Source organism: Belliella filtrata (assembly GCF_022549775.1).
GTDB classification, from domain to species: domain Bacteria; phylum Bacteroidota; class Bacteroidia; order Cytophagales; family Cyclobacteriaceae; genus Belliella; species Belliella filtrata.
Map to the genome: position 1 here is coordinate 1 of NZ_JAKZGP010000020.1, position 56234 is coordinate 56234.

60 protein-coding genes and 4 tRNA genes (1 of these 64 running past the window's edge) are annotated in these 56234 nt (G+C 38.4%); 39 read left to right on the top strand and 25 right to left on the bottom strand.

The genetic code is table 11. The features are described from left to right. Window positions 1-264 precede the first annotated feature (264 nt). The 5 genes from MM239_RS09305 to MM239_RS09325 form a co-directional block, all read right to left on the bottom strand. Entirely contained in the window at window positions 265-429 is a 165-nt protein-coding gene (locus MM239_RS09305; RefSeq protein WP_241347933.1) for a hypothetical protein, read from the bottom strand. After that, window positions 411-1370, bottom strand: a complete 960-nt coding sequence (locus tag MM239_RS09310) for a hypothetical protein (protein ID WP_241347934.1) — start codon at window positions 1368-1370, stop codon at window positions 411-413. The genes MM239_RS09305 and MM239_RS09310 overlap by 19 nt, the downstream gene beginning before the upstream one ends. A gap of 227 nt (window positions 1371-1597) precedes the next feature. Next, window positions 1598-1843 (bottom strand): ATP synthase F1 subunit epsilon, encoded by a 246-nt coding sequence (gene atpC / locus MM239_RS09315; RefSeq protein ID WP_241347935.1) that lies wholly within the window; start codon window positions 1841-1843, stop codon window positions 1598-1600. Between the two features lie 81 nt (window positions 1844-1924). Beyond that, entirely contained in the window at window positions 1925-3427 is a 1503-nt protein-coding gene (gene atpD, locus MM239_RS09320; protein ID WP_241347936.1) for a F0F1 ATP synthase subunit beta, read from the bottom strand. Between the two features lie 172 nt (window positions 3428-3599). Next, on the bottom strand, window positions 3600-4094 hold the full coding sequence (locus MM239_RS09325; protein WP_241347937.1) for a C40 family peptidase: 495 nt from the start codon (window positions 4092-4094) through the stop codon (window positions 3600-3602). Window positions 4095-4391: 297 nt separating this feature from the next. Between MM239_RS09325 and MM239_RS09330 the strand changes: the two genes are divergently transcribed. After that, window positions 4392-4634: a hypothetical protein gene (locus MM239_RS09330; RefSeq protein WP_241347938.1), complete on the top strand. Its 243-nt coding sequence runs from the start codon at window positions 4392-4394 to the stop codon at window positions 4632-4634. A gap of 9 nt (window positions 4635-4643) precedes the next feature. On the opposite strand, the gene coaE is transcribed toward MM239_RS09330, so the two are convergent. From coaE to MM239_RS09365, 7 genes are all read right to left on the bottom strand, one after another. Beyond that, window positions 4644-5261 (bottom strand): dephospho-CoA kinase, encoded by a 618-nt coding sequence (gene coaE / locus MM239_RS09335; RefSeq protein WP_241347939.1) that lies wholly within the window; start codon window positions 5259-5261, stop codon window positions 4644-4646. Beyond that, entirely contained in the window at window positions 5254-6219 is a 966-nt protein-coding gene (locus MM239_RS09340) for a CdaR family protein (RefSeq protein ID WP_241347940.1), read from the bottom strand. Before MM239_RS09340 ends, coaE begins: the two co-directional genes overlap by 8 nt. A gap of 8 nt (window positions 6220-6227) precedes the next feature. After that, a complete protein-coding gene (gene yajC / locus MM239_RS09345) occupies window positions 6228-6545 on the bottom strand; it encodes a preprotein translocase subunit YajC (protein ID WP_241347941.1) in 318 nt (105 codons plus the stop codon). Between the two features lie 2 nt (window positions 6546-6547). Continuing rightward, window positions 6548-7096 (bottom strand): DUF1573 domain-containing protein, encoded by a 549-nt coding sequence (locus MM239_RS09350; RefSeq protein ID WP_241347942.1) that lies wholly within the window; start codon window positions 7094-7096, stop codon window positions 6548-6550. Window positions 7097-7107: 11 nt separating this feature from the next. Continuing rightward, window positions 7108-7410 (bottom strand): YtxH domain-containing protein, encoded by a 303-nt coding sequence (locus MM239_RS09355; RefSeq protein WP_241347943.1) that lies wholly within the window; start codon window positions 7408-7410, stop codon window positions 7108-7110. A 13-nt stretch (window positions 7411-7423) separates the two neighbouring features. Then, window positions 7424-8608 (bottom strand): transcription antitermination factor NusB, encoded by a 1185-nt coding sequence (nusB, locus tag MM239_RS09360; RefSeq protein WP_241347944.1) that lies wholly within the window; start codon window positions 8606-8608, stop codon window positions 7424-7426. Between the two features lie 147 nt (window positions 8609-8755). Beyond that, on the bottom strand, window positions 8756-9856 hold the full coding sequence (locus MM239_RS09365) for a Glu/Leu/Phe/Val family dehydrogenase (protein ID WP_241347945.1): 1101 nt from the start codon (window positions 9854-9856) through the stop codon (window positions 8756-8758). A 147-nt stretch (window positions 9857-10003) separates the two neighbouring features. On the opposite strand from MM239_RS09365, the gene MM239_RS09370 reads away from it, so the two are divergent. Genes MM239_RS09370 through MM239_RS09380 form a run of 3 tightly spaced genes read left to right on the top strand, consistent with a single transcriptional unit; the run spans window position 10004 to window position 14085 of the window. Beyond that, window positions 10004-11794: an ABC transporter ATP-binding protein gene (locus MM239_RS09370; RefSeq protein ID WP_241347946.1), complete on the top strand. Its 1791-nt coding sequence runs from the start codon at window positions 10004-10006 to the stop codon at window positions 11792-11794. 29 nt (window positions 11795-11823) lie between these two features. Next, on the top strand, window positions 11824-12135 hold the full coding sequence (locus tag MM239_RS09375; RefSeq protein ID WP_241347947.1) for a hypothetical protein: 312 nt from the start codon (window positions 11824-11826) through the stop codon (window positions 12133-12135). Window positions 12136-12183: 48 nt separating this feature from the next. Next, window positions 12184-14085, top strand: coding sequence for an ABC-F family ATP-binding cassette domain-containing protein (locus MM239_RS09380; RefSeq protein ID WP_241347948.1), 1902 nt, complete (start codon window positions 12184-12186; stop codon window positions 14083-14085). Between the two features lie 133 nt (window positions 14086-14218). On the opposite strand, the gene nqrE is transcribed toward MM239_RS09380, so the two are convergent. From nqrE to cmk, 7 genes are all read right to left on the bottom strand, one after another. Next, window positions 14219-14830, bottom strand: a complete 612-nt coding sequence (gene nqrE / locus MM239_RS09385) for an NADH:ubiquinone reductase (Na(+)-transporting) subunit E (RefSeq protein ID WP_241347949.1) — start codon at window positions 14828-14830, stop codon at window positions 14219-14221. 14 nt (window positions 14831-14844) lie between these two features. Beyond that, window positions 14845-15525 (bottom strand): NADH:ubiquinone reductase (Na(+)-transporting) subunit D, encoded by a 681-nt coding sequence (locus MM239_RS09390; protein ID WP_241347950.1) that lies wholly within the window; start codon window positions 15523-15525, stop codon window positions 14845-14847. 51 nt (window positions 15526-15576) lie between these two features. After that, window positions 15577-16326: an NADH:ubiquinone reductase (Na(+)-transporting) subunit C gene (gene nqrC, locus MM239_RS09395; RefSeq protein WP_241347951.1), complete on the bottom strand. Its 750-nt coding sequence runs from the start codon at window positions 16324-16326 to the stop codon at window positions 15577-15579. Then, on the bottom strand, window positions 16313-17527 hold the full coding sequence (locus MM239_RS09400) for an NADH:ubiquinone reductase (Na(+)-transporting) subunit B (protein ID WP_241347952.1): 1215 nt from the start codon (window positions 17525-17527) through the stop codon (window positions 16313-16315). Before MM239_RS09400 ends, nqrC begins: the two co-directional genes overlap by 14 nt. Window positions 17528-17532: 5 nt before the next feature. Next, on the bottom strand, window positions 17533-18918 hold the full coding sequence (locus MM239_RS09405; protein ID WP_241347953.1) for a Na(+)-translocating NADH-quinone reductase subunit A: 1386 nt from the start codon (window positions 18916-18918) through the stop codon (window positions 17533-17535). Between the two features lie 137 nt (window positions 18919-19055). After that, window positions 19056-19958 carry a 4-hydroxy-3-methylbut-2-enyl diphosphate reductase gene (locus MM239_RS09410; RefSeq protein ID WP_241347954.1) on the bottom strand — a complete coding sequence of 301 codons (903 nt, stop codon included), beginning with the start codon at window positions 19956-19958 and terminating at the stop codon, window positions 19056-19058. A 4-nt stretch (window positions 19959-19962) separates the two neighbouring features. Next, on the bottom strand, window positions 19963-20649 hold the full coding sequence (gene cmk, locus MM239_RS09415) for a (d)CMP kinase (protein ID WP_241347955.1): 687 nt from the start codon (window positions 20647-20649) through the stop codon (window positions 19963-19965). A 151-nt stretch (window positions 20650-20800) separates the two neighbouring features. Between cmk and ade the strand changes: the two genes are divergently transcribed. The 5 genes from ade (at window position 20801) to MM239_RS09440 (ending at window position 26142) form a co-directional block, all read left to right on the top strand. Beyond that, window positions 20801-22432: an adenine deaminase gene (gene ade, locus MM239_RS09420; RefSeq protein WP_241347956.1), complete on the top strand. Its 1632-nt coding sequence runs from the start codon at window positions 20801-20803 to the stop codon at window positions 22430-22432. 176 nt (window positions 22433-22608) lie between these two features. Next, complete coding sequence (locus MM239_RS09425; RefSeq protein ID WP_241347988.1) at window positions 22609-23748, top strand: acyl-CoA dehydrogenase family protein; 1140 nt, start codon at window positions 22609-22611, stop codon at window positions 23746-23748. A gap of 592 nt (window positions 23749-24340) precedes the next feature. Then, complete coding sequence (locus tag MM239_RS09430; protein WP_241347957.1) at window positions 24341-24517, top strand: hypothetical protein; 177 nt, start codon at window positions 24341-24343, stop codon at window positions 24515-24517. A 72-nt stretch (window positions 24518-24589) separates the two neighbouring features. Further along, window positions 24590-25768: a DUF4221 family protein gene (locus tag MM239_RS09435; RefSeq protein WP_241347958.1), complete on the top strand. Its 1179-nt coding sequence runs from the start codon at window positions 24590-24592 to the stop codon at window positions 25766-25768. 95 nt (window positions 25769-25863) lie between these two features. After that, window positions 25864-26142 (top strand): hypothetical protein, encoded by a 279-nt coding sequence (locus MM239_RS09440; protein WP_241347959.1) that lies wholly within the window; start codon window positions 25864-25866, stop codon window positions 26140-26142. 131 nt (window positions 26143-26273) lie between these two features. Here the strand turns inward: MM239_RS09440 and MM239_RS09445 are convergent, their stop codons facing one another. The 6 genes from MM239_RS09445 to MM239_RS09470 form a co-directional block, all read right to left on the bottom strand. Continuing rightward, window positions 26274-26774, bottom strand: coding sequence for a SixA phosphatase family protein (locus tag MM239_RS09445; RefSeq protein ID WP_241347960.1), 501 nt, complete (start codon window positions 26772-26774; stop codon window positions 26274-26276). A 23-nt stretch (window positions 26775-26797) separates the two neighbouring features. After that, window positions 26798-27532: an RluA family pseudouridine synthase gene (locus MM239_RS09450; protein WP_241347961.1), complete on the bottom strand. Its 735-nt coding sequence runs from the start codon at window positions 27530-27532 to the stop codon at window positions 26798-26800. Between the two features lie 137 nt (window positions 27533-27669). Beyond that, entirely contained in the window at window positions 27670-29250 is a 1581-nt protein-coding gene (locus MM239_RS09455) for a peptide chain release factor 3 (RefSeq protein ID WP_241347962.1), read from the bottom strand. A 167-nt stretch (window positions 29251-29417) separates the two neighbouring features. Next, on the bottom strand, window positions 29418-29978 hold the full coding sequence (gene frr, locus MM239_RS09460; RefSeq protein WP_241347963.1) for a ribosome recycling factor: 561 nt from the start codon (window positions 29976-29978) through the stop codon (window positions 29418-29420). A gap of 25 nt (window positions 29979-30003) precedes the next feature. Then, window positions 30004-30717, bottom strand: a complete 714-nt coding sequence (gene pyrH / locus MM239_RS09465) for a UMP kinase (protein WP_241347964.1) — start codon at window positions 30715-30717, stop codon at window positions 30004-30006. Between the two features lie 100 nt (window positions 30718-30817). After that, window positions 30818-31312, bottom strand: a complete 495-nt coding sequence (locus MM239_RS09470) for an acetyl-CoA carboxylase biotin carboxyl carrier protein subunit (RefSeq protein ID WP_241347965.1) — start codon at window positions 31310-31312, stop codon at window positions 30818-30820. Window positions 31313-31360: 48 nt separating this feature from the next. Here MM239_RS09470 and MM239_RS09475 point away from each other — a divergent pair, with 48 nt between their 5' ends. The 30 genes from MM239_RS09475 to rplN form a co-directional block, all read left to right on the top strand. Continuing rightward, on the top strand, window positions 31361-33955 hold the full coding sequence (locus tag MM239_RS09475; RefSeq protein WP_241347966.1) for a M1 family metallopeptidase: 2595 nt from the start codon (window positions 31361-31363) through the stop codon (window positions 33953-33955). 154 nt (window positions 33956-34109) lie between these two features. Continuing rightward, window positions 34110-34192 (top strand) — tRNA-Tyr (locus MM239_RS09480). A 63-nt stretch (window positions 34193-34255) separates the two neighbouring features. Continuing rightward, window positions 34256-34328: transfer RNA gene (locus tag MM239_RS09485), tRNA-Gly, on the top strand. Window positions 34329-34364: 36 nt separating this feature from the next. Continuing rightward, window positions 34365-34436: transfer RNA gene (locus tag MM239_RS09490), tRNA-Thr, on the top strand. A gap of 61 nt (window positions 34437-34497) precedes the next feature. After that, window positions 34498-35685 (top strand): elongation factor Tu, encoded by a 1188-nt coding sequence (tuf, locus tag MM239_RS09495; RefSeq protein WP_241295403.1) that lies wholly within the window; start codon window positions 34498-34500, stop codon window positions 35683-35685. Window positions 35686-35799: 114 nt separating this feature from the next. Beyond that, window positions 35800-35870 (top strand) — tRNA-Trp (locus tag MM239_RS09500). An 18-nt stretch (window positions 35871-35888) separates the two neighbouring features. Further along, a complete protein-coding gene (secE, locus tag MM239_RS09505; RefSeq protein WP_241347967.1) occupies window positions 35889-36077 on the top strand; it encodes a preprotein translocase subunit SecE in 189 nt (62 codons plus the stop codon). Between the two features lie 17 nt (window positions 36078-36094). Further along, window positions 36095-36652, top strand: a complete 558-nt coding sequence (gene nusG / locus MM239_RS09510; RefSeq protein ID WP_241295407.1) for a transcription termination/antitermination protein NusG — start codon at window positions 36095-36097, stop codon at window positions 36650-36652. Window positions 36653-36655: 3 nt separating this feature from the next. Then, window positions 36656-37099 carry a 50S ribosomal protein L11 gene (gene rplK, locus MM239_RS09515; protein ID WP_076501241.1) on the top strand — a complete coding sequence of 148 codons (444 nt, stop codon included), beginning with the start codon at window positions 36656-36658 and terminating at the stop codon, window positions 37097-37099. Between the two features lie 10 nt (window positions 37100-37109). Then, complete coding sequence (gene rplA, locus MM239_RS09520) at window positions 37110-37808, top strand: 50S ribosomal protein L1 (protein ID WP_241347968.1); 699 nt, start codon at window positions 37110-37112, stop codon at window positions 37806-37808. A 2-nt stretch (window positions 37809-37810) separates the two neighbouring features. After that, window positions 37811-38347 (top strand): 50S ribosomal protein L10, encoded by a 537-nt coding sequence (rplJ, locus tag MM239_RS09525; RefSeq protein ID WP_241347969.1) that lies wholly within the window; start codon window positions 37811-37813, stop codon window positions 38345-38347. A gap of 51 nt (window positions 38348-38398) precedes the next feature. Further along, a complete protein-coding gene (gene rplL, locus MM239_RS09530; protein WP_241295412.1) occupies window positions 38399-38779 on the top strand; it encodes a 50S ribosomal protein L7/L12 in 381 nt (126 codons plus the stop codon). Window positions 38780-38933: 154 nt separating this feature from the next. After that, window positions 38934-42809, top strand: coding sequence for a DNA-directed RNA polymerase subunit beta (gene rpoB, locus MM239_RS09535; protein WP_241347970.1), 3876 nt, complete (start codon window positions 38934-38936; stop codon window positions 42807-42809). A gap of 47 nt (window positions 42810-42856) precedes the next feature. After that, complete coding sequence (rpoC, locus tag MM239_RS09540; protein ID WP_241347971.1) at window positions 42857-47161, top strand: DNA-directed RNA polymerase subunit beta'; 4305 nt, start codon at window positions 42857-42859, stop codon at window positions 47159-47161. A gap of 64 nt (window positions 47162-47225) precedes the next feature. After that, window positions 47226-47546, top strand: a complete 321-nt coding sequence (locus MM239_RS09545; RefSeq protein ID WP_241347972.1) for a DUF3467 domain-containing protein — start codon at window positions 47226-47228, stop codon at window positions 47544-47546. Window positions 47547-47646: 100 nt separating this feature from the next. Then, window positions 47647-48030, top strand: a complete 384-nt coding sequence (gene rpsL, locus MM239_RS09550) for a 30S ribosomal protein S12 (protein WP_241295418.1) — start codon at window positions 47647-47649, stop codon at window positions 48028-48030. Between the two features lie 22 nt (window positions 48031-48052). Further along, window positions 48053-48520: a 30S ribosomal protein S7 gene (rpsG, locus tag MM239_RS09555; RefSeq protein WP_241295420.1), complete on the top strand. Its 468-nt coding sequence runs from the start codon at window positions 48053-48055 to the stop codon at window positions 48518-48520. A 5-nt stretch (window positions 48521-48525) separates the two neighbouring features. Beyond that, window positions 48526-50649, top strand: a complete 2124-nt coding sequence (fusA, locus tag MM239_RS09560) for an elongation factor G (protein WP_241347973.1) — start codon at window positions 48526-48528, stop codon at window positions 50647-50649. A 13-nt stretch (window positions 50650-50662) separates the two neighbouring features. Then, entirely contained in the window at window positions 50663-50968 is a 306-nt protein-coding gene (rpsJ, locus tag MM239_RS09565) for a 30S ribosomal protein S10 (protein WP_009183381.1), read from the top strand. A 250-nt stretch (window positions 50969-51218) separates the two neighbouring features. Next, complete coding sequence (rplC, locus tag MM239_RS09570; RefSeq protein ID WP_089240535.1) at window positions 51219-51851, top strand: 50S ribosomal protein L3; 633 nt, start codon at window positions 51219-51221, stop codon at window positions 51849-51851. A gap of 4 nt (window positions 51852-51855) precedes the next feature. After that, window positions 51856-52485, top strand: coding sequence for a 50S ribosomal protein L4 (rplD, locus tag MM239_RS09575; RefSeq protein ID WP_241347974.1), 630 nt, complete (start codon window positions 51856-51858; stop codon window positions 52483-52485). Window positions 52486-52489: 4 nt separating this feature from the next. After that, a complete protein-coding gene (gene rplW / locus MM239_RS09580) occupies window positions 52490-52777 on the top strand; it encodes a 50S ribosomal protein L23 (RefSeq protein WP_241295426.1) in 288 nt (95 codons plus the stop codon). A 13-nt stretch (window positions 52778-52790) separates the two neighbouring features. Continuing rightward, the gene (rplB, locus tag MM239_RS09585; protein WP_241347975.1) at window positions 52791-53615 is read left to right on the top strand and encodes a 50S ribosomal protein L2; all 825 of its coding nucleotides are present in this window, start codon (window positions 52791-52793) and stop codon (window positions 53613-53615) included. Window positions 53616-53617: 2 nt separating this feature from the next. Beyond that, entirely contained in the window at window positions 53618-53896 is a 279-nt protein-coding gene (gene rpsS / locus MM239_RS09590; protein ID WP_106566639.1) for a 30S ribosomal protein S19, read from the top strand. Window positions 53897-53898: 2 nt separating this feature from the next. Then, on the top strand, window positions 53899-54288 hold the full coding sequence (rplV, locus tag MM239_RS09595; protein ID WP_241347976.1) for a 50S ribosomal protein L22: 390 nt from the start codon (window positions 53899-53901) through the stop codon (window positions 54286-54288). A gap of 9 nt (window positions 54289-54297) precedes the next feature. Continuing rightward, window positions 54298-55029 (top strand): 30S ribosomal protein S3, encoded by a 732-nt coding sequence (gene rpsC, locus MM239_RS09600; RefSeq protein WP_241347977.1) that lies wholly within the window; start codon window positions 54298-54300, stop codon window positions 55027-55029. Between the two features lie 22 nt (window positions 55030-55051). Then, on the top strand, window positions 55052-55471 hold the full coding sequence (gene rplP / locus MM239_RS09605) for a 50S ribosomal protein L16 (RefSeq protein ID WP_241295440.1): 420 nt from the start codon (window positions 55052-55054) through the stop codon (window positions 55469-55471). Between the two features lie 8 nt (window positions 55472-55479). Next, on the top strand, window positions 55480-55674 hold the full coding sequence (gene rpmC / locus MM239_RS09610) for a 50S ribosomal protein L29 (RefSeq protein WP_241347978.1): 195 nt from the start codon (window positions 55480-55482) through the stop codon (window positions 55672-55674). A gap of 8 nt (window positions 55675-55682) precedes the next feature. Beyond that, complete coding sequence (rpsQ, locus tag MM239_RS09615) at window positions 55683-55946, top strand: 30S ribosomal protein S17 (protein ID WP_241295443.1); 264 nt, start codon at window positions 55683-55685, stop codon at window positions 55944-55946. A gap of 1 nt (window position 55947) precedes the next feature. Next, window positions 55948-56234, top strand: the 5' portion of a protein-coding gene (rplN, locus tag MM239_RS09620; protein WP_076501217.1) for a 50S ribosomal protein L14. The gene runs 82 nt beyond the window's last position; 287 of the gene's 369 nt are visible here — the first part of the coding sequence; it begins with the start codon at window positions 55948-55950; its stop codon lies beyond the right edge, outside the window.

Below are 56234 nucleotides of genomic sequence, written 5' to 3' on the forward strand. Positions count from 1 at the left end.
CAAAAACACAAAAACTGGTTTAATTAAAAAAAAGAATTCCCTGGAAACAGGGTCATGGGAATCCTATGTCTATTTTCTAAAGCAAATTGATCAAACTACTTCAATTATTTAAAATCGGAATTGCTGACAATTGCTTGTTTTTTTCAAGAAATAGCTTTCTCTTCTTGGTGTTTGTTTTTTTTTAATCACATAGTTTTTATTGTTGAAGATGTTTTGCCACTTTACTAAAGGCAAAGCATATGCATGCTTTGCTAGATTAGGTCATCAATACTGGAACTCAATAATATCTTCCTCTTCACTTGATGATAATCCATAGATTACTTTATTTTTTTCATCTACAGTAATGTATTTGATTGGGATATTAAGTTCGAAATGCCCAGTGACTTTACCTGTATAATCAAATAGGAATATTATATGGCATGGAGACATTCCAGTGGTTTGGATTTTCTTGACTTTCTCCCCACTGTATAGCATAAAGATTTGGTGTTCTCCAAGGAAAAGTCCTGATAGGTTCTGACTGCTTCAGGGTCATTCATGTAGTAGTATGAGTAGTCTTCAGATTGTTGTATGATTTCATAGCTTGGGTTTTCGAAATATGGCCCTTCTACGACGAGGATTTCTTTACTGGAGTAGTCTAGTATTTCAAAGTGATCCCTATCCATAGAAAAGAAACCGAATTTTGTTTTGCTCCTGTTAGAGGTAAAATGATTTGCAAAAGCTTGTCTATTTACATTCAAGGGGTTATCATCTGGTAACATTCCTTTCCAGCTTCCATACCCTGCCAATACTTTTCCACTTTTGCTGTATTCTACAAATTTTTCTTCTCCAGATACCCTAAGTGCCAGAAGGGTGCTATCTGTTAACCAAGTGATTTCAGTTGCTGCGTAGAACTCTGGATTACGCTGCTTAAGTTGGTTTTGAGAAAGCTTATGTGTACTGTCATTTAAGCTGAATTCAGAGAATACTTTTTCAAAACTGTATGCCCAAAAATTGCCTGGCGTAAAACTATAGTCTAGGGTCCATGTATATGCTACCTCGCCTGGCCCACTACCTTCTATGCCTAGACCATAGAGCCACTTCTTCTCTTTGGTGTCTATGATGTGGAGTGGGGGATCCATAGCTTTATCAGAGACCACAATGTACTCATCTATGAAAAATGGCTTTCTTGTCATTTGAAAATTTGTGATTCCAAATGGTTCTCCTCTCAATATGGTTTTCTGTGGGAGATCACTTTCGGTTACCCTTACCCAATACTCACCAGGTCTACTTTGATAGTCTGATTTTTGGGTGCATTGAGTAAAAACTAGTAGTAATATAAATATGAAACTAATTCTTTTCAGTTTGCGATAGGCGAACAATGTAATACACATGTAAGTCATTTGAAATTTTTGTGTTATTGAATCTTTAATTTAACTAAAAAATAATTTATTCAAATGAATTGTTTTTTGTTGCTGAATATCGTTGAAATTATGTTTGAATCTACTAATGGTTATTGGGATTCAGTCTCATTTACTGCGAACGTAATTTTCACTCCTCAAAAACAAAAAGGGTTTCCCACATCTGTAGGAAACCCTTTTATGATTTGTTATAGCAAGTTTTACCCCACTACTTTTTCTGCAAGCAAAACGATTTTGTTGTCTTTTACTTCTACAACACCACCATCTACAATTAGGCTCTGTTTGCCTTCATTGGTCGTAAAGGATACAGTCCCTTTTGCCAATGCAGAGACTAGCGGTGCGTGATTTTTCAATACCTGAAATGCACCATTTGCTCCTGGAAAGCTTGCTTCTGAAACTTCTCCTTGAAACACTTTTTTGTCTGGTGTTACGATCTCTAGTTGCATTTTTTCTTCTTATAAGGTTATTGAGTTAATGGTGACCAGCTTTATTATAAATAAACTGAGCACCACTAACTAGTAACTATTTTACTTTACCTCTGCAAGCATTTTCTCTCCTTTGGCAATGGCATCTTCGATGCTACCTACCAAGTTGAATGCTGCTTCTGGCAAATGATCTAATTCACCATCCATGATCATATTGAAACCTTTGATAGTTTCTTTGATATCTACTAGGACACCTTTGAGGCCAGTGAACTGCTCAGCTACGTGGAATGGCTGAGATAAGAATCTCTGTACCCTTCTAGCTCTGTGTACGACTAGCTTATCTTCTTCAGAAAGCTCTTCCATACCCAAAATGGCAATGATATCTTGTAGTTCTTTGTATCTCTGTAGGATCTCTTTTACTTTCTGAGCACAGTTGTAGTGATCATCTCCTAGGATCTCTGGAGATAGAATTCTTGATGTAGAATCCAATGGATCCACAGCTGGGTAGATACCTAGCTCAGAGATTTTTCTTGAAAGTACTGTAGTAGCGTCCAAGTGAGCAAATGTCGTCGCTGGAGCAGGGTCAGTCAAATCATCCGCTGGTACATATACTGCCTGTACAGAAGTAATGGAGCCATTTTTAGTAGAGGTAATTCGCTCTTGCATGGTACCCATTTCAGTAGCCAAAGTAGGTTGGTAACCTACCGCAGATGGCATACGACCAAGAAGTGCCGATACCTCAGATCCTGCTTGAGTAAATCTAAAAATGTTGTCAATAAAGAATAGGATGTCTTTTCCTGCTCCATCACCTTCACCATCTCTGTAATATTCTGCCAAGGTCAAACCGGTCAAGGCCACTCTTGCACGAGCCCCAGGAGGCTCATTCATTTGACCAAAGACGAAGGTTGCTTTAGATTCTTCTAGTTTTTTCAAGTCTACTTTTGAAAGATCCCATCCACCTTCATTTTCCAAAGTGTGAACGAAGTCATCTCCATAAGTTACAATACCTGATTCGATCATTTCTCTAAGAAGGTCATTACCTTCTCGAGTTCTCTCACCAACACCGGCAAATACAGATAGACCTGAATATGCCTTGGCGATGTTGTTGATCAATTCCTGAATCAATACTGTCTTACCAACACCAGCTCCACCAAAAAGACCAATCTTACCACCTTTTGCATAAGGCTCGATCAAGTCAATAACTTTGATCCCTGTGAAAAGTACTTCTGTCGCAGTAGAAAGATCTTCAAACTTCGGAGCTGATCTGTGAATAGGAAGTCTCTTTCCTGCTGGTACCTGTGGAAGACCATCAATTGCCTCTCCAACTACGTTGAATAGACGACCTTTGATGCCTTCTCCAGTTGGAACGGAGATAGGTGCACCTAGATCGGTAGCTACCATGCCTCTTACCATTCCTTCTGAGGAATCCATTGCAATAGTTCTTACTCTGTCCTCACCCAAGTGCTGCTGAACTTCCAAGATTACTTTTTGACCGTTTTCTTTGGTTATTTCTAGTGCGTCAAGGATATTAGGTAACTTGCCTCCTTCGAAAGAGATATCCACTACTGGACCAATTACCTGTGTTATTTTACCAAGATTTGCCATTTTTATGTATTGATGTAAAAAGGGAATTACGCTTTTTTCAATTTGCATGCAAAATTAATTATAAAAGCTTAATACCAAAGGATGTTTGGAAATTAAATCAAGAATAATTATCGGTTTTCATCAATTTATCGCTCAGACGCAATATACAAGGTATCCCACTGGAATGGATTTATTAAAAAACTCGCCTTCCGAATAAGTAGGCTTTGTTCCAATAGCTATTACTAAGCTTGTCTTCTGTCACACCTAGCGATGTGGAGGAATGAATGAACCAAACTTGCCCTCTACTGATCTCCGTGACTATTCCAGCATGTGATACTTGTCGCTTACTTTTACCGGTTGCAAAAAATACTACATCACCTTTTTCAAGTTTTCTTTCAGGTACTCTTTTGCCTATTTTACTCTGCTCACTTGAGGTCCGTGGCATAGTGACTCCTACACTTGCGAAGGAATGGAAGATCAATGCTGAGCAGTCTATACCAGACCTAGTAGTGCCACCATAGCGATAAGGCGTACCACGATATGATTTTGCCGTTTCGACGACTTGATTAATGTTTTTTCTTCTAACTTTTTTGGTGGAAGAGCAGGAGCTAAATTGAAGTACACATGCCAAAAATAAAAATATATAAACTGTTTTAGAGATAGCTAGTTTTCTTCCTTTGATCCTCATGCTTCTGTCTGGAATGGTTTTATTGGCGAAAATTGTTATCGATACTTATTGAGTAGTTTTACGACTTTCAATTATACATAGCTTCACTTTAGATTCAAAGTGTTTTTTGGATTAGCTATAAATTGTGTGTTATTAGTAAAACACCAGAATTTTTTAATATGGTAAAGTTGATTGAATAACGCATTGATGATTTGTTAATTTTGTTTTACTACAATTTAATGAAAAATCAATGATCCTTTACCCTTAAAATGGCCTGTTTTTGGCTATATTGCATCATATTTGCTTTGTGAAATACATATGAGTAGAGAAGATTTCAAAAAATTACCCATTTCAAAAAAGATACAAAAGCTCTATATGGAAGGGACTTTTGTAGTGGCGATTAGATACTACTCGCACAAAATCAATTTGTATCTTTTAGGGGATGATTATGTTGAAGTATTTTATAATCACAAGCATGATAGAATAGATAAAATAGAGTACCTAAATCACCAACATACTCGAATGAAATTCTACTTGGATCAGATCAACTTTGACTTATAGCTTTTTAAATCAATTGCCAACTTCGGACAGCTTGAGAAGTTTTTGATGAATGTCTAGCACCTGAGGAATGAGTAGCTTATTATCTGTGTTTTTGACACTAAAATCACTTCTGGAGATTTTTTCTTCATCTGGCAATTGTTTGTCAATGATAGCCTGAAGCTGAGCTTGGCTTCTGTGTGGATCCCTCATCTGCACCCTATTGATCCTCACTTTCAGCGGAGAGCTTACCGTTATGATTTTGTACAAATCATTGGCAGAGCCAGATTCGAAAAGGAGTGCAGCTTCTTTTAGAATATACGGAGTGTTTTGTTCTGCAGCCCATGTTTCAAAATTCAATTTTACTGCGGGGTGAACCAAGCTATTGATCAGTTTTGTCTTTGAGTCGTCACTGAATACCTTTTCCGCAAGGAAGGCTCTATTCAATGATCCATCATCAAAGTAAGTCTGATTTCCGAATGATTCCTTGATTGCTGCTTTGAGGCTCTGATCATTAGCCATTAGCCATTTTGCCTTGTCATCTGCATAGTATACAGGAATTCCTAAAATCTCAAATATTTTCGCAACTGTAGATTTCCCTGAGCCTATTCCTCCAGTGATACCTATTAATAGTGGTTTGAGGTTACTCATATTTCAGTCTAAAAGTAGATGGTTCAAACCTGACATTTTCGAGAATAGATGTGCGAGGACTTAGGGTTATAGAAATGGTACTGTCTTCTTTATCTCTGTTGTAATAGTTAAGAATGGCTTCTAAGTCCATTTGCTTAAGCTGTTCGACTTTTGGTTCTTCGATGAGATAGTACATCATTACATTGTTTGGTTCTTGAACCAAGCTCACATTCTCTGGGAAGTTGATTTTATTAATTTTCAATCTTTTATTCCCTTCTAGTAGCTGTACGATGTTGAATTTCACTTGAACACTCTCCTCTTCCAAGCTTAGGAAATCTTCCCATTCACTTGGGATAGCTACTGGTATAGATTTTTCAAAGTTCTTGTTGATCTTGTCTTCTCCCAATTTGATTTTTAGGGAACCTTCAAGCTTTTCTAAGACTGATGTTGGACCTTTTATGTTTAAGGTGGTAGGATTGATTTCTATTTCTCCGAGTATCCTGTGATTTTTAGCAATGATATTACCACTTGTGTCAGGTTCAACTTTGACTTTTCTAGTTACAATTTTGTCAATTTTGAATTTAATCGTGTCAGAAACCATAGATACCAATGTAGTTGGTGAGATATTTTCAGCAAGACTTCTTCTGATTTCTGATGAAAGGATATGATTTTTGGTGGCAGGGTTATTGATTTCGATCAGGAATGGACTTTCATTTACATTAAAGTATTTCCTGAGCAAGTCCCAGCCATTGCCATTGATTTCAATTTTTACTTTAGTAGGTAGTTTTTCTACAGCCATAAATTCTTCACTATCAAAAATAATTTCGATAGGATAATCTACTACTGTGTTGTAATTGTCTTTGTTGAGTGCGTTTAAAAACCAGAAAGTGGAAGCGGCTAAAAAACATAGCGCTACCACTTTCATGTTTGCAGCAGTTCTTGGACTTGCTGATTTAAAGAATTTTTTTAACCTAGTCAAAGTGTTAATTATTTTGTACCACTGGCTCTTTTAGTAAATTCTAGTGAGACAGCTGATTTCTCTATTTTGATTTTGAAGCCTTTGTCAAGCTCAAGAATGATAGTGTCACCTTCTACTGCATAAATCTTGCCATGGATACCACCTATCGTTACGATATTGTCACCTTTTTTTACCTCTTCAAGGAAATTTTTTGTTTCTTTTTGTTTTTTCTGTTGAGGTCTGATCATGAAGAAATACATGATCAAAATAATAGATCCGAAAAGGAATACTTGTCCTAAGATTCCACCTCCAGCACCTTCTGCTTGAAGTAATATGAAATTAAGCATGTTTATTGTTTAACTGGCCCTAGGGCACCTTGATTGTTAGATGAATTTTTTGGTGTTACATTTCCCTTTAGTCTAAGCCTATTGACGTTTGGATTAGTATTGGCTTGGATAGTAACTGTAGGCGCCTGTGTACCTGGCTTACCAGCTGAGTTGAATTCTACTTTGACAAATCCAGATTCCCCAGGTTTTACTGGCGTTTTGGTATAATCAGGCGTAGTACAACCACACGAAGCTGTTACATTAGAGATAACTAATGGCACTTCTCCTTCATTGACAAAATTAAATACGTGCTCAATTACTTTTCCTTCCGCTATTGTGCCAAAATCAAATTCTTCTGCTGAGAAATTGAATTTTGCCATTGAGCTAGGGTCCACATTTGATACAGATTGTACATTGGAAGGCTGTGGAGCGCTCGCATTGACAGTACTAGCTTCCATTTGAGCTATTTTCTGTTCCAATTGAGCAATTTTTTCAGATTGGTCGTTGTTGCTACATGAGTTCATTACTAGGATTCCTGAAAGTAGCAGTGCGGACAAGCTTAACTTTTTCATAATATAATTAATTAATTAGCCTCTTGATTAATTTGGTCAATAAGTTTATTGACGTCATTTAATAGGTTTTCGGCCTTGTTTTTAGCATCAGTGATGACTTTGTTTCCTTCTGATTTTGCTTCATTGAAGGGAAGGTTTTTGCCATTACGTAGGTCTTTGATGATTTCTTCAAGCTCTTCTTTATATTTTGAGAGCTGGAATGAAAGTTTATCTCGGGTGTTTTTTCCTGAATCCGGGGCAAATAAAAGCCCTAAAGCTGCGCCAAGTCCGGCACCAGCTAAAAATGTGATCCATGAAGTGCTGTTTTTGCTCATTTTAAAGATGTTTTTATTTGTTATCTAATAAACCTCTTCCACTTTTCTTGATTTCTCCTTTGTCCATAAGCTCTTTGGAGATTACATCAAGTAATCCATTTACAAATTGTTTACTTTTTGGCGTACTATAGTTCTTAGAGATGTCTATGTACTCATTTATTGAAACTTTGACAGGGATGCTTGGGAAGAATTTCATCTCAGTCAAAGCCATTGAAATGATGATTTTATCAGTAAATGCAATCCTGTCAATGTCCCAGTTTTGCGTTTTTTTGGCAATTAGGCTTTTATTGATTTCTTCATTTTCGATGGTGAAGTTAAAGATATTTTGGAAGAATTCCTTATCGTCTTCCCAGTTCATTGCCAAGTCTGGAAGAAGCTCATCCTCCAATGACCCTTGCTCAAATACATTTTTGATGAATTTAGAAGCCAAACTTCTTACGACCTGCTTATTTTCTGACCAATTCATATCCTTCTCTGAAAAGAAGTTTAGAATGACTTCATTCTTAAAGATGATTTTCTTCAATAATGTTTCTAAAATATTGAAATCATCTTCTTCTTGTGGATCATTAAGTTTGATATATTCTTGATAAACTTCAGATGGTTTGATGTAAACTCTAAACCACTCTTTGATTTCAAGTTCTATATCATCTAGGTGTGCATCATGTCTGATCAAGGCAGTCTCGAAAGCTGGACTGTTTTTTATCTTGTTTAGAATAACGTTCCTACTCAAGTTTAGTTCTCTTGCTGATGTGGAAATTTGATCGTTATTGATCTTTCTTTTCCTTTCAGCTTCTTTGGAGACATGGTTGCCAAACTCGATCAGCATCTGTATGGCATTGAGGTAGAGTTGAGGGATACGTTCAGCAGATGTGATCATGTTTTTAAGCAGAAAATCGTAATCTTTTTCATTTGCTTTATGAAAAGCATTAATTGCTTTGATAGCTTCAGATTTGATTTTCGTGCTTACCTCTTGTTGAGATATAAGCGACTTGTTGTTCAGGTTGTCACTAAAAAGCTGTATTGTGGTAATTGCGTCAGCTTTCAATTGAGCCTTATCTTGCACTTCCATACTGTTCAAATCTGGAAGGAAAGACTCTCTTATAGAATCTTTGGCTATATTGAAATTAGATGATTTGCACTGCTCGTAAGCATATAGGCTTTGAAATGCCTTTACCCTAAGAATTCTTCTGTTTAACATACCTGATTTTAAAGAACGTAAATATAGTATTTTCACTTGAGTAAATGAAGACAGCCAAGTGAATCTGTCATTATTGAGCAATAAAACCACCTGAAGTCCTTACATAGGCAGTAAGTTTCAGGTGGTCTGTTTGTTAATGTTAATGTATTAATAAGGAAGTTTGACTTTTCCTATAGATTCGATTCTGCTCCAAGCCAATTCTATAGCTGCTTGCTGAGAGGGGATGTTATCTATTGCTGACTTATCAAGAATAGCCGTGGTGATGTCGTAGATTTTTTCAGCTTGCTTGTATGTAGCTTCTCTATTGTATCCACCTACAAATTCAGCACATACATTCATGAGTCCACCAGAGTTGATGAGGAAATCTGGGGCATAGATAATGCCTTTTTCTAGAAGGATTTTACCATGCTTGTCTTCATCTTTAAGCTGATTGTTAGCACCACCTGCTACAACTTTACATTTCAATCTATCAATGGTGTCATCGTTGATCGTAGCGCCAAGTGCACAAGGAGAGTAGATGTCCATGTCAAAATCATAAACCATATCTGGGGTGATTACAGATGCTCCAGTCTGCTTTGCTACTTCAGCGAGTTTGTCTTCAAATATATCAGTTACAAAAACATCAGCTTTTTCTTTAACCAGCCTTTCGACCAAATATTTCCCTACTTGACCGACACCTTGAACCACAATTCTTTTTCCTTCTAGGGAGTCATTTCCATAAGCCTTTTTAGCTGCTGCTTTCATGCCAAGGTATGTTCCATATGCTGTCACTGGAGAAGGGTCACCGCCACCACCTCTTACTTCAGGAAGTCCTGTGACATATTTGGTTTCCATCGCAATGTACTCCATGTCGCTTGTCTTCATGTTGACATCTTCAGCAGTGATATACCTACCACCAAGTGAATCCACAAATCTTCCAAATCTTCTAAGGAATGCTTCATTTTTAAGTTTTGGATCACCTATGATTACGGCCTTCCCACCACCTAGATTTAGTCCTGCGATAGATGCCTTGAAAGTCATTCCTCTAGAGAGTCTTAGTACATCTGTAATTGCCTCTTCTTCTGAGGTGTAATGCCACATCCTAGTACCTCCAAGTGCTGGACCAAGTACTGTGTTGTGAATTCCTATAATTGCTTTGAGTCCAGTAGGCTCATCATAACAGATGACCAATTGCTCATGTCCTAATGAAGTGATCTGTCCATAGATCAACCCTTCTTTGACTTTTTCCCCAGTATTAATTTCTAGCATTTGAACTTGGAATTTTTTAATGTGTTATATTTGGGACTGCTGTATGGTGTAATCTCCGATGCAAAATTATATATTTTTATCGGGCTTTACCAATGCAATTAATGGAGTTAAAATAAACTAATCAAGTGATTTAAAAGTTTTTATTTCGTGAAGCCGCTTTGGAGATTAAATAAGTATTTGTTCAAGTATAAGGGATATCTCCTATTGGGGATTTTATTCACTGTTATTTCGAATGTTTTTGTAATTATTCCTGCTCAACTGGTCAGGATTGCAATAGATTATGTGGTTGAGAGTTTCTCGTATTACAACCTTTTCAATGAAGGTGATTTGGGTTCTTTTGCAAGGAATTTTTTCATGAAATTTGTTTTTATTTTTGGAGTTTTGATTTTAGCAATGGCCTTGCTGAGAGGTTTTTTCTTGTTTTTGATCAGGCAGACGATTATCATCATGTCTAGGTTGGTCGAATATGATATGAAAAATGAGATTTTTGCTCATTATCAAAATCTCCCTTTGAGTTTTTACAGAAAAAATAGTACTGGAGACCTAATGGCTAGAATCACAGAAGATGTCAGTAGGGTCCGAATGTACTTAGGTCCAGCAATCATGTATGGTCTCAATTTGATTGTCTTGTTTCCCCTTGTGATTGGGTACATGCTAAGCGAAAATGTTGAGCTTACCATATATTCTTTATTACCCTTGCCAGTGCTTTCATTGAGTATTTATTTTGTAAATAATATGATCAATGAAAGATCGGAACGCATACAGCGAAGCCTGTCTAGCTTGAGTACTTATGTTCAGGAGGCTTTTTCAGGTATTCGTGTTTTGAAGGCTTTCGTTAGAGAAGATGATAGTGCTCACGATTTCAAAGATGCAAGTGAAGACTACAAAGAAAAATCCATTAGTCTTACTTTAGTTCAGTCTTTGTTTTATCCTTTAATTTTGGCTTTGATAGGTATCAGTACCATACTTACAGTCTATATAGGTGGCGTTCAAGTAATAGAAGGTACTATTGGCTATGGAGTGATCGCGGAATTCATCTTGTATGTGAATATTTTGACATGGCCAGTTACTTCACTTGGCTGGGTGACAAGTATCATTCAGCGTGCTGCAGCATCTCAAACACGGATTAATGAGTTTTTGGATGAGAAAAATGATATTCTAAGTTCCGAGAATTTGGACACTTCTATTAAAGGTAGGATTAAAGTTGATAATGTTTCATTTGTATATCCAGAGTCTGGTATCAAAGCTTTGGATAAAGTAAGTTTTGAAATAGAGGCAGGACAGTCTATGGCTATCATTGGCACCACAGGTTCTGGAAAATCAACGATAGCAAACCTGCTCATGCGTATGTATGATGTGACATCAGGAGATATCTTGATAGATGACAAGCATATTTCAGTATTTGATACTGCCACTCTACGCAGGCAAATTGGCTTTGTTCCACAAGATGTATTTTTGTTTAGCGATAGCATATCCAATAATATTGGCTTTGGACTGGACACTTATACTGATGAACTTATTCATAAAGCAGCCAAGGATGCCGATGTATATGATAACATCATAGATTTCCCAAAAGGATTTGAGACAAGACTAGGTGAGAGAGGAATTACACTCTCAGGAGGCCAAAAGCAAAGGGTTTCTATCGCAAGGGCTATAGCCAAAGAACCGAGTATACTATTGTTAGACGATTGTCTCTCAGCGGTAGATACCAAAACGGAACACGCCATACTCAATGCTTTAAGTAAGATCATGGTGGGAAGAACTTCAATTATCATTTCCCACAGGGTGTCTTCAGCTAAATTAGCAGATAAGATTATAGTGCTCAATGAAGGTCAGGTTGTTGAGCAAGGAACACATGAAGACTTGCTTTCAAAGAAGGGCGTTTATGCTGAGCTTTATGAAAAGCAAACACAAGTCAACGAACAAATTGAAGAGTAATTTATATTACCAAAATCAATAATCACGATATGAAAAAATCAGGATTTGATGAAGTAGAATCTTTGCTACAAGATGTAGGGAAAAAGATAGAGTTTCTCATGGAGAAGGCCGCCCAAGCTGGGGGAGAGGCAAAGGATGAATTAGAGAAAAAGATTTCTGAATTAAGAGGTAAGCAAACAAATTTGGAAGAAGAGTTGAAAAAGGGGAAAGAAAAGTTTGAAAAGATTTATCAAGAAAAAAGAGATGCTTTCGAACCTAATTTCCGAAAATCAAGAATTCATTTCAATAATGCACTTGAACAATTTGGAATGGCTATAGAATCGATTTTTAAAAAGAAATAGACTTTTTGATTCAAAGATTATCGGCGGTTTTTCTACTATCTTTGTACCATGAATTATTTATCAGTAGAAAATCTTAGTAAGTCTTTTGGAGAGCGTGTACTTTTTAAAAACATCTCTTTTGGGCTAGATCAAGGTCAGAAGGTTGCTTTAGTAGGAGTCAATGGAGCAGGAAAGTCCACTTTGATGAAAATCATCATGGAACTTGAAGTAGCCGACGAAGGAAACGTAGCCATCAATCAACAAGTAAAAGTGGCATATGTCCATCAAAACCCTGTCTTCTCGGGAGAGTTGAGCATCTATCAGACGATATTTGATGATAGCAATAATGAGACTTTGAAGACCATAGAAGCTTATCACAAAGCCATGGCTGATTCAGAAAATGGCAAGGATAATGCCGATGTACTTCAGGGCATTTTTGAGAAAATGGACAGGCTACAAGCTTGGGATTTTGAATATCAAGTCAATGAGATTTTAGGAAAACTTGGGCTTCATGACACAGGATTGGCAGTAGGAAAACTGAGTGGTGGTCAGAGGAAGAGAGTAGCCCTAGCAAAGGCCATTCTTGAAAAACCAGATCTTTTGCTCCTAGATGAACCGACCAACCATTTAGATCTGGAGACGATAGAATGGCTGGAGGATTACTTGTCTAAGGCTAATCTTGCATTATTTATGGTGACTCACGATAGGTATTTTCTTGAAAAAGTGACCAATCAAATCTTGGAGCTTGACAATGGTAAGGTTCATAGGTATTTAGGAAACTATGGATATTTCTTAGAAAAGAAAGCTGAGAGAAGAGAGATTGAGGCCACAGAAATAGATAAGGCGAAGAGTCTTTACAAAAAAGAATTGGATTGGATTAGAAGGCAGCCAAAAGCAAGAGGAACAAAGGCGAAATACAGGGTGGATGCTTTCGAGGAGACAAAGGAGAAGGCGTTTTCAAAAAGAGAAGAAAGGGAAATTGAGCTCAGCGTGACCACGCAGAGATTGGGTAATAAGATTATCGAGATCGAAAAGATCACTAAATCTTATGGTGACAAAAGGATTGTTAACAATTTCGATTATATCTTCAAGAAAGGGGATAAAATAGGGATAGTTGGACCAAATGGTGCTGGAAAGACGACTTTTTTGAACATGATCACCGGGGCGCTTGAGCCTGATGCTGGTAAAGTTAGCATAGGACAAACCACAGCGATAGGATATTATAGACAGGAAGAAGATTCCTTCGACGAAGAAAAACGACTTATTGATATTGTCAAAGAGGTAGCTGAAGTGGTCACTGTCAGTGGAGGCGCTACGATTACGGTATCACAATTCTTGACCAAATTTGGCTTTCCACCAAAACAACAGCATACACCAATAGCAAAACTAAGCGGAGGTGAGAGGAGAAGACTTCAACTTTTGATGATATTGATCAAGAGCCCGAATTTCTTGATACTTGATGAGCCAACCAATGATTTGGATATCATGACACTAAATACACTGGAGGAATTCTTGGATACTTTTCCGGGATGTCTAGTGATAGTGTCTCACGACAGATACTTTATGGATAGGCTTGTTGAGCACTTGTTTGTTTTTGAGGGAGAAGGTGAGATCACGGATTTCCCAGGTAATTATACTGATTTTAGAGAATGGGAAAAGGAGTCATCTAGTACTGCCAAAGAATCAAAAGATACTCAAAATGCACAACCTAAAACAGTCGCCACTGAAACAAAATCAGAAGGGGGAAAGGCCAAAGCAAGTTTTAAAGAGAAAAAAGAATTTGAGGAATTGGTAGCTAAAATGGAGAATCTTCAGCGTGCAAAGTCTGAGTTGATCGGTAAAATCACCATGGGCACAGATGATCACGAAAAATTAGTCACATGGTCAAATGAAATTCAGGTCATAGATAATCAACTGGAAGAGATGGAACTTAGATGGCTTGAACTGAGTGAGCTCGATGGTATTGAATAGTACAAGAGTCAGCGAGCAGTACCGAGTATTTTTCAAGTGATTGTTTGACTGGGAAAACACTCAACAATCTTGTAAATAAAAAGGCCTTGAGGATAAATCCCAAGGCCTTTTGTGTAAGATAGCAATATTCTTATCAAAGATCTATACCCATGAAAGACATGAAAGCGATACCCATCAAGCCTGTAAGAAGCATCGTGATACCAAGACCTTTCAGCCCATTAGGTACATTTGAATATTTCAATTTCTCTCTGATCGCTGCAAGTGCTACAATAGCAAGAAAGAAGCCAGTACCTGAACCGAATCCATAAACTGCTGATTCTGCTAAAGTATAATCTCTTTGAGCCATGAATAAAGATCCTCCAAGGATCGCACAGTTCACAGCGATCAAAGGAAGAAATATACCCAATGCTCCATAAAGAGCTGGTGCAAATTTCTCAACTATCATTTCAACAAGCTGTACCATAGCAGCGATGATAGCGATAAACATGATGAATCTCAAGAAAGTAAGATCAACACCTGCAAGTGATGCACTTGCCCAAGAGAGAGCACCTTCTTTCAATACAAATTCATTTAGGAGCCAGTTTACTGGAACCGTTACGGTCAATACGAAGATAACGGCTGCTCCAAGTCCTATTGCTGTACTTACTTTTTTCGAAACGGCCAAAAATGAACACATTCCCAAAAAGTAAGCGAATACCATGTTGTCAATAAAGATTGACCTAATTGCTAAGCTAAATAATTCCATTTCTCTTTTCTTTATTAATGTTCAACATAGCCAGTTTTGGTACGCTGTACCCAAATAATCAATCCAAGGATGATGAATGCTCCAACTGGAGAAACCATAAGACCATTGGTAGCTAGGCTAAATTCACCTCCGAATAAGCTACTGATACCATCATAGATTTCAACTCCAAAAACTGAACCGGAACCTAAAAGCTCTCTGAAGAAAGCCACAGCTAAGATAATCCAAGAATAACCTAAGGCACTACCAAATCCATCTAATACAGAATCGTAAGGCTTGTTTCCTAGCGCAAATGCTTCTAACCTACCCATTACGATACAGTTGGTAATGATCAAACCTACGAAAACAGATAGTTCTTTATACATATCATAAGCGAAAGCTTTCAAAATTTCATTTACTAAAGTTACCAAAGAGGCAACTACAGCCAACTGAACGATGATACGTACCCTTGATGGAATAGTGTTTCTCAATAATGAAATGGTCAAGTTTGCCATTACCATTACGAATATAACAGAGATTGCCATTACAAGGGTAGGCTGCATCTGCGTGGTCACGGCCAATGCAGAACAAATTCCTAAAACTTGTATTGTAATTGGGTTGTCATCTATTAAAGGATCACTGATCAGTTTTTTTCTTCTTTTAGAGAACAAAGCTTCTGATACTTTGGTCTCTTTTACTTCTGCAGTTTCTGTGCTCATTATAGTTTATTTATAATGTCTAAATTTTTTAATTATAGCTGCTTTACCAGATTAAGACTTTTGTCTTTTTTCGAAGTAAGACTTATATGCTTTCAGGTAGTTTTCAAGCATGGCATTTACACCATTCGCAGTGATGGTAGCTCCGGAAAGGCCATCTACTTTGTGATCTTCACCGCTGTAATCTTTACCTTCACCTTTCTGCATATCTACTGATCGGAATTCTCCAGAGTCATCAAAGATTTTCTTTCCTTGATACCTGTTTTGTACACTTCCTTCAGTGATTCTAGCGCCTAGACCAGGTGTTTCACCTTTGTGACCAAAGGTGACTCCTTCAATGGTGTTCAAGTCGGTATCCAAAGCTAAGAAGCCCCAGATTTCATCCCAAAGACCTGCACCATAAAGTTGTACGATGATAGCTTCTGCATCATCTTCATTACCTTCTTGATGGAATATGAATACAGGATACTTTCTCTTTTCTGGAGCTAATTTATAGTTTTTAGCTACATCTACATTTTCAGCTATGATTTCATTTCCATCCTCATCTTTTTCGATTTCATTTCCTTCGTAGTCTACTACTTTTGAAGATATTCTATTATCGTAGAATTCAAGGATTTCTTCAGCTTTCATGGCGCTAAGCTCTGAAGATTCAAGTACCGCACCCAAAATTTGTTTTTTGGTATCTAATTCTACAGCTTTCTTTTGGATCGGACCCAAAAGCTGTGATGTGCCTGATAACAATAATCCTAATACAACTGTAAGGATTACTGAGAAAGTGATGATATATCCGTTAGACTGTTGCACGTTGTAACCTCCTTTTCTTGTTTGCTTTTACTACATAATAATCGATCAATGGAGCAAATACGTTCATAAACAATACTGCAAGCATGATCCCTTCAGGATAAGCTGGGTTTGTTACACGTATAATAACTGTAAGTATACCTATAAGTAGTCCATATATCCATTTTCCAATTTCTGTTTGAGAAGCTGATACTGGATCTGTAGCCATGAAAACTACACCAAAAGCTAGACCACCCATCACTAGGTGATATTCTGGACCCATTGCCATATATTCGTTTACTGCAAATGCATTCATTACTAGTCCCATCAGATATGCACCTGCAAATCCTGATACAATAATTTTCCAGCTTGCAACTCCTGTAGCCACTAAGATCGCAGCTCCAACCAAAGCCATCAAGGTTGATGTTTCACCGATTGAGCCAGGAATCCAGCCCATAAACAAATTAGCAAATTCAAACAAGCCTGAACCTAGTTCCGAATTATGTGAAGCTAGTGCTGATGTAACTGTTTCACCCTCTACTCCAGCATTGTATGCTACTGCAAGCGCTGTGGCTCCTGAGAAACCATCAACAGCAGTTTTGTCTCCTAAATATGTCCAAACCTGATCTCCAGAAATTTGTGCTGGGTATGCAAAGTACAAAAACGCCCTTGCTGTCATAGCTACATTGAGGATGTTCATCCCTGTACCACCGAATACTTCTTTGGCAATCACTACTGCAAAGACTGTCGCTAATGCTACTTGCCACAATGGCATAGTTGCTGGTACAACCAAAGGTATCAACATCCCTGTCACCAAGAAGCCTTCATTGATGGGGTGTTTTCTAATTACTGCGAAAGCAGCTTCCACCATACCTCCCGCAGCATATGCCACGATAACTATTGGTAACACAAGCTGAAGACCCAAGAGTGCTTTTGGTCCAAAATCTTCCCACAAACCTGCTGTTTGACCTGTAGCCAAAAAGTGTTGGTGTCCTGTATTGTAAATTCCAAATAACAAACATGGAATCATGGCCACTACTACAGTGATCATCATTCTTTTTAAGTCGACAGCGTCTTTTACTTGAGTACCTTTTATGGCGTTGGTATGATTAGGGGAAAACAAGAATGTTTCACCCGCCTCAAACGCATAATAAAAGTTCTCCAATTTTCCTCCCTTTTGAAAAAGGGGCTTCTGCTTATCCAACAGATCTCTTAGAAACTTCATATTGTTTAACTGTATTGAATTAAGTCTATTCCTTTTCTTACTATTTCCTGAACTGGGTGCTTAGAAACATCCACAAACTCACATAGAGCCAAGTCCTCTTCTATGACCTCATAGATTCCGAGTTCCTCCATCTCATCAAAATCTTCTGCCATGATGGCTTTCAATAGATAGATTGGAAGTATGTCCATTGGAGTTACACTTTCAAAAACACCAGTCTGTACGAATGCTCTTTCTTCTCCTCTTACATTGGAGTCCAAAACAAACTCTTTGTTTGGTTTCAAAAATGAAAGCAATCCAAGTGCTCTGTGATAACTTAGCTTATCTGCAGTTGGCTTCATCCAGCCTAAAAACTCATGATACTCTCCTTCAGGAATTAGCGTGATTTGGCTGTGGTAATAACCTAAGTATCCGTCTTGATTGATTTTTTCTCCTGTAAGTACGTTTCCAGAGATCACTCTGGTGATTGGAGCAATATCTGATTTTTCGTCTTCTTTCAAGTTTCCACTTACCAATGTGTCCACACATGCACCTACAATGGTTTTTGTGTATGCAGCTTTTTTGGCTCTAGATCCTGTGATTGCAATAACGCGAGAAGCATCATATTTGCCTTCCAAGAAAAGTTTTCCAATCTGAGCGACGCCGAAAGGGTTGATTGTCCAAGCAATCTCTCCTTTGTTGATGGGGTCGATGTGGTGGATTTGAACGCCTACATTTCCTGCTGGGTGTGGGCCAGAGAATTTATTGATTTGTACATTTTGTACGTTTGCAAATACTGAAGGTACCTCTGCGTCACCATTAAGATTCAAGTGAACGATTCCATCAGTAAGTTTTTTCAAAATGTCAATTCCAGCTTGGAAATATTTTTCTTCACCTTTGAGTGTAACAGCATAGTCTGCAGCCAATGGATGAGAGTCAAATCCTGAGATGAAAATAGCTTTTGGGCTATCCTCTGGATTGGCTACAATACCATAAGGTCTTTGAACGAGTTGTGGCCACACACCACTCTTTGTCAATTGAGTAATTGCGGTCTCGCGATTGACAGATTTTATGGTGGACTCGGTGTATTTTTCGAAAGTCTCATAGCTGATTTCCTTGTCAGCAAGAATTTTGATTTCCAATAACTTTCTCTTTTCACCTCTTTTGATCTCTACGATTTCACCAGAAACTGGTGCGACATACTGGACTTTGTCCAAGGCTTTGTCGAATAGAATCGGAGTTCCCGCCTTTATAGTATCTCCTTCAGATACAGTTACTTTTGGTCTTTGAAGACCGATGAAGTCCGTAGGTTTGATAGCAAAGGTATTGGCTGGTTGGAAGTCTACAAGCTGCTTTTCAGCTTTTCCAACAAGCTTAATGTCGAATCCCTTCTTAAGCTTAATTAGTTTTGACATATTATTTTGAACTGTATGGTCTTTTGAAAAACGCCTCAAATCTAATAAAATAGATCAGTTATTAGAAGATAATTCTGTTATTATTTGCCATCATCTTGCTAAGTTGACATATCTAGATTGATTTGCCTTCCTTTTATTTAATTACTTTCTAGGGCTATTCCAGACTCTAAAGAATGAATGTGATTCATCACTTGTTCCATGAGCCACATCGGTGTGGACGTAGCTCCACATATCCCAATATTGTCTCTGGAGTTGAACCATTCTGGGTCTATTTCTGTTTCGTTTTCTATAAAATAGCTTCTTTCATTTTCAGCTTTACATACTTGATACAGTGCTTTTCCGTTTGAGCTTTTTTTGCCTGATACAAATATGATTACATCGTTTACTTGTGAAAAATGGCGTAGTTGGGGCTCTCTGTTCGATACTTGTCTACAGATAGAATCATTGGCATTGAAGTCCACTTCATTGAGTGTCCCTTTGGCGCTTTTGATTTTATGCTCAATTTTCTCTTTTAACTCATAAAAGCCTTTGGTGCTTTTGGTCGTTTGGCTGAAAAGTGTCACGGGTTTGTTGAAATCTATTTTTTCCAGATCTCTATCCTCCATCACAACTATAGCTTTTTCAAGTGTTTGGCCAGTAAGACCTATTACTTCAGCATGGCCCTTTTTACCATATATCACTATTTGCCCCTTCTCTTTTTCCATTTTATCAAATGCAGTCTTTACCCTGTGTTGTAGTTTTAATACTACTGGACAAGAGGCATCTATCAATTCAATGTTGTTTTCTATGGCAATTTTATATGTTTCGGGTGGTTCGCCATGTGCTCGTATCAATACTTTGCAGTCGTGTAATTCCCTTAACTCATCTCTATCGATCACTACAAGGCCTTTTTCACTGAGTCTCTTGACTTCCATGTCGTTATGGACTATGTCGCCAAGGCAGTATAGCATTTCTGACCCTTCCATTTCATCCTCAGCCATTTTTATGGCAAATTCTACCCCAAAACAATACCCTGAATTTTTATCTATAGTAACATTCATATAATCACACCTTTTCTGCCAAAATTTCCTTAGCAAGCGAAACAATTTGATTGACTTGAGATTCAAAATCTAAATAGCTGGTGTCTATCTCGATGGCATCTTCCGCTTTCCTTAATGGGCTTTCCTCTCTAGAGGAATCTATTCTATCTCTTTCTCCTAGGTTATGGATAATCTTTTCTAAACCAATCAATTCACCTTTTTCTAAAATCTCTTTTTGTCTTCTTTCTGCTCGTATTTTAATATCAGCAGTCATGAATACTTTCAACTCGGCCTCTGGGAATACGACAGTACCTATGTCTCTGCCGTCCATTACTACACCTTTTTTCTTGCCTAACTTTTTCTGCTGTGCCACAAGCTCTTGTCTGACTTCTTTGATTTTACTTACTTCACTGACGTATTCAGAAACCCTCATTTTCCGAATTTCCTTCTCTACATTGAGTCCATTGAGATAGGCTTCTTGCTTGTTGTTGTCTGGATTGACTTGAAAAGTAATGTGCATAGTCTCTATTGCTTTTGCCACTTCTTTTGGATTGGTCAAAACTGTTAGATTATTCAAAAAATGCAAAGTAGCAGCCCTGTACATGGCGCCTGAATCTATATAGGTGTAACCCAAAGCTTTGGCTACTGCCTTTGCAGTAGAGCTTTTGCCACAACCTGAGTACCCATCTATCGCAATTACAATTCTATTCATTGACTAAGTATGCCTCTCCTTTTTTTTCAAGTACAAATATAGTAGATTTAAATCTAATTCTGGTAGGAGTATAGATGTATTCCAAGTTACTGTATAGTATCTACTTCTTTCTGATATGTTTTGGTCAAAAAACTAACAAAAATCATCAAATATGAATTGCTTTTGTATTGAAGGTCAATTAATAGACATTGAGAATCGGGAGATTTTTTCAGCTGAACTTAAGGTAGGTGATGGCAAAATTGTTGCGATCAGAAAGATCAAGTTTAACCCTGATTTACCATATATGTCTCCGGGGTTTATCGATGCTCATGTGCATGTCGAGTCCTCTATGCTGATTCCTTCAGAATTTGCTAGACTTGCTGTAGTACATGGTACCGTGTCTACAGTTTCGGATCCTCATGAGATAGCTAATGTATGTGGGATGGATGGGGTGAACTTTATGATTGACAATGGAAATCAAGTTCCTTTTAAGTTCTATTTTGGAGCTCCTTCTTGTGTCCCAGCAACCCCTTTTGAAACGGCAGGAGGAGAAATTACAGTTCAAGATATACATGATCTTCTTGAGAGGAAGGAAATAGTTTACCTCGCCGAAATGATGAATTGGCCTGGGACAGTTCAAAGAGATCCAGCTGTTATGGAAAAAATTGATATAGCTAAAAGATATGGTAAGCCTATCGACGGCCATGCACCAGGCTTACGTGGTGAACAAGCTGCTCAGTATGCTTCTGCTGGAATTTCCACAGACCATGAATGCTTTACAATAGAGGAAGCTTTAGACAAGTTGAGGTTAGGGATGAAAATAGCAATTCGTGAGGGCAGTGCTGCTAAAAATTTCGAAGCATTGGTTGATCTTATTGATAGGTATCCAAAGGAAATAATGTTTTGCTCTGATGATAAACATCCTGATAATCTTGCTTTATCCCATATCAACGAACTTGTAGCGAGAGCTATCGCAAAAGGAAAGGATTTGTTTGATGTACTTAGGATAGCTTGCTTGAACCCGATAGATCACTACAAACTTCAAGTAGGAAAGCTGAGGATAGGTGATCCAGCTGATTTTATAATTTTGAATGATGTAGTGTCTTTTAAAGTCAGAGCTACATACATCAATGGGCAACTGGTAGCAGAAAATGGTGTTACTAAAATCAAAAGTATAGAAAGTACTGTTATTAATAATTTTAATATCCAGCCTAAGAAGGTAGAGGACTTTCAATTTAGAACAAAGAAATCAAAAGCTCGTGTGATAGAAGCGCTTGATGGTCAGTTAATCACACCAGAGATTATTGGGGAAATTGAACTTCGCGATGGTTTTGGAGAATCCAATGTCTCCAAAGACATTCTGAAACTTACTGTTGTCAATCGATATCATGAGGCAGCTCCAGCATTGGCATTTATAAAAAACTTTGGTCTAAAATCTGGAGCAATAGCATCATCAGTTGGGCATGATTCTCACAATATTATAGCTGTGGGAGTGGACGATGAGTCAATATGCGAGGCGGTCAATTCGATCATTGAAGTGAAAGGTGGGGTTTCGGCAGTCAATGGAGCAGAAAAGGTTGTTCTTCCTTTGCCTGTAGGGGGTATAATGTCTTCCAATGATGGTTATCAAGTAGCTGAAGCTTACACTAAGATAGATGCTATGGCAAAAGCAATGGGTTCTACACTTCAGTCACCCTTTATGACCTTGAGCTTTATGGCGCTTTTAGTGATTCCAGATTTGAAACTGAGTGATAAAGGGCTTTTTAATGGGCAGAAATTTGAATTTGTTGACGTGATTGTTTGATGTTCTTAATTAAATTTTCTTTAGTGTATCTTAGATGATAGGTGTTTTTAATGGTTTAGTAAAGCTAATCTAAATTTTGCGTTAAATAAGTTCATTATCTGTTCTTCTATTGAAACTTCTCTTTTGACTAGAAGTTATTATCTTAGTGAAAATTAAACCCAAGTATAACAATTATGATGAATTTTGAGATGAATGAGAATCAGGTGATGATTGCTCAAATGATTAGAGATTTTGGTGCTAAAGAAATCACTCCTTTTAGAAAGGAATGGGATGATCAGCAGTATTTTCCAATTGAAGTTTTTAAAAAGTTAGGAGAACTTGGTTTGATGGGCGTATTGGTGCCTACTGAATTTGGGGGGGCTGGTTTTGGCTACTTTGAATATGTGACAGCTATAGCCGAGCTGGCAAAGTTAGATCCATCCATTGGCCTATCTATGGCTGCGCACAATTCATTATGCACTGGACATATCATGATGTTTGGAAATGACGCGCAGAAAAAGAAGTACTTGCCTAAGCTTGCCACATGTGAACTACTAGGTGCTTGGGGGTTGACAGAGCCAAATACTGGTTCTGATGCGGGAAATATGAGAACAGTAGCTACTGAAGATGGTGATCACTATATCATCAACGGAGCCAAAAACTTTATCACACATGGTGTATCAGGGGATGTGGCAGTGGTGATAGCTAGAACAGGAGAAGTCGGAGATTCTCATGGAATGACGGCTTTTATCGTGGAAAAGGGTACTCCAGGCTTCAAAGGTGGCAGAAAGGAAGATAAGCTAGGAATGCGTGCTTCGGAGACTGCTGAGTTGATTTTTGAGGACTGCAAGGTTCACAAGGATCAGATTCTTGGAAAGGAGGGAGAGGGCTTCATTCAGTCTATGAAGATTCTGGACGGTGGTAGAATTTCTATTGCAGCCCTTTCACTTGGGATAGCTGAAGGAGCGCTAGAGGCTTCAATTCAATATTCCAAAGAGAGACAGCAATTCAATCAGTCAATCAGTAAGTTCCAGGGGATTTCATTCAAATTGGCAGATATGGCTACTCAAATTGAGGCAGCGAAGCTTTTGACATTCAAAGCGGCGGACTTGAAAAATAGGGGTGAGAAAGTGACACTAGCTGGTGCTAAAGCGAAGCTTTATGCCTCTGAAGTCTGTGTGTCTGTTTCAAATGAAGCAGTGCAGATTTTTGGTGGATATGGTTTTACAAAAGATTATCCAGTTGAAAAGTATTATAGAGATTCAAAACTTTGCACTATTGGTGAAGGTACATCTGAGATTCAAAAATTGGTGATTTCAAGGGAGATATTGAGGTAATTGTCAAAGAAGAACTTCAAATGTGTCATTAGCAGTATACTAGCACTTCCAAAGTTTTAAACTTAGGAAGTGTTTTTTATTCTAAACTTTTCCAGTTTCTGATTTGAACACCTTCTCTTTCTTGGTGGAGATCGCCTGCATAGACCAGTTTCAATTCAGTTTCTGGAGCCAATTTTTTGAAATTTTTCAGCCCTTTCAGAAAATCAGAGTGATAAGTCTCGGAAGATTTGATTTCATAAGCGATCAGTTTGCTGTTTTTTTCTTGTTAATCTGTTTTTATCATTTTATGCAATTTTGGAATTGAATTCATGATTTGCATAAAATATTTGATAATAAAAATATTTAATAGTCTAAATAAGGTAAGTTTTGATTCTAATTCATTTCAAAGGTTAAACAGGTTTGGTTTTACAATATGTTTAATTTGGGTTATATTCAAACTCAAAAATATTTATTGATACTTGTTTTGACTTAGTTTTGAAATAATTTAAAAAAAAATATTGATATTCACTTGCGCATAATAATAATTTTAAGAAAGCTTTTAGATTGAAGCTGCTCTGAAAGGGGTATTTTAAATTTGTTAAATCGGAATGCGATGAAAAAGAAAGTAAGATTGTTAGTCGCTGGAGCCATGTTGGTATTGTTTTCAGGAGGTGTTTACCTGGAGTTGTCTGCTCAGAGGTGGGGAGCAGAAGGTTGGAAAAAAGATAATGGACAGCATTGTTGTTTAGGAAGTGGAAGTTGTTTAGTTACAGAGGCAGGTAATTGTTAAGGTTAATCTATTTATTAATTTGCATCCCTCTTGATCAATTGGCATGAGGGATGTTTTTTTAAAATCAGGAAAATGGGAAAAATATATATAGCTCTTTCTTTTTTTAGCATTCTTAGCTTATTAAGTTGTGAAAAGAAGACTTCATTGAATCAATCGCTTGATCCTTCACCAAGAAAATTTGATGATTTAATCACATTGATGCCTGATGATACGGTTTCTATTCCAATTGGGCAAAGAACCAATGTGTTCTCGAAATACATCTCAAAGACTAGTATAAGGGGAAAGGATTATTTGGGGCTAGTCAACGAAAACACAAACCACTTGGAGTTCTATGCATTGTCAGATGATGCGGAAAGTTTCAGTATTAAGTTTCAGCAAGAAGGACCTAACGGTGTAAGGACAATCAAGGCATTCGAAGTTTTGTCTGATAGCACACTATTGATTGGGACTTCTTGGCGTCGTGAACTTTACATTACAGATTTTAGTGGTAGTGTTTTAAGCAGGATAAATTCGGTCAAGAAAGAGAGGGAAGATGGAAAGCCATACGTTCAGATCTATTATACTAATAAACCGTTAATCTATAGTCGAACGAAAAATGCAACGTTCACATTTGCGGCAGGAGATCAGGATTATAATTCACCAGGTCTATGGTCTGGGACTTATTTTTTGAAATTCATACATGCAGATCCTCTACAGATGGAGCATGTTTTGAATTTACCTTCTCATTTGTCACCGCTAGTATATAGCGCTTTTTTTTCACATAGCTCACACTTGCTTAGGGGAGATAATGAATTAATCGTTAGTTTACCATTCTTAAATGATCTGCTGATCTACAATATAGACTCAGAAGAGCTTACTTATGCAGCCGCTGGGCATAGGGGACATGGTGATATATTGCCCTTGGATAATCCAAGCCCGAATCACGATGAGCAAGAATATGTAGAGAGCGATTCATACAGAGAAATCGTTTATGATCAAGAGACCGGTTACTTATATAGGTTTGCCTATGATGGTTTAGATTACAAAGATTTGGATGGCAGAAGAAGGACATGGGATAATAAAAAGCCATCCATAATCATTCTGGATAATAATATGAAAAAGGTGGGAGAATATGAACTGCCCCAGAACAAGTTCTACACAAGGATGTACTTCACTCACCGAGGAAAACTATATATATCCATTAATCATCCTGATAATAATCCCTCTGAGGATGAATTGATTTTTGTTGGTCTAAAGCCGATGAAGAGATGATAAAGAATTTATTAACAATAGGACTACTTATAGTTAGTTGTCTAGCATGTAGCCACAATGCTTTAGAAGAGGAATATATCAAATTGGAAGCGTAGTTGGAATTTAATAATTTGAGTGAGAAGAAGGTGAGCATAATCATTCCATTAGAGAACTCATGTTCTTCCTGCTCTCAAATGACGCTCAATGAACTGGTTGGCATGGAAGAGAAATTTAGAGAAGATGTATTGTTGGTTTTTACAGCTCGATCTGAAAAGTTGATCCAAGAGACTTTGAGTGATTTAAACTTAAATTCATTTCAAATTGAAAAGGATTCAAAATATGAATCTTGGAAAATGGGTCTGGTGGATAAAAATCCTAGATACTACTTGATATAATCAACTAGCCTCATGAGATCGGAAGGGATTACCTTTCAAAATATCGCTGATCAGATGCCTAAATCATAAATTTTTTAAATGAGTATTAATTCTGACCAATAGAAAACAACGGGCAAGCTTGCCCAATTGTTTTAATATTCCTTGTAGACTTTCCTTTCTACTGATGAGCTGCCGTCTTCAGCGAGGGTGATTTCGAAGATGTAATCGTATTCTTCTTCTTTCAGTTCATCATATTTTTGACCTGTTCCTACGAAGTGATTGATCAAATGGTGGATGGTATTGCTGTGACCTACCACAATAATGTTACCTTTTCTCTTACGAAGTTCGTCCGCCAGGTCCTCATGATATTCTGGATCATAGATTTCTTTGGCTATTCCAGACCTGTTGGCAATAGGCTGTATGGTAGCCAGGGTTCTTACCGTATTGGTACTGAAAGCATGCTTTATTTCTTTTTCGGCTAAGATTTGATCCAATTTTTTAGCGCGGGCAGTTCCTGCTACACTGAGCATTGGGTCTTTGCCATCGAGCATTTTCTCTGCATGTCTGACCACATAGATGGTCTTCGGCTCTTGTTTTGTACCACAAGCACCGAGAGCAAATAGAATGAGAAATAGATAGAATAGGTTTTTCATAGTGGTGTGGGTGGTGCTGATTTCTATCCGCTATAAGTATTGTCGATATGTTGATCTTTAGCTTTGACAGGCTCCAATTCCAGATACTGTTCCCAAAATGGCTCTTCAGGTAAGGCGGCTCGCAGGTATAATTTTTCTTTTTTGATTGGATGTACAAAGACCAAATGAAACGCATGAAGATTAATGCTTTTATCTGGGTTGCCTTTCACAAAGCCATACTTGACATCTCCTCTGATCACAGACCCCATACTTGCGAGTTGTACTCTGATCTGATGTGGTCTGCCAGAAACTGGACGCACTTCGACGAGCCAGTGGTCATTGAGTTTTCCAAGTCGCTTGTAACTCAGCTCAGCTTTTTGTGATCCTGGCACTTCTTTGTCAAAGGCGGATACATAGTTGCGATTTTCGTCTTTGACAAGATAGTGAGTCAATTTACCCATCTCCTCTGCTGGTTTTTTCTTAACTACCGCCCAATAGACTTTGTGAATGTCCCTTTTTCGGAAGAGTTCCATCATGCGTTCGAGTCCTTTGGATGTCCTTGCGAATACAACCAGACCACTGACTGGTCTATCAAGTCGGTGTACAGGGTGAAGAAAAACAGCTCCTGGTTTATCGTACTTTTCTGCAATATATTCCTTACAATAATCTGTTAAGGTTTTGTCTTTAGTTTTGTCTCCTTGGACAAGTATACCCGCAGCCTTGTTCACTACCAACAGGTGGTTGTCTTCATAGACGACTGTAAATGGCTTTTTTTTCATAATCCTAATATATACTTTGCCGAAGTTCGACAGATTTTTCAATTTAAATGATCAGCGATTGATAGCCAATCAATAACATAAATTCTTGTATGTAAAGTTTAATTTGTAGATCTTTTTATAAATAAAGTCACCCAAACTTAAAACTCTGAAGTAAAGTGGAATTCAATTTCTGGATAATTATCCTGAACCATTTGAAGCCATGACCTTGATTCTGCCATGAAAACAAGTTTTCCATCTTTATCGTGTGCGATGTGTCTGTTCTTAGACTTAACAAATTCTTCCAGCTTCTTTTTATCACTACTATTGATCCAGCATGCTTTGTATAGTTGCATAGGTGCGAAATCTACAGAGGCATTGTATTCCTGTTTCAACCTGAACTGAATTACTTCAAACTGTAACTGTCCTACTGTCCCAATTACTTTCCTGGAACCCATGTCGAAGGTGAACAATTGTGCCACGCCTTCTTCCATCAATTGCTTGAGTCCTTTTTCAAGTTGCTTTGTTTTCATTGCATCTTTGTTAATGACTTCTTTGAAGATTTCGGGAGAAAAGCTTGGGATACCTTTGAAGGTCATTTCTTCACCGTCTGTCAGGGTGTCGCCAATTTTCAGGTTTCCAGTATCATAAAGCCCCACGATGTCTCCAGGGTAAGCTACATCAACCATCTCACGGTCTTGAGCCATGAATTGTGTAACGTTGGAAAACCTTAGTGGCTTTGTTCCACGCACATGCTTGTATGGTTTATTTCTTTCAAATTGACCAGAGCAAATTCTCAAAAATGCAATCCTATTCCTGTGATTTGGATCCATGTTAGCATGGATTTTAAATACGAAACCAGAGAAGTTTGATTCTGTTGGGATTACCTCTCTATCTTCTGTATTTCTACTTTTAGGGGTAGGGGCGATGCGAATGAAAGTATCGAGCATTTCGTTGACTCCAAAATTATTGACAGCAGACCCAAAAAAGACTGGTGCTACTTTTCCTTCCAAGTAATCAGTGGTGTCGAAATCTGGATATACGCCTTCTATAAGTTCCACATCTTCTCTTAATTGATTGGCATTATTAGTCCCGATGAGATCGTCCAACTGGTTATCGTCAAGATTTTCAATGGTGACCCTATCATCACTAAGCTTCCTTTGACTAGGAGTGAAAAGGTTTAATTTTTTCTCATATAGATTGTAGACTCCTTTAAAGCCTTTTCCCATTCCAATGGGCCAAGAAAGAGGGCGAACCTTTATGTTTAGTTTGTTTTCTACCTCATCCAATAGCTCGTATGGATCCCTTCCTTCACGGTCAAGTTTGTTGATAAAACAGATCACAGGTGTGTTTCGCATTCTACAAACTTCCATCAATTTCTCTGTTTGTATTTCTACACCTTTTACACAGTCAATGACCATAATTACAGAATCCACCGCAGTAAGCGTTCTATAGGTGTCCTCTGCAAAGTCTTGGTGACCAGGAGTATCGAGAAGATTGATTTTAATATCTTTATATTCGAAGCCCATCACGGAAGTAGCCACAGAGATACCTCTTTGTTTCTCGATCTCCATCCAGTCAGACTTGGTAGCAGTATCTATTTTGTTGGATTTTACAGCTCCGGCAGTTTGGATCGCACCCCCAAAGAGCAAAAGCTTCTCTGTAAGTGTTGTTTTTCCCGCATCAGGGTGAGCTATAATGGCAAACGTCCTTCTTTTTTCTATTTCTTTTGACAGGTTCATGCTGTTGATTTCTGGAATTCCAAGGCGCAAAGTTACATTTTTCTTGTTGAAAAATAGTATCTCAACCAATGATTGGAAGATTGCTGTTGGAATGTGTGATAACAAAAAAGTCTGAACAGTGAACTGTACAGACTTTTTTAAAGATAATTTTGTGTGTGTGATTTGACTTATATGGTCATTATTTCTGCTTCTTTTTTCACTAATAGCTCATCGATTTTTGTCGAATATTGATCGGTAAGCTTTTGAACAGCATCTTCAGCTCTTTTTACTTCATCTTCTGGAGCTCCATCCTTTTGAAGTTTTTTCAGAGCATCATTGGTGTCTTTTCTCACTGTACGCAGACTTACTTTACCATTCTCACATTCAGCTTTGGCCGATTTCACAAGGTTCTTTCTTCTTTCCTCAGTCAATGGTGGTATAGTCAATATGATGATTTCGCCATTGTTTTGAGGAGCAAGTCCAAGATCAGAGTTGATGATAGATCTTTCGATTTCACTGATTAGGTTTCTTTCCCAAGGCTTGACAGAAAGGGTTCTTGCGTCAGGCGTGGTGACAGAAGCAACCTGTTGAAGTGGTGTAGGGGCTCCGTAATAGGATACCATGATGCCATCCAGCAAGTTTGGCATAGCCTTTCCAGCTCTAATTTTAACCAGTTCTTGAGCAGTATGATCTACTGCTTTTTGCATCATTTCTTTTGCTTCATCCAGGTGCATTTGTATCTCTTCCATGGTAAATGTATTCTGGCTTATGTTTTTATTGAATAGTAGTAATTAATGTTCCGATGTCTTCACCTTGAGCAAGCTTGATAAGGTTTTCAGACTTGTTCATGTCAAATACAACAATTGGTAAGTTGTTTTCTTGGCATAGTGTAAACGCAGTCATGTCCATGATGTTCAAGTTTTTCTCGTATGCCTCTTGGAATGATAAGGTATTGTATTTTGTTGCAGATGGGTCTTTTTCTGGGTCTGCTGTATAGACACCGTCTACTCTAGTGCCCTTTAGAACAACTTGAGCCTCTATTTCGATTGCTCTAAGACTCGCTGTAGAGTCTGTAGTAAAGTATGGGTTACCGATTCCAGCTCCGAAGATTACAATCCTTCCTTTCTCCAAATGTCTGATTGCTCTTCTTCTTATAAATGGTTCGCAAACACTTTCCACTTTGATACCTGACATGAGTCTGGTGAACATACCGTTTTGTTCAAGCGCACTTTGTAGTGCCATAGCATTTATCAAAGTAGCTAACATGCCCATGTAATCTCCTTGAACCCTGTCTATTCCAGTCTTTTCTGCTTGTACTCCTCTAAAAATATTACCTCCTCCGATTACTATAGCGATTTCAACACCTTGCTCTTTCACTTTCTTGATTTCTTCTGCGTACTGTTGAAGTCTATTTGGGTCGATACCATAGCTATTTTTGCCCATTAATGACTCTCCGCTTAATTTGAGTAGGATTCTTTTGTATTTCATTTTAGGTGTTGATTTGGAAAATTATGCTAATTTTTAGCGTTCTTGTGATTGATAAATTTTACAAATATAAAGCTTCAAGCTAGAAATCTAAAAGCATTCGTCAAAATTGGATGAGGACTTGGTTTTTTTCTACACTATCACCTTTTTTGATTTTTACATTTTTGACAATTCCGTCACCAGGAGACTTGATGATATTTTCCATCTTCATGGCTTCTAGTATCAAGACTGGATCCCCTTTTTTTACCTCATCCCCTTCTTTTACTTTAAGGTCAAAAATCAAACCAGGCATAGGAGCTTTGATTTCTTTTGCTTGACTACCAAGTCCTGTGTTCATTCCAAGTTTTTCTAACAAAATATCAAACTTGTCCTGCAGCTTTACTTCTGCTAATTTATTATTTAGCTTCAATCTAAGTGTTTTATCTTGGGTGTTTATGGAGACTAACTCAAGATTGTGTGATTGATTTTTATGAATAATGTGGTATTTGTTTTCACTTATTTTCTTGAAGTCCCAAGTCAATAAATTTCCGTTTATTATCAGGTCACTACCTGATTTTTCCACATTTAGTCCAGACTTATCGATGTTTACTGAATACATTTCTATTATTTTGCGACAAGATACAATTTAATTATAAAAAGCCTGAATATGAAAATCCAGAGATTTAAGCTTCTTTTGCTTTTGCTACCATTTTTGACTGTTGCTTGTAAAAGTAATAAAAACATTGCAGAAGGTGAACAAATAGATGCCAACACAAGCTATGAAGTGGTAGATGAGCTAGATAATAAAAATGCTTTAGCAAAACTTAAAGAAGCTGAAATTGAAAATTATAAAGGCTCGCGAACCAGGTCATTCGACTTGCTACACACTTCGCTGGATCTTACTTTCGACTTTGACCAACAACATGTCAAAGGTGAAGCAAAACTGATATTGAAACCCTACTTTTTTGATCAGGCTCAAGTAATTTTAGATGCGAAAGACTTCGATATTCATGCACTTAGGCTTGATAAGGAAGGAGCGAATGAATTAAACTATAAGTATGATGGTAGGGTAATTACCGTTTACCTTCCAAAAAGCTATACCAGGAGTGATACACTAGGACTATATATAAAGTATACTGCAAAGCCAAATGAAAATCCCGAAAAGGGCAGTGAGGCGATCACAGATACAAAAGGGCTATACTTTATCAATCCAACTGGAGATGAGGATAAACCTATTCAGGTTTGGACTCAAGGTGAGACAGAGCATAACTCAAAATGGTTCCCAACTTTTGATACCCCCAATGAAAGATTTACTCAAGATATCAAACTTACAGTACCAGCCAAGTATAGAACTATTAGCAATGGGAAGCTACTTTCCAGCGTAGATCAATCAAATGATATGCGTACAGATCATTGGGAAATGGATTTGCCGCATGCACCGTATCTTGCCGCGGTAGTAATAGGAGAGTTTGTAGAAATAAAAGACTCTTGGGAAGATATACAGGTGAATTACTACGTGGAGGAAAAGTATGAGCAAGGAGCAAAGACCGTTTTCAAAAATACACCTGAAATGATTGGCTTTTTTTCAGAGTTGCTTGGAGTAAGGTACCCTTGGCAAAAATATGATCAAGTAGTTGTGAGAGATTTTGTGTCAGGTGCTATGGAAAATACGACGATCTCTGTTTTCATGGAAGCTTTGAATCTCAATGAACGAGAAGCCCTAGACAGCGAATGGGACGGAATCATAGCGCATGAATTATTTCACCAGTGGTTCGGCAATTACGTCACGACGGAATCCTGGGCCAACCTTACACTTAATGAAGCATTTGCCAATTACTCTGAATATTTATGGTATGATTACAAAGAAGGAAAAGATGTGGCTGACCTCCACCATATATCGGAAATGGAACAATATTTTGACGAATCTAGAGAAAAGCAAGTAGATTTAATCAGGTTCTTTCATGATGACTCAGAGGACATGTTTGATAGTCACTCTTATGCCAAGGGAGGGAGGATTTTACATATGCTTAGGAGAAATCTTGGCGATGATGCGTTTTTTACCTCACTTAAACATTACTTGACAAAGCATGCTTGGTCAAGTGTAGAAGTCCATGATTTGAGACTAGCTTTTGAAGAAGTAACTGGCCAAGATTTGAATTGGTTTTTTAATCAATGGTTTTTGGGTTCAGGCCACCCAGTCCTGTCCTATGAGGTAGATTATAGTCAGCAAGAAAATTTGCTTTTGAGGGTTACTCAAAAGCAAGACCTGACAAGCACCCCACTTTATAAAATCCCATTTAAAGTGAGTTGGTACATTGATGGAGAGCGTTTTGAAAAAGAGTTTGTGCTAGACAAAGCCTATCAGCAATTTGCAATGCAGAATAATGAGCCAGTCAATCAACTTTATTTCGATGAAGAGTCTGAGCTGCTAGCTGTAAAAGATACAAAAAGAGGGCTTGATCATTTCGTGATGCAGTATTCACAATCTCAATTTGGAGTAGCTAGGTATGAGGCTTTGGATAGCCTTTTAAATAATTATCCTGATGAACCTGTTACCATAAAGACTGTTGAGTTGGCGTTAAATGATTCATTTGGGGCAATCCAGGAAATGGCCATGTTTGGAATTGCTAGAAACCCAGAGTGGCTTACACAAATCAAAGGCTTGGAGGGTATCTTATTTGAAATAGCTGAGAATGGAACAGAACATGCTGTGCAAACAGGTGCTATAGAGTTATTATCAATTTTAGATCCTGATAAGTATTCCCCTTCACTTTTGAGATGGATGAATCATCCATCATATCTAGTGGCATCAGCCGCTCTTTCTGCTTACCTTAGTTATGAAGACAATCCTAATAGGAATTCCATAGCTGAGCGGTACATGGAAGAAGATAATGTAAGGATAGTTGTAGCCATTGCAGATTTTTTGATTGAGGAAGAATCATCAGATAGTGCTGAATGGTTTCATGAAAAATTAGAAAAGCTGTCGGGGCAGCCACTATATTACTTCTTAGGTTATTATGGTGATTATTTCTCAAAGCTTCAAAAGGAATCAGAAAGTAAGCGCGCAGTAGAAAAGTTATACAAAGTAGGCATGAATCATCAAGCGAACTATATCAGAGCAGTTGCCTTTCAATCTATGTTTGGCTTTGTAGACGATGAAGGAGTTTTGGAGAAAATCAAAGAAATGTATACCAAGGAGGAGGATGAAAAGCTGAGGAAGTACATGGAATATTACCTTGAGCCATACCTTGATGAAAATTAAAGCATTGATTTCTTTAGGTTTATTGAATTCTGTCAAAAAAAGGCAAGAAATTTTTTGACAGAATTTTGAATGTTACAGAAAAGGGTATAATTTTGCCATCCGTTAAGAGAACGAAAAAGTCGAAAAGACTTTAGATCTTATTGAAATAACAGTTGGGGGAATACCAAAGCGGCCAACTGGGACGGACTGTAAATCCGTTGACTTATGTCTTCACAGGTTCGAATCCTGTTTCCCCCACATTGCGTTTTTGTCAAAAATATTATTACTTTTGCAATCACGTATTTGGAAATAGTATTAAAAGCGGGAGTAGCTCAGTTGGTAGAGCGGCAGCCTTCCAAGCTGCAGGTCGCGGGTTCGAGCCTCGTCTCCCGCTCTATGCTTTTATAGGCAAACGTAATTAATGTCAACAGCCGACGTAGCTCAGGGGTAGAGTACTTCCTTGGTAAGGAAGGGGTCACGGGTTCAAATCCCGTCGTTGGCTCAGAAACATTGAAGAATTTAAATAAATTTATATCTTTAACTAAAACAGAGGATTTTCACGCATGGCAAAAGCAACCTTTGACCGTTCCAAACCGCACGTTAACATCGGTACGATTGGTCACGTAGACCATGGAAAGACAACTTTGACTGCTGCCATTACTACAGTATTGGCCAAAAAAGGTCTTTCTGAATTAAGAGATTTCTCTTCTATCGACAACGCTCCAGAAGAAAAAGAAAGAGGTATCACTATCAACACATCTCACGTTGAGTATCAAACAGAAGCTAGACACTACGCTCACGTTGACTGTCCAGGTCACGCGGATTATGTGAAAAACATGGTTACTGGTGCTGCTCAAATGGATGGAGCTATTCTTGTAGTAGCAGCAACTGATGGTCCAATGCCTCAAACTAGAGAGCACATCCTTCTTGCTCGTCAGGTAGGTGTACCAGCTCTTGTAGTGTTCTTGAACAAAGTGGACATGGTAGATGACCCTGAGCTTCTTGAACTAGTAGAAATGGAAGTAAGAGAATTGCTTTCTTTCTATGAATTCGATGGTGATAATATTCCTGTAATTTCAGGATCTGCACTTGGTGGCCTTAACGGTGAAGCTAAGTGGGAAGATAAAATCATGGAATTGATGGATGCTGTGGATAACCATATCCCACTTCCTGAGCGTCTTATTGACAAAGATTTCTTGATGCCTGTAGAAGACGTATTCTCGATCACTGGTCGTGGTACTGTAGCTACTGGTAGAATTGAAAGAGGTGTAATCAACTCTGGTGATCCAGTTGATATCATTGGTATGGGTGCTCAAGGTCTTAAGTCGACTGTGACTGGGGTTGAGATGTTCCGTAAGATCCTTGACAGAGGTGAAGCTGGTGATAACGTTGGTCTATTGCTAAGAGGTATTGAAAAGTCTCAAATCAAAAGAGGTATGATCATCTGTAAGCCAGGTTCAGTGAAGCCACATGCTCACTTCAAAGCTGAGGTTTACGTTCTTTCTAAAGAAGAAGGTGGTCGTCACACTCCATTCTTCAATAAATATCGTCCACAGTTCTACCTAAGAACTACTGACGTAACAGGAGAGATTAAACTTCCTGAGAATGTTGAAATGGTTATGCCAGGTGATAACGTTACAATTGAAGTTAATCTATTGAATGCTGTTGCTCTTGAGAAAGGTCTACGTTTCGCTATCCGTGAAGGTGGTAGAACAGTAGGTGCTGGTCAGGTAACTGAAATTCTAGACTAATTACCTTGTAATTCAAATATTTTCAAATGCGATCTTGAAATTTTTCGGGGTCGCATTTGTTTCTTCAAGCGCAATTCACTACTTTTGCGTTCCCTTTCAAAGGAAAAACATCAAACGGGCATAGTTCAATGGCAGAATAGCGGTCTCCAAAACCGTTGATGGGAGTTCGAATCTCTCTGCCCGTGCAACATTAAAGTAAAACCATGAATATCAAAAGCTTTGTCATTGAATCCATTGACGAAATGAAAAACAAGGTCACATGGCCTGCTTTTTCGTTTTTGCAAAACAGTGCAGTTTTGGTCATTGTAGCCTCATTAATTTTCGCTTTACTTATAGGAGCAATAGATTTGGGCTTTGAAAATCTTATGACCTGGTTTTACGATTTATTTTAATTGAATAGAAATTACTGATGGCTGAACATAAGTGGTATGTGCTTAGAGTGGTAGCGGGACAGGAGAAGAAAACCAAATCTTATTTGGATAATGAGATTCTCCGTCAGAAGCTTGAGGAATTTATTCCTGAAGTTTTGATACCTTCTGAGAAAGTTTACGAGATGCGTAATGGCAAAAAAAGAGTTAGGGAAAGAAACTTTTTTCCTGGCTATGTTTTGGTACATGCGGATCTAACCCACGGTGAGGCAAATCACGTAATCACAAGCATTCCGGGTGTTATCGGTTTCTTAGGGTCAAACCAAGGGGGGGCTTCCAAAACCCCTGAGCCATTACGACAATCTGAAGTCAACAGGATCTTAGGTCGTGTTGAGGAGATTGATGAGTTTGCAGAGAAGCTTGATACTCCATTTATAGTAGGAGAGACCATAAAAGTAATGGATGGTCCTTTCAGTGGATTCTCGGGAACAATAGAAGAGGTATTTGAAGATAAGAAGAAATTGAATGTTATGGTCAAGATCTTTGGACGAAATACCCCTGTAGAATTAAACTTTATACAAGTAGAAAAACAAGACTAGGAAATGGCTAAGGAAATCACTGGTTATGTGAAATTACAGGTGAAAGGTGGCCAGGCAAATCCATCGCCTCCAGTTGGTCCAGCCCTTGGTTCAAAGGGTTTGAACATCATGGAGTTCTGTAAGCAATTCAATGCTAGAACTCAGGATAAAATGGGTTCAGTATTGCCTGTTTTGATTACTGTTTATTCTGATAAGTCTTTTGACTTTGTGGTGAAAACTCCTCCAGCTGCAAATATGCTGATCGAGGCTGCAAAAATCAAAGGTGGTTCATCAGAGCCAAACAGGAAAAAAGTAGGTTCTGTTACTTGGGATCAAGTAAAAGAAATCGCTGAAGTTAAAATGCCTGACTTGAATGCATTCAAAGTTGAATCTGCCATGAAAATGATTGCAGGTACAGCTAGAAGCATGGGTATCACAGTATCTGGAAAAGCCCCTTGGGAGGAATAAAATAAGAACTATGGCTAAGTTAACAAAAAAGCAAAAAGAAGCTCTTTCTAAGTACGACCCAAGCCAACAGTACTCTCTGGAGGAAGCTTCTTCAATTGTGAAGCAAATCACCAACACCAAGTTTGATGCTTCTGTAGATCTTGACGTTCGTTTGGGCGTAGATCCTAGAAAAGCTGATCAAATGGTAAGAGGAGTAGTCGCACTTCCTCATGGAACAGGTAAGGATGTCAAGGTATTGGTACTATGTACCCCTGACAAAGAAGCCGAAGCCAAAGAAGCAGGTGCTGATTATGTTGGATTAGATGACTATATAGCAAAAATCGAAGGTGGATGGACTGATGTCGATGTGATCATCACCATGCCTAACGTAATGGCTAAAGTAGGTAGATTAGGTAGGGTTTTGGGACCTAGAGGCTTGATGCCTAACCCAAAATCTGGTACAGTGACCCTAGAAGTAGGTAAAGCTGTAAAAGAAGTGAAAGCAGGTAAGATCGATTTCAAAGTTGATAAATTTGGAATCATCCATGCAGGTATTGGTAAGGCATCTTTTACTCCTGAACAAATTCAGGAAAATGCAAAAGAACTTATTGCTACTATCTCTAAATTGAAGCCAGCTTCTTCTAAAGGAACGTATTTCAGAAGTATACATTTGTCAAGTACAATGTCACCTGGAATTATTGTAGATAAAGGTAGTATTCAAGGAATTTAATCATGACTAGAGACGAGAAAAAAGTAATAATCGAAGGTCTTACAGAGAAATTCAAAGAAACCCCGTATTTCTACATTACTGATGCAGGGGGCTTTGATGTAGCTCAAGTAAATGCTTTCAGAAGAGTATGTTTCGAAAAAGGTGTTGAATATAAAGTTTATAAAAATACACTTATCGCTAAAGCGCTCGAGAATCTTGAGGGTGATTATGTGAAGTTTTCGGAAGAAGCTCTAAAAGGATTTTCAGGAATAGTTTTCTCCAAAGAAGTTGGAAACCTTCCTGCTAAATTAATCCTTGATTTCAGAAAAAAATTAGGTAAGAAGGAAACTAGACCAGTTTTCAAAGGAGCTTATATAGATTCAGATGTATTCATTGGAGAGAAGAATCTCGAAATGTTGTCTACATTGAAATCTAAAAATGAACTTTTGGGAGATGTTATCGGTCTTCTTCTATCTCCAGCAAAAAATCTTGTTTCTGCACTTCAATATGGTCAGAACACTATCGCTGGTGTGGTTAAAACCCTTTCTGAAAAAGAATAATCTTAATTTATCAAATCAATTAGTAAACACAACAATTTAAATATTAATACAATGGCAGATCTTAAACAACTTGCTGATCAGTTGGTAAACTTGACTGTAAAAGAAGTAAAAGAATTGGCTGATATTTTGAAAGAGGATTATGGTATCGAGCCTGCTGCTGCTGGTGCTGTAATGGTAGCTGGTGGTGCTGCTGGAGACGGTGGAGCTGCTGAAGAAGAAAAAACTTCTTTCGATGTAATCCTTAAGGCCGCTGGCGGTCAAAAATTAGCTGTAGTTAAGCTTGTAAAAGAATTGACAGGTCTTGGCTTGAAAGAAGCTAAAGAACTAGTTGATAGTGCTCCTAAAGCTGTAAAAGAAGGAATCGCTAAAGACGAAGCTGAAGCTTTGAAAAAGTCTCTTGAAGAGGCTGGAGCTGAAGTAGAGATCAAGTAATTTGACTTTCTTTGCCAAATAGGTAAAGAGAACAGATTTAGACCTGACTTATTAGTCAGGTCTTTTCCTGTTTGTGCACAGGTAAAAAATTGCACTATTTCAAGCGAAAATTGTCGCATTCGGTTATTAATTATCACTATAAATATATACTGCCTTGGCTATCCAGAATCAACCCGAAAGGAAAAGTTTCTCATCTATTAAGGTAGTCAAAGACTATCCGGATTTCTTAGATATCCAATTACAATCCTTCAAAGACTTTTTCCAGCTAGATACTCCAGCTGAAAGAAGGAGACAGGATGGTCTTTTCAAAGTGTTCTCTGAGAACTTCCCTATAAGTGACTCAAGAGAAAACTTCACTCTTGAATTTATTGACTATGCTGTAGATCCTCCAAAATACAACATTGAAGAATGTATTGATAGAGGTCTTACTTATTCTGTTCCACTCAAAGCCAAACTTCGACTTTTGTGCTCTGATGAAGACAATGAGGATTTTGAAACAATCGAGCAGGAAGTTTTCCTTGGGAATCTCCCATACATGACTGAAAAAGGCTCATTTGTGATCAATGGTGCAGAAAGAGTTATCGTTTCTCAACTTCACAGATCGCCAGGTGTTTTCTTTGCTCAAAGTAAGCATACCAACGGTACCAAATTGTATTCTGCCAGAATTATTCCTTTCAAAGGAAGTTGGATAGAATTTGCTACTGACATCAATAATGTGATGTACGCTTACATTGATAGAAAGAAAAAGTTTCCTGTTACCACTCTTCTTAGAGCTATAGGATTTGGTTCTGATAAGGAGATTTTGGATCTTTTTGGTCTTTCTGAAGAAGTCGCTGCTACGAAAGCTGCACTTAAGAAAGTGTCAGGTAGAAAACTTGCTGCTAGGGTATTGAGGACTTGGGTGGAAGATTTTGTGGATGAAGATACTGGTGAGGTTGTTTCTATCGATAGAAATGAAGTTTTGTTAGAAAGAGATTCTATCCTTACTGATGAGGATATTGAAATGATTCTTGATTCTGGTGCAAAATCTATCATTCTTCATAGAGAGGATGTAAATGTAGCTGATTATTCCATTATCTATAATACACTCCAAAAAGATAACTCAAACTCCGAGAAGGAAGCAGTAGAGGTAATTTACCGTCAGTTGAGAAATACCGAAGCTCCAGATGAAGCAACAGCAAGAGAGGTTATTCATGGACTTTTCTTCTCTGATAAAAGATATGATCTTGGTGAAGTAGGTAGATACCGAATCAACAAAAAGCTTGGTTTGAATATCGATGCGGATAAAATCGTATTGACCACTGAAGATATTATCAATATAGTAAAATACTTGATCGGTTTGATCAACTCAAAAGCTGTAGTAGATGATATAGATCACCTTTCTAATAGAAGGGTAAGAACTGTTGGTGAGCAACTTTATAGTCAATTCGGAGTTGGTCTTGCTAGAATGGCAAGAACGATCCGTGAAAGAATGAACGTAAGAGATAACGAAGATTTTAAACCTGTTGATTTGATCAACGCTAGGACACTTTCTTCAGTAATCAACTCTTTCTTTGGAACCAATCAATTGTCTCAGTTTATGGATCAAACCAATCCACTTGCTGAACTTACTCACAAAAGAAGACTTTCTGCACTCGGGCCAGGTGGTCTTTCTAGAGAAAGAGCTGGTTTCGAAGTTCGTGATGTTCACTATACTCACTATGGTCGTCTTTGTACTATTGAAACTCCAGAAGGTCCAAACATTGGATTGATCTCTTCGCTTTGTGTGCATGCCAAAGTGAATTCTATGGGATTCTTAGAAACCCCATATAGAAAAGTAAAAGAAGGTAAAGTAGCCATGGATACGGAAGATATCGTATTCTTGACTGCTGAGGAAGAGGATGATAATAATATTGCTCAGGCCAATGCTCCTTTGGACGAAGAAGGTAACTTCATCAACGATAGAGTCAAAGCAAGATTTGAAGGTGATTTCCCTGTTCTTGATCCAAAAGAGATTAGCTATATGGATGTTGCGCCTAACCAAATTGTTTCTGTAGCTGCATCATTGATTCCTTTCCTTGAGCATGATGATGCAAACCGGGCTTTGATGGGATCAAACATGCAACGTCAAGCAGTTCCTTTGCTAAAAGCCGAGTCACCAATTGTAGGTACTGGTTTGGAAGCAAAAGCTGCTATTGATTCAAGAGCTTTGATTATTGCAGAGACTGATGGTGTAGTAGACTATGTGGATGCTACTAAGATCACAATTAAATACGATTTGACTGAAGATGACTTGTTAGTTAACTTTAGCGATGAGTATAAGACATATAACTTGGTGAAATTCAGAAGAACTAATCAAGACACTACAATCAATCTTACACCTTTGGTTCTTAAAGGACAAAAAGTGAAGAAAGGCCAAGTTTTGGTAGAAGGTTATGCTACTAATAATGGTGAGTTAGCATTGGGTAAAAACCTTAGAGTTGCTTACATGCCTTGGCAAGGATATAACTTTGAGGATGCTATCGTTATCTCTGAGAGGGTAGCCCGAGAAGATATCTTTACTTCAATTCACATTGAAGAATTCCAGCTTGAAGTAAGGGATACCAAGAGAGGTGAGGAGGAGTTGACATCTGAGATACCGAACGTTTCGGAAGAGGCTGTGAAAAATCTTGATGAAAATGGAATCATCAGAGTTGGAGCTGAACTTAAGGAAGGTGATATTATTATAGGTAAAATTACACCAAAAGGTGAAACTGATCCAACTCCAGAAGAAAAGCTTCTTAGAGCAATCTTTGGTGACAAGGCAGGTGATGTAAAAGATGCTTCTTTGAAAGCTTCGCCTTCATTGAATGGAGTAGTTATCGAAACCAAGCTCTTCTCAAGACCGAAGAAGGATAAGGATCTAAGAGCAAAAGCAAAATCAGAGGTTGAAAAATTGAAAGCGAAATATTCTAAGGATCTCCTAGGAATCAGAGCTAAAATGATCAATAAGTTGATTGCACTTTTGGACGGTAAGACTTCTCAAGGTGTCAAGCATAAGTTTGGTGATGAAATTATCAGCAAAGGAGTGAAGTTCAATGCTAAAAATATTGAGCAGAATTTATTCCCTAGCAAAAACCCTTATAGGGACGAATCCAACTATAATGTACAAGAAGAGGCAAATCTTATTTCTGACATTATTTTGGATGACTGGACAGATGAAGCACATACCAATAAACTGATACAGTATTTGGTTAAGAACTATATCAATGCAAGAAATGAAATCTCTGGTATCTTCAAGCGCGATAAATTTACTTTAGAAGTAGGAGATGAGCTTCCAGCAGGTATTGTTCAGCTTGCCAAAGTATATGTTGCCAAAAAGCGTAAGCTTAAAGTTGGGGATAAAATGGCAGGTAGACACGGTAATAAAGGTATCGTGGCAAGGATCGTAAGGGAGGAAGATATGCCTTTCTTAGAGGACGGAACTCCAATGGATATCGTATTGAACCCACTTGGTGTACCTTCTAGGATGAACATCGGACAGATCTTCGAAACTGTACTTGCTTGGGCAGGTCACAAAATGGGTAAGAAATATGCTACACCAATCTTTGACGGTGCTACCATGGAGGAAGTTGCTGAAGAACTTGATAAGGCAGGATTACCAGCATATGGTAGGACTTACCTTTACGATGGTCTTACAGGTAAGAAGTTTGATCAGCCTGTTACTGTGGGTATAGCTTATATGTTGAAGTTAGGTCACTTAGTAGATGATAAGATGCACGCAAGATCTATTGGACCATACTCCTTGATTACACAGCAGCCACTTGGGGGTAAGGCTCAATTTGGTGGTCAGAGATTCGGTGAGATGGAAGTGTGGGCGTTAGAGGCATTCGGTGCATCTCACGTTCTTCAAGAAATCCTAACAGTGAAGTCTGATGATGTAGTAGGTAGAGCAAAAGCTTACGAAGCTATCGTGAAAGGGGAGAATCTTCCTAAACCAAACATACCAGAATCATTCAATGTATTGGTGCATGAGCTTAGAGGTTTGGCTTTAGAAATTACCTTAGACTAATAGAAAAAATACGGGCCGCAAGGCCCTTAACATACTCTTCAAATATTATGGCGTTCAGAAAAAACAAAAAACTAAACAACGACTTTTCCAGAGTCACTATTAGTTTGGCTTCTCCAGAGTCAATCCTGGATAGCTCTCATGGTGAAGTGACGCAACCTGAAACAATCAACTACAGAACTTACAAACCTGAAATGGGTGGATTGTTTTGTGAGAGGATCTTCGGGCCTGTCAAAGACTGGGAGTGTCATTGTGGTAAATACAAGCGCATAAGATATAAAGGTATCATTTGTGACAGATGTGGTGTTGAAGTGACTGAGAAAAAAGTGCGAAGAGAAAGAATGGGCCACATTGAATTGGTCGTTCCTGTAGCGCACATTTGGTACTTCAAATCCCTTCCAAACAAAATTGGATACTTGTTGGGCTTACCAACGAAGAAATTGGATCAAATTGTTTATTATGAACGATACGCTGTCGTTCAAGCTGGTGTGAAAGCTGAAGAAGGAATCCAGTATTTAGACTTTTTGACAGAAGACGAGTATTTGGATATCATGGATAAGCTTCCAAAAGAAAACCAAATGCTTGACGATGATGATCCAAGCAAATTCATCGCAAAAATGGGTGCTGAGGCAATTGAAATGTTGTTAGCAAGACTTGATCTTGATGACCTTTCTTATAGCCTAAGACACCAAGCAGCCACAGATACTTCTCAACAGAGAAAAGCTGAGGCACTAAAAAGACTGAAAGTAGTAGAGGCATTTAGAGATGCAAGAACCAGAATCGAAAATCGTCCTGAATGGATGGTAGTAAGAATGGTTCCTGTAATTCCACCAGAATTGAGACCTTTGGTTCCTTTGGATGGTGGTAGATTTGCTACTTCAGATTTGAACGATCTTTACAGAAGGGTAATCATTAGAAACAACCGTCTGAAAAGATTAATAGATATCAAAGCACCAGAAGTGATCTTGAGAAACGAAAAGAGAATGCTTCAGGAAGCTGTAGATTCGCTTTTTGACAACTCTAGAAAAGTGAACGCTGTAAGATCTGATGGTAACAGAGCGCTCAAGTCTCTTTCTGACATGCTGAAAGGTAAGCAGGGTAGATTCCGTCAAAACCTACTAGGTAAGAGGGTAGATTACTCTGGACGTTCGGTTATTGTCGTAGGTCCCGAGTTGAAGCTTCATGAATGTGGATTGCCAAAAAATATGGCTGCAGAACTTTTCAAACCTTTCATTATCAGGAAGCTGATTGAAAGAGGTATTGTAAAGACTGTTAAATCTGCTAAAAAGATTGTAGATAGAAAGGATCCAGTAGTTTGGGATATTTTGGAAAACGTGCTTAAAGGACACCCCGTGTTGCTTAACCGAGCTCCAACACTTCACAGATTGGGTATCCAGGCGTTTCAGCCGAAATTGATCGAAGGAAAAGCTATTCAGTTACACCCATTGGTATGTACAGCATTCAATGCTGACTTTGATGGTGATCAGATGGCAGTTCACGTTCCACTAGGGCATGAAGCGATTTTGGAAGCTTCTACCTTGATGCTTTCTTCACACAATATCTTGAATCCAGCTAATGGAGCACCGATTACTGTACCTTCTCAGGATATGGTTCTTGGTCTATATTATGTGACTAAGGGTAAGAAATCAACACCTGAAGAACCTGTTATTGGTGAAGGATTGACTTTCTATGGTGAGGAAGAAGTGATTATTGCTTTGAATGAAGGAAGAATCTCACAACATGCATTGATCAAATGTAAAGTCACTGTAAGAGAAGGTGGTGAGTTAGTTGAAAAAGTCATTGATACTGTTGCTGGTAGATTGATCTTCAATCAGTTCGTTCCTGAAGAAGTAGGGTACGTAAATGAATTGCTTACCAAGAAAAAGCTTCAGCAGATTATTGCCGAAGTAGTAAAAATCTGTGGTATTGCAAGGACTGCTCAGTTCTTGGATGATATCAAGCATCTAGGTTTCCAAATGGCTTACTCAGGTGGTCTTTCCATGGGGCTTAATGATGTCATCATTCCTGATGAGAAGGATCCTTTGATCAATAAAGCGAAAGAGGAAGTTGATCAAGTATGGAACAACTACTTGATGGGTCTGATCACAGATAATGAAAGATATAACCAAGTAATTGATATTTGGACTAGAACTAACTCCAATTTGACCAACATTTTGATGCGTCAGATGGAAGAAGATAAGCAAGGTTTCAATGCCATCTACATGATGATGCACTCAGGAGCTAGAGGTTCTAGAGAGCAGATTCGTCAGCTTGGAGGTATGAGAGGATTGATGGCCAAGCCACAGAAAAACCTTCAAGGTTCAGTTGGTGAGATCATCGAAAACCCAATCTTGTCCAACTTTAAAGAAGGATTGGATGTATTGGAGTACTTTATCTCTACGCACGGTGCCCGTAAGGGTCTTGCAGATACGGCATTGAAAACTGCCGATGCAGGTTACTTGACCAGAAGACTTGTGGACGTTGCTCAGGATATGATTATTTCTGAAGAGGATTGTGGTACACTAAGAGGACTTATCGTTCAGCCATTAAGAGATAATGACGAGATTGTAGAACCACTTTCTGAAAGAATTGTGGGAAGAGTTTCTGTTCATGATGTAGTAGATCCTATTACTGAAGAGATATTGGTAAGTTCTGGAGATACAATCTCTGATGATATTGCAAAAAGAATAGATGAATCAGCTATCGACGAAGTTGAAATCAGGTCAGTATTGACTTGTGAGACTCGTAGAGGAGTCTGTGCGAAATGTTATGGTAGAAATCTAACTACCGGTAACTTAGTTCAGAACGGTGAATCTGTAGGTGTTATTGCAGCACAGTCCATCGGTGAGCCAGGTACGCAGCTTACACTAAGAACTTTCCACGTAGGGGGTACTGCATCGAACATTTCAGTAGAAGCTAGCATCAATGCCAAGTTTGATGGTGTTGTTGAGTTTGAAGAAGAACTGAGATGGATTGAGACCACCAACAAAGATGGTGACCCTGTTTCTATCGTGATGGGGAGATCTGGAGAAATCAAGATCAACGATTCAAAGGGTAAGTTGTTAGTTTCTAACCACGTACCTTATGGAGCAGTTCTAAATGTGAAGGATGGACAAAAGATAGCAAAAGGTGATTCTCTTTGTACTTGGGATCCGTACAATGCTGTGATCTTGTCTGAGTTTGATGGTGAAATCGAATTTGAAGCTATCATTGAAGGTGTTACCTTCAAAGAGGTAGCTGATGATCAGACTGGATATAGAGAGAAGGTTATTATCGATACCAAAGATAAAACGAAAAACCCTGCTGTAGTTGTTAATTACGGAGATGAAAATAAGGCGTACAACATTCCAGTAGGTGCTCACTTAGCTGTAGAAGCTGGTGACAAAGTTCGTGCTGGTCAAATCCTTGTGAAAATCCCAAGATCTGTAGGTAAGACTAGAGATATTACAGGAGGTCTTCCACGAGTTACTGAATTGTTCGAAGCAAGAAACCCATCAAACCCAGCAGTTGTGTCTGAGATTGACGGTGTAGTAACTTATGGTGGTATCAAAAGAGGTAATAGAGAAATCTTTATTGAATCAAAAGATGGTGTCAAAAAGAGATACATGGTATCCCTTTCCAAGCACATTCTTGTTCAAGAAAATGACTTTATCAGGGCAGGTGAACCCTTATCAGATGGTGCTATCACGCCAAATGACATATTGTCTATCAAAGGTCCAACTGCAGTACAAGAGTATCTAGTAAATGAAATTCAAGAGGTTTACAGACTTCAAGGTGTGAAGATCAATGATAAGCATATTGAAGTAATTGTAAGTCAAATGATGCAGAAAGTAGAAATACTTGATGCTGGAGATACAGGATTCTTACAAGGACAGATAGTAGATAAATGGGCTTTCAGAGAGGAGAATGATAATATTCTTGACAAGAAAGTAGTTATGGATGCTGGAGAATCTAGTACTTTGAAAGCAGGTATGATCATTACCGCTAGAAGGCTTAGAGATGAGAATTCAAGCTTGAAGCGTAAAGACTTGAAATTGGTACAAGTGAGAGATGCAGAGACTGCTGTGTCACGTCCAACACTTCAAGGAATTACAGCTGCATCGTTAGGTACTGAAAGCTTTATCTCAGCAGCATCATTCCAAGAGACGACCAAAGTCTTGAGTGAAGCAGCCATTAGAGGTAAGCGTGATGAACTACTCGGATTGAAAGAAAACGTAATCGTTGGACATTTGATCCCAGCTGGTACAGGTCAGAGAGCATTCAATGATGTCATTGTAGGGTCACTTGATGAATATGAAAGACTTTCTGGAGAAAAAGAAAGAGTAAGTTCTAAATCTAGGGAATTAGCTAGATAGAAACATATAGTAATTAAAAATTCAAAAGGCCTGTTTTATACAGGCCTTTTTTAATCAAAAAATTATGGATCAAAATAACAACCCACAAGATCAGCAAATCAATGTTGAGCTTTCTGAAGAAATTGCAGAAGGAACATATGCTAACTTAGCAATGATAGCACATTCTCACTCGGAATTTGTGATTGATTTCATCAGAATGATGCCTGGAGTACCCAAGGCCAAGGTGAAATCCAGGATAATTATGACACCTGATCATGCTAAACGTTTGCTAGCAGCATTGAAGGACAATATCAATAAGTACGAAAATGCGTTTGGCAAAATTCAAGGAGGTGGAGAAGGTGTATCGTTTCCACTGAATTTCGGAGGTACAACAGGTGAGGCTTGACAAAAATATAACATCTTAATTTTGTTTGTTTTACCTATTTGTTTACCTTTGCAGTCCAAAATTCATAAGTTTAAAGGAACAAAATAAATTTTATCAATTAATGCCTACTATACAACAGTTAGTAAGAAAAGGTAGAGTTACCCTTGAGACTAAGTCCAAGTCTAGAGCTTTGGACGCTTGTCCTCAAAGAAGAGGGGTTTGTACCAGGGTGTACACTACCACGCCTAAGAAGCCAAACTCAGCGATGAGAAAAGTGGCTAGGGTAAGATTGACGAACGGAAAAGAGGTGAATGCCTACATTCCAGGTGAAGGTCACAATTTGCAAGAGCACTCTATCGTCTTGATCAGAGGTGGTCGTGTGAAAGATCTACCAGGTGTAAGATATCACATCATCCGAGGTGCACTAGATACAGCAGGAGTAAAAGACCGTAAGCAAGGTCGTTCCAAGTATGGTGCTAAGCGTCCTAAGGATGCTAAAAAATAAGACATTATAACATTTAGAAAAAATGAGAAAAGCGAAACCAAAAAAGAGATATATTCTTCCTGATCCGAAGTTTAATGATACTTTGGTAACAAAGTTTGTAAACTGCCTAATGGTGGATGGTAAGAAGAGTATTGCTTACAAAATTTTCTACGATGCAGTCGAGAAAGTTGAAGAAAAAGTAGGTGAGAACGGTCTTGAGGTTTGGAAAAAAGCGCTTAACAATATAACTCCAGCTGTAGAGGTGAAGAGTCGTAGAGTTGGTGGTGCTACTTTCCAGGTCCCAATGGAAGTTAGACCTGAAAGAAAGTTGTCCCTAGGGATCAAGTGGATGATCACTTATGCCAGAAGAAGGGGTGAGAAAACTATGATGGATAGACTTGCAGGTGAAATCATCTCCGCATCAAAAGGAGAAGGTGCAGCTGTAAAGAAAAAAGACGATACACATAGAATGGCTGAAGCCAATAAAGCATTCTCACACTTTAGATTTTAATTGAAATGGCAACAAGAGACTTAAAATATACAAGAAACATCGGTATTGCTGCGCACATTGATGCTGGTAAGACTACTACCACGGAACGTATCCTTTTTTATTCTGGTGTCAGCCATAAGATAGGTGAAGTACACGACGGTGCAGCTACCATGGACTGGATGGCTCAAGAGCAAGAGAGAGGTATTACAATTACTTCTGCTGCTACCACTGTTTTTTGGAATTACAGAGACAACAAGTACCAAATCAATATCATCGATACTCCAGGTCACGTAGACTTTACAGTTGAAGTAAACCGTTCCCTTAGAATTTTGGATGGGTTGGTATTCTTATTCAGTGCTGTAGATGGTGTAGAGCCGCAGTCTGAAACCAACTGGAGATTAGCTGATAACTATAAAGTAGCCCGTATCGGATTCGTTAATAAAATGGATCGATCTGGTGCTAACTTCCTTGAGGTTTGTAAGCAGGTAAAAGAAATGCTAGGAAGCCACGCTGTTCCTTTGCAGCTTCCTATCGGTGCTGAGGATAAATTTAGAGGTGTTGTTGATTTGATCAACAATAGAGCTATCGTATGGAATGAGGAAGATTTTGGAATGACTTTCGAAGAAGTTCCAATTCCTGAAGATATGCTAGATGAAGTAGCAGAGTACAGAGAGTACTTATTGGAGTCTGTTGCTGAATTTGATGAGTCTTTGATGGAAAAATTCTTTGAAGATTCTAATTCAATTACTGAAGCAGAGATTCTTAGTGCATTAAGACAAGCTACCATTGCTATGAAAGTAGTACCAATGGTGTGTGGTTCATCTTTCAAAAACAAAGGTGTTCAGACGATGCTTGACTTGGTGATGGAATTATTGCCTTCTCCTCTAGACAAGGATGATATTATTGGTCATGAATTGGAGGATGAAGAGAAAGAGGTGAAAATTGCACCAGATGAAAACGAGCCATTCACTGGTCTTGCTTTCAAGATTGCAACGGATCCATTTGTTGGTAGACTTTGTTTCGTGAGAGCTTATTCTGGTGTGCTAGAATCAGGCTCCTATGTATTCAATAGCCGTTCTGGAAACAAAGAGCGTATCTCTAGAGTATTCCAAATGCATGCTAATAAGCAAAATCAAATTCCTAGATTAGTTGCTGGAGATATTGGAGCTGTAGTAGGTTTCAAAGATATCAAAACAGGAGATACGCTTTGTGATGAAAAACGTAAGGTTGTTCTTGAATCAATGATTTTCCCTGAGCCAGTTATTGGTTATGCTATTGAGCCTAAGACTCAGGCTGATGCTGATAAACTAGGTATGGCGATTGCCAAATTGGTGGAAGAAGATCCTACACTAGTTGTAAACACTGATCATGAAACAGGTCAGACTATTCTTAGAGGTATGGGTGAGCTTCACCTTGACATTATCATAGACAGATTGAAGAGAGAATTCAAAGTTGAGATCAACCAAGGAGCTCCTCAAGTTGCTTACAAAGAAGCATTGTTTACTAATGTAGAGCATAAAGAAGTTTATAAAAAGCAGTCTGGTGGTAAAGGTAAATTTGCCGATATTGTTTTTGAATTAGGTCCTAAAGATCCAGATCCAGAAACTAACGAGATCAAGCCAGGTCTAGACTTTGTGAATGGTATTGTTGGTGGTGTGATTCCTAAAGAGTTCATTCCTGCCATTCAAAAAGGATTTGCAGAGGCTATGAAAAATGGTCCTTTGGCAGGATATCCTGTTGAGGCTATGAAAGTAAGATTATTCCATGGTTCATTCCACGATGTCGATTCTGATGCATTGTCATTTGAATTGGCAGCGAGAATAGGTTTCAAAGAAGCTGCTAGAAAAGCGAAGCCTCAGTTACTAGAGCCGATCATGGCGGTGGACGTGGTTACTCCTGATGAGTACACAGGTCCTATTACGGGTGATTTGAATAGAAGAAGAGGTTTGATGAAAGGTATGGATACAAAAGGATCCTCTACTGTAGTTAAAGCTAGTGTTCCTCTTTCTGAATTGTTCGGATATGTTACCGATTTGAGAACAATCACATCTGGTAGAGCAACTGCTTCACTTACCTTCTCACATTATGAGCCTGTACCTAACAACATCGCTGAGACGGTGATTGCGAAAGTAAAAGGTGAAAAAGCCTAAATTCTAATTGAAAATGAATCAGAAAATCAGAATAAAATTAAAATCATACGATCACAGCCTGGTGGATAAGTCATCTGAGAAGATCGTGAAAGCTGTAAAAGCTACTGGCGCTATTGTAGTTGGACCAATTCCTTTGCCTACAAAAAAGGAAAAGTTCACAGTATTGAAATCGCCACACGTAAACAAAAAAGCTAGAGATCAGTATCAGCTTTGTACTTACAAAAGATTGGTAGATATCTATAGCAACAGTTCAAAAACTGTAGACGCTTTGATGAAAATCGAGCTTCCAAGTGGAGTAGATGTAGAAATCAAAGTCTGACGGTTAAGAAACTTTAAGGGCGAACCCTCTCAATATTTTGGGAGGGTTTTTCTTTCTATAAGACCAAAGGACTATGGTTTCAGTTGGATTTATGGAATAAGTTTCGGGAATTTACCAAATTTTTTTTCGTAAATAATTGAAAATATTAAAGTTGGAGTTTGTAAGGTGGAATTTAATTTCTAACTTTGCAGTCCTTAAAAAGGGCACAAGTGCGTAAGACCTTGTGTTTAATTATATTATATATCAGAAGATGTCTGGAATAATAGGAAAAAAAGTAGGAATGACTAGCATTTTTAGTGCCGATGGACGTAATGTTGCATGCACGCTAATAGAAGCTGGTCCTTGCGTAGTGACGCAAGTAAAAAATGTTGAAACAGACGGGTACAACGCTGTTCAATTGGCTTATGGTGAGCGTAAGGAGAAAAATACTCCAAAGCCACTTATCGGACATTTCAAAAAAGCCGGTACAACGCCAAAGCAGAAGGTTGTTGAATTCAGAGACTTTAGGGTCGAATTCGAAGGTCAGGTTGATCTTGGAAAAACTGTAGAAGCTGGTCAAGTATTCGTTGAAGGTGACTTCGTCGATGCTATTGGTACTTCCAAAGGTAAAGGTTTCCAAGGTGTAGTTAAGCGTCATGGTTTTGGTGGTGTGGGTGGTCAAACTCACGGTCAGCACAACAGACAGAGACACCCTGGTTCCATTGGTGCTTGTTCTTGGCCTTCAAGAGTATTCAAAGGCATGAGAATGGCAGGTAGAATGGGAGGAGATAGAGTGAAGGTGATCAACTTGAAAGTGTTGAAAATCTATCCAGAAAAGAACTTACTTTTAGTAAGTGGATCTGTCCCTGGACCAAAAAATTCTTTCGTTATTCTAGAGAAGTAAGACAATGGAATTAGCAGTATTAAAACATAACGGCGAAGAGACAGGTAGAAACGTAACGCTTTCGGATGAGATTTTCGGTATCGAACCAAATGATCACGCAATCTACCTTGATGTTAAACAGTTTTTGGCAAACCAAAGACAAGGAACACACAAGTCAAAAGAGAGAAATGAAATTGCTGGATCTACTAAAAAGATCAAAAAGCAAAAAGGCACTGGCGGAGCTAGAGCTGGTTCTATAAAATCTCCTGTGTTCAGAGGTGGGGGTAGAGTATTCGGTCCAAGACCAAGAAACTACTCTTTCAAATTGAACAAAAAATTGAAGCAAGTAGCGAGAAAATCAGCACTTTCTTATAAAGTTAAAGAGAACAGCCTTATGGTAGTTGAGAATGTATCTTTCGATGCACCAAAGACTAAGGACTATTTAGCTTTTTTAAGTGGTCTTTCTTTGGTAGACAAGAAGACGCTTCTTGTAGTGCCTGCAAATGAGAAGAATGTATTCTTGTCAAGCAGAAACCTACCAAAAGCAAAGGTTGTTTCAGTGAACGATGTAAACACTTACGAATTGCTTAATGCAGACAACTTGATGTTGTGCGAAGGTTCAGTAAGTATTTTGGAAAACTTATTATCGAAGTAAGACAATGGAGATACTAAAAAAACCTTTGATCACAGAAAAGATCTCAGCCATGAATGAAAGTGGTGTATATGGATTTGTTGTTGAGAAGACTGCAAAGAAACCAGAGATCAAGAGAGCTGTTGAAAAAATGTACGGTGTAAAAGTAGTAGACGTAAGAACCATGAGATATGCTGGTAAGTCTAAAACTAGATACACGAAGTCAAAAGTTGTAAGTGGATTTACCAATGCCTTCAAAAAAGCAATCGTCAAGGTAGCTGAAGGTGAGGTAATCGATTTTTACGGAGAAATTTAATTGAATCAAAATCATGGCAGTTAAAAAATTAAAGCCTGTAACTCCAGGGACCAGATTTAGAGTAGCACCGGCATTTGATGAGATTACAGCATCAAAGCCAGAGAAATCTCTATTGGCTCCGTTGAAGAAATCAGGTGGTAGAAATAATGTAGGTAAAATGACCTCTCGATATATCGGAGGTGGCCATAAAAGAAGACTTAGAATCGTAGATTTTAAGAGGACTAAATTTGGAATCCCAGCGGTAGTTAAATCTATCGAGTATGATCCAAATAGAACTGCTCGTCTAGCATTACTTTATTATGTAGACGGTGCAAAAGCTTACATTATTGCCCCGGAAGGTTTGCAAGTTGGACAAACAGTGATTTCCGGTGAGAGTGTAGCTCCAGAAGTGGGCAATGCTATGCAATTGGTAAATATTCCTTTGGGTACAGTAGTACACAACATAGAACTTAAGCCTGGTAAAGGTGGAGCTATGGCAAGAAGTGCTGGTGGATATGCTCAGGTAGTTGCTAGAGATGGTAAGTATGTTACCGTTAAGCTTCCTTCTGGCGAAATGAGACTAGTTCTTGGTGTATGTATGGCGACTATCGGTGTAGTTTCCAATGGGGATCACATGAACGTGGTATTAGGTAAAGCTGGTAGAAAGCGCTGGTTAGGAAGAAGACCTAGGACAAGAGGTGTAGCTATGAACCCTGTCGATCACCCTATGGGTGGTGGTGAAGGACGTTCATCTGGTGGACACCCAAGATCTAGGACTGGTTTGCTTGCTAAAGGTAAGAAAACTAGGTCTCCTAAAAAGTATTCAAATAAATTTATTATCAGTAAAAGATCTAAATAACTATGGCACGTTCATTAAAGAAAGGTCCTTATATAGAACATCACTTGGCCAAAAAAGTGGATGCTATGAACGAGTCCGGGAAAAAATCAGTAATCAAGACCTGGTCAAGAAGGTCAATGATTTCTCCGGATTTTGTAGGTCATACCTTTGCTGTGCATAATGGAAATAAGTTTATTCCTGTATTTGTAACAGACAACATGGTAGGCCATAAGTTGGGAGAATTTGCTCCTACAAGAAACTTTAGAGGTCACATTGCCAAAAAAGACAAAGGGAAGAGATAATCATGGAAGCAATAGCAAGATTAAATAATGTTCCTACTTCCACTCGTAAAATGAGATTGGTAGCTGACCTCGTGAGAGGTAAAAGAGTAGGACACGCACTAAGTATATTGAAGTTTACACCTAATCATGGTTCTATTAAATTAGAAAAACTTCTTCTTTCTGCAGTGGCTAACTGGCAGGCAAAGAATCCAGATGAGAAACTTGAAGAGGCTGATCTTTATATCAAGACAATTCAAGTTGATGGTGGTCGTATGTTGAAGAGACTAAGACCTGCGCCTCAAGGAAGGGCACACAGAATTCGTAAAAGATCAAATCATGTGACTTTAGTAGTTGATGCTTTCAACACTACAGTTACCGCTGATGAAGTAGAAACAAAAGAAAACTCTAATTAAGATTAGACTATGGGACAAAAAATAAACCCTATTGGTTTTAGACTTGGTGTAGTCAAAGGTTGGGATTCTAACTGGTATGGTGGAAAAGACTTCGCTGATAAATTGTATGAAGATCAGCAGATTCGTAAGTACGTCAATGCAAGAATTCCAAAAGGTGGTATCTCTAAAGTTATCATCGAAAGAACTTTGAAAAGAATCACCCTTACCATTCATACTGCTAGACCAGGTGTTGTGATTGGAAAAGGTGGAGCTGAAGTTGACAAACTTAAAGAGGAGTTGAAAAAATTGACCAGCAAAGATGTTCAAATAAACATTTTTGAAATCAAACGTCCAGAATTGGATGCAAAGTTGGTCGGTGAATCGATAGCTCAGCAGCTACAAGCTCGTATTTCATTCAGAAGAGCCATGAAGCAATCTATTGCTGCAGCAATCAGAGTAGGTGCTGAAGGTATCAAAGTAAAACTTTCTGGACGATTGGGTGGTGCTGAAATGGCAAGATCTGAAATGTACAAAGAAGGAAGAATTCCTTTGCATACATTAAGAGCTGATATTGACTATGCAATTTCTGAAGCTAATACTGTATATGGTATTATCGGTATCAAAGTTTGGATATTCAAAGGAGAAGTTTACGGAAAGAGAGATCTTTCTCCAAACGTAGGTGCAGCCAATGAGCCAAAAGGAGGAAACGCAAGAGGCAAGAGAAGAGAAGGCGGCCCAAAAAGAAGAAAGAGAAATAACTAATTTTCACCCTAAGTGAGAAATCATGTTACAGCCAAAAAGAACTAAATATAGAAAAATGCACAAGGGCAGAGTCAAAGGCATTGCACAAAGAGGGCACACGCTTTCTTTTGGCAACTTTGGCATCAAGTCCCTTGAAGCTGGATGGATAACCTCTCGTCAGATTGAAGCGGCTCGTATCGCTATGACAAGAGCAATGAAAAGAGAAGGTCAGGTTTGGATTAGGATTTTCCCTGACAAACCTATCACTAAGAAACCTGCAGAGGTTCGTATGGGTAAAGGTAAAGGTGCACCGGAATACTGGGTTGCAGTAATCAAGCCGGGAACTATCCTTTTTGAAGCAACAGGAGTAAGTGTTGAAGTAGCTAGAGAAGCTTTGAGACTTGCACAGCAAAAACTACCTGTAAGTACAAATTTCGTGGTACGTAGAGATTACGTAGGATAAGAAAAGCTATGAAGAATTCAGAAATCAAATCACTTTCAGAAAGTGAAATTATCGAGAAAATCGCCGCTGAGCAGACTAATTTGACAAAAATGCGTTTTGCTCATGCTATTTCTCCGATTGAAAATCCTAATCAAATTAAAGAGGTAAAGCGTACAATCGCGAGATTGAAGACAGCTTTGACCACATTACAATTAGCTAAATAAGAACAGAGATGGCTACTACTGAGAGAAATCTACGTAAAGAAAGAATAGGAAAGGTAGTCAGCAACAAGATGGATAAGTCCATTACAGTTGCCGTAGAGAGAAGGGTGAAGCACCCTATCTATGGTAAATTTGTTGCCAAGACTACAAAGTTTATGGTTCATGACGAGAAAAATGAGTGCCAACAAGGCGATCTTGTTAAGATAAGCGAAACTCGTCCGCTGAGTAAGAACAAGCGTTGGAGATTAGTAGAAATTATAGAAAAGGCTAAATAACATGATACAACAAGAATCCAGACTAAGCGTAGCGGATAATTCAGGTGCTAAAGAAGTACTTGTAATCCGTGTATTGGGAGGAACCAAGAAAAGATATGCTTCTATTGGGGATAAAGTTGTAGTAACTGTTAAGTCCGCACTTTCTTCCAGCAACATGAAAAAAGGTACCGTTTCAAAAGCGGTTATCGTGAGAACGAAGAAAGAAATTAGAAGAAAAGACGGTTCATATATCCGATTTGAAGATAATGCAGCTGTCCTTCTCAACAACAATGATGAACCAAGAGGGAG

Excerpts from the sequence above, each read along its gene's own strand:
- MM239_RS09305 (WP_241347933.1), bottom strand. The coding sequence starts at position 429 with ATGTCTCCATGCCATATAATATTCCTATTTGATTATACAGGTAAAGTC.
- MM239_RS09310 (WP_241347934.1), bottom strand. The coding sequence starts at position 1,370 with ATGTGTATTACATTGTTCGCCTATCGCAAACTGAAAAGAATTAGTTTC.
- atpC (WP_241347935.1), bottom strand. The coding sequence starts at position 1,843 with ATGCAACTAGAGATCGTAACACCAGACAAAAAAGTGTTTCAAGGAGAA.
- atpD (WP_241347936.1), bottom strand. The coding sequence starts at position 3,427 with ATGGCAAATCTTGGTAAAATAACACAGGTAATTGGTCCAGTAGTGGAT.
- MM239_RS09325 (WP_241347937.1), bottom strand. The coding sequence starts at position 4,094 with ATGAGGATCAAAGGAAGAAAACTAGCTATCTCTAAAACAGTTTATATA.
- MM239_RS09330 (WP_241347938.1), top strand. The coding sequence starts at position 4,392 with ATGAGTAGAGAAGATTTCAAAAAATTACCCATTTCAAAAAAGATACAA.
- coaE (WP_241347939.1), bottom strand. The coding sequence starts at position 5,261 with ATGAGTAACCTCAAACCACTATTAATAGGTATCACTGGAGGAATAGGC.
- yajC (WP_241347941.1), bottom strand. The coding sequence starts at position 6,545 with ATGCTTAATTTCATATTACTTCAAGCAGAAGGTGCTGGAGGTGGAATC.
- MM239_RS09350 (WP_241347942.1), bottom strand. The coding sequence starts at position 7,096 with ATGAAAAAGTTAAGCTTGTCCGCACTGCTACTTTCAGGAATCCTAGTA.
- MM239_RS09355 (WP_241347943.1), bottom strand. The coding sequence starts at position 7,410 with ATGAGCAAAAACAGCACTTCATGGATCACATTTTTAGCTGGTGCCGGA.
- nusB (WP_241347944.1), bottom strand. The coding sequence starts at position 8,608 with ATGTTAAACAGAAGAATTCTTAGGGTAAAGGCATTTCAAAGCCTATAT.
- MM239_RS09365 (WP_241347945.1), bottom strand. The coding sequence starts at position 9,856 with ATGCTAGAAATTAATACTGGGGAAAAAGTCAAAGAAGGGTTGATCTAT.
- MM239_RS09375 (WP_241347947.1), top strand. The coding sequence starts at position 11,824 with ATGAAAAAATCAGGATTTGATGAAGTAGAATCTTTGCTACAAGATGTA.
- MM239_RS09380 (WP_241347948.1), top strand. The coding sequence starts at position 12,184 with ATGAATTATTTATCAGTAGAAAATCTTAGTAAGTCTTTTGGAGAGCGT.
- nqrE (WP_241347949.1), bottom strand. The coding sequence starts at position 14,830 with ATGGAATTATTTAGCTTAGCAATTAGGTCAATCTTTATTGACAACATG.
- MM239_RS09390 (WP_241347950.1), bottom strand. The coding sequence starts at position 15,525 with ATGAGCACAGAAACTGCAGAAGTAAAAGAGACCAAAGTATCAGAAGCT.
- MM239_RS09400 (WP_241347952.1), bottom strand. The coding sequence starts at position 17,527 with ATGAAGTTTCTAAGAGATCTGTTGGATAAGCAGAAGCCCCTTTTTCAA.
- MM239_RS09405 (WP_241347953.1), bottom strand. The coding sequence starts at position 18,918 with ATGTCAAAACTAATTAAGCTTAAGAAGGGATTCGACATTAAGCTTGTT.
- MM239_RS09410 (WP_241347954.1), bottom strand. The coding sequence starts at position 19,958 with ATGAATGTTACTATAGATAAAAATTCAGGGTATTGTTTTGGGGTAGAA.
- cmk (WP_241347955.1), bottom strand. The coding sequence starts at position 20,649 with ATGAATAGAATTGTAATTGCGATAGATGGGTACTCAGGTTGTGGCAAA.
- ade (WP_241347956.1), top strand. The coding sequence starts at position 20,801 with ATGAATTGCTTTTGTATTGAAGGTCAATTAATAGACATTGAGAATCGG.
- MM239_RS09425 (WP_241347988.1), top strand. The coding sequence starts at position 22,609 with ATGAATTTTGAGATGAATGAGAATCAGGTGATGATTGCTCAAATGATT.
- MM239_RS09430 (WP_241347957.1), top strand. The coding sequence starts at position 24,341 with ATGAAAAAGAAAGTAAGATTGTTAGTCGCTGGAGCCATGTTGGTATTG.
- MM239_RS09435 (WP_241347958.1), top strand. The coding sequence starts at position 24,590 with ATGGGAAAAATATATATAGCTCTTTCTTTTTTTAGCATTCTTAGCTTA.
- MM239_RS09445 (WP_241347960.1), bottom strand. The coding sequence starts at position 26,774 with ATGAAAAACCTATTCTATCTATTTCTCATTCTATTTGCTCTCGGTGCT.
- MM239_RS09450 (WP_241347961.1), bottom strand. The coding sequence starts at position 27,532 with ATGAAAAAAAAGCCATTTACAGTCGTCTATGAAGACAACCACCTGTTG.
- MM239_RS09455 (WP_241347962.1), bottom strand. The coding sequence starts at position 29,250 with ATGAACCTGTCAAAAGAAATAGAAAAAAGAAGGACGTTTGCCATTATA.
- frr (WP_241347963.1), bottom strand. The coding sequence starts at position 29,978 with ATGGAAGAGATACAAATGCACCTGGATGAAGCAAAAGAAATGATGCAA.
- pyrH (WP_241347964.1), bottom strand. The coding sequence starts at position 30,717 with ATGAAATACAAAAGAATCCTACTCAAATTAAGCGGAGAGTCATTAATG.
- MM239_RS09470 (WP_241347965.1), bottom strand. The coding sequence starts at position 31,312 with ATGTATTCAGTAAACATCGATAAGTCTGGACTAAATGTGGAAAAATCA.
- MM239_RS09475 (WP_241347966.1), top strand. The coding sequence starts at position 31,361 with ATGAAAATCCAGAGATTTAAGCTTCTTTTGCTTTTGCTACCATTTTTG.
- tuf (WP_241295403.1), top strand. The coding sequence starts at position 34,498 with ATGGCAAAAGCAACCTTTGACCGTTCCAAACCGCACGTTAACATCGGT.
- secE (WP_241347967.1), top strand. The coding sequence starts at position 35,889 with ATGAATATCAAAAGCTTTGTCATTGAATCCATTGACGAAATGAAAAAC.
- nusG (WP_241295407.1), top strand. The coding sequence starts at position 36,095 with ATGGCTGAACATAAGTGGTATGTGCTTAGAGTGGTAGCGGGACAGGAG.
- rplK (WP_076501241.1), top strand. The coding sequence starts at position 36,656 with ATGGCTAAGGAAATCACTGGTTATGTGAAATTACAGGTGAAAGGTGGC.
- rplA (WP_241347968.1), top strand. The coding sequence starts at position 37,110 with ATGGCTAAGTTAACAAAAAAGCAAAAAGAAGCTCTTTCTAAGTACGAC.
- rplJ (WP_241347969.1), top strand. The coding sequence starts at position 37,811 with ATGACTAGAGACGAGAAAAAAGTAATAATCGAAGGTCTTACAGAGAAA.
- rplL (WP_241295412.1), top strand. The coding sequence starts at position 38,399 with ATGGCAGATCTTAAACAACTTGCTGATCAGTTGGTAAACTTGACTGTA.
- rpoC (WP_241347971.1), top strand. The coding sequence starts at position 42,857 with ATGGCGTTCAGAAAAAACAAAAAACTAAACAACGACTTTTCCAGAGTC.
- MM239_RS09545 (WP_241347972.1), top strand. The coding sequence starts at position 47,226 with ATGGATCAAAATAACAACCCACAAGATCAGCAAATCAATGTTGAGCTT.
- rpsL (WP_241295418.1), top strand. The coding sequence starts at position 47,647 with ATGCCTACTATACAACAGTTAGTAAGAAAAGGTAGAGTTACCCTTGAG.
- rpsG (WP_241295420.1), top strand. The coding sequence starts at position 48,053 with ATGAGAAAAGCGAAACCAAAAAAGAGATATATTCTTCCTGATCCGAAG.
- fusA (WP_241347973.1), top strand. The coding sequence starts at position 48,526 with ATGGCAACAAGAGACTTAAAATATACAAGAAACATCGGTATTGCTGCG.
- rpsJ (WP_009183381.1), top strand. The coding sequence starts at position 50,663 with ATGAATCAGAAAATCAGAATAAAATTAAAATCATACGATCACAGCCTG.
- rplC (WP_089240535.1), top strand. The coding sequence starts at position 51,219 with ATGTCTGGAATAATAGGAAAAAAAGTAGGAATGACTAGCATTTTTAGT.
- rplD (WP_241347974.1), top strand. The coding sequence starts at position 51,856 with ATGGAATTAGCAGTATTAAAACATAACGGCGAAGAGACAGGTAGAAAC.
- rplW (WP_241295426.1), top strand. The coding sequence starts at position 52,490 with ATGGAGATACTAAAAAAACCTTTGATCACAGAAAAGATCTCAGCCATG.
- rplB (WP_241347975.1), top strand. The coding sequence starts at position 52,791 with ATGGCAGTTAAAAAATTAAAGCCTGTAACTCCAGGGACCAGATTTAGA.
- rpsS (WP_106566639.1), top strand. The coding sequence starts at position 53,618 with ATGGCACGTTCATTAAAGAAAGGTCCTTATATAGAACATCACTTGGCC.
- rplV (WP_241347976.1), top strand. The coding sequence starts at position 53,899 with ATGGAAGCAATAGCAAGATTAAATAATGTTCCTACTTCCACTCGTAAA.
- rpsC (WP_241347977.1), top strand. The coding sequence starts at position 54,298 with ATGGGACAAAAAATAAACCCTATTGGTTTTAGACTTGGTGTAGTCAAA.
- rplP (WP_241295440.1), top strand. The coding sequence starts at position 55,052 with ATGTTACAGCCAAAAAGAACTAAATATAGAAAAATGCACAAGGGCAGA.
- rpmC (WP_241347978.1), top strand. The coding sequence starts at position 55,480 with ATGAAGAATTCAGAAATCAAATCACTTTCAGAAAGTGAAATTATCGAG.
- rpsQ (WP_241295443.1), top strand. The coding sequence starts at position 55,683 with ATGGCTACTACTGAGAGAAATCTACGTAAAGAAAGAATAGGAAAGGTA.